General features: G+C 64.0%; 47 protein-coding genes (2 of these 47 only partly in view). 21 read left to right on the top strand and 26 right to left on the bottom strand.

Features of this window, described 5'->3' with window-relative positions:
* From POS17_RS07775 to POS17_RS07765, 3 genes are all read right to left on the bottom strand, one after another.
* Positions 1-7,219: the 5' portion of a hemagglutinin repeat-containing protein gene (locus tag POS17_RS07775; protein ID WP_159426418.1), read on the bottom strand. It extends 1,490 nt beyond the left edge of the window; only the first 7,219 of its 8,709 coding nucleotides appear in the window; its start codon is at positions 7,217-7,219; its stop codon lies beyond the left edge, outside the window.
* 27 nt (positions 7,220-7,246) lie between these two features.
* On the bottom strand, positions 7,247-8,989 hold the full coding sequence (locus POS17_RS07770) for a ShlB/FhaC/HecB family hemolysin secretion/activation protein (protein ID WP_060838068.1): 1,743 nt from the start codon (positions 8,987-8,989) through the stop codon (positions 7,247-7,249).
* A 305-nt stretch (positions 8,990-9,294) separates the two neighbouring features.
* Positions 9,295-10,635 carry a DEAD/DEAH box helicase gene (locus POS17_RS07765; RefSeq protein WP_060838067.1) on the bottom strand — a complete coding sequence of 447 codons (1,341 nt, stop codon included), beginning with the start codon at positions 10,633-10,635 and terminating at the stop codon, positions 9,295-9,297.
* A 193-nt stretch (positions 10,636-10,828) separates the two neighbouring features.
* Between POS17_RS07765 and POS17_RS07760 the strand changes: the two genes are divergently transcribed.
* Entirely contained in the window at positions 10,829-12,127 is a 1,299-nt protein-coding gene (locus tag POS17_RS07760) for a mechanosensitive ion channel family protein (RefSeq protein ID WP_060838066.1), read from the top strand.
* A gap of 576 nt (positions 12,128-12,703) precedes the next feature.
* On the opposite strand, the gene POS17_RS07755 is transcribed toward POS17_RS07760, so the two are convergent.
* From POS17_RS07755 to POS17_RS07745, 3 genes are all read right to left on the bottom strand, one after another.
* A complete protein-coding gene (locus POS17_RS07755; protein ID WP_060838065.1) occupies positions 12,704-13,567 on the bottom strand; it encodes a carboxylate/amino acid/amine transporter in 864 nt (287 codons plus the stop codon).
* A gap of 257 nt (positions 13,568-13,824) precedes the next feature.
* A complete protein-coding gene (locus POS17_RS07750) occupies positions 13,825-14,424 on the bottom strand; it encodes an FMN-dependent NADH-azoreductase (RefSeq protein WP_060838064.1) in 600 nt (199 codons plus the stop codon).
* Positions 14,425-14,581: 157 nt separating this feature from the next.
* On the bottom strand, positions 14,582-14,896 hold the full coding sequence (locus POS17_RS07745; protein ID WP_060838063.1) for a hypothetical protein: 315 nt from the start codon (positions 14,894-14,896) through the stop codon (positions 14,582-14,584).
* 49 nt (positions 14,897-14,945) lie between these two features.
* Between POS17_RS07745 and POS17_RS07740 the strand changes: the two genes are divergently transcribed.
* The 5 genes from POS17_RS07740 to aqpZ all read left to right on the top strand — a co-directional run bounded on the left by POS17_RS07740 (position 14,946) and on the right by aqpZ (position 20,230).
* Positions 14,946-15,869 (top strand): LysR family transcriptional regulator, encoded by a 924-nt coding sequence (locus POS17_RS07740; RefSeq protein ID WP_060838062.1) that lies wholly within the window; start codon positions 14,946-14,948, stop codon positions 15,867-15,869.
* Positions 15,870-15,898: 29 nt separating this feature from the next.
* Positions 15,899-16,702 carry an alpha/beta fold hydrolase gene (locus POS17_RS07735; protein ID WP_060838061.1) on the top strand — a complete coding sequence of 268 codons (804 nt, stop codon included), beginning with the start codon at positions 15,899-15,901 and terminating at the stop codon, positions 16,700-16,702.
* Positions 16,703-16,705: 3 nt separating this feature from the next.
* Positions 16,706-17,269 (top strand): peptidylprolyl isomerase, encoded by a 564-nt coding sequence (locus POS17_RS07730; protein ID WP_016967472.1) that lies wholly within the window; start codon positions 16,706-16,708, stop codon positions 17,267-17,269.
* Between the two features lie 91 nt (positions 17,270-17,360).
* A complete protein-coding gene (locus POS17_RS07725; RefSeq protein WP_060838060.1) occupies positions 17,361-19,193 on the top strand; it encodes an ABC transporter ATP-binding protein in 1,833 nt (610 codons plus the stop codon).
* 338 nt (positions 19,194-19,531) lie between these two features.
* Complete coding sequence (aqpZ, locus tag POS17_RS07720; protein WP_060838059.1) at positions 19,532-20,230, top strand: aquaporin Z; 699 nt, start codon at positions 19,532-19,534, stop codon at positions 20,228-20,230.
* A 16-nt stretch (positions 20,231-20,246) separates the two neighbouring features.
* On the opposite strand, the gene POS17_RS07715 is transcribed toward aqpZ, so the two are convergent.
* Positions 20,247-21,371, bottom strand: a complete 1,125-nt coding sequence (locus tag POS17_RS07715) for a GNAT family N-acetyltransferase (RefSeq protein WP_060838058.1) — start codon at positions 21,369-21,371, stop codon at positions 20,247-20,249.
* Between the two features lie 84 nt (positions 21,372-21,455).
* Positions 21,456-22,361 carry a LysR family transcriptional regulator gene (locus tag POS17_RS07710; protein ID WP_060838057.1) on the bottom strand — a complete coding sequence of 302 codons (906 nt, stop codon included), beginning with the start codon at positions 22,359-22,361 and terminating at the stop codon, positions 21,456-21,458.
* Between the two features lie 84 nt (positions 22,362-22,445).
* Between POS17_RS07710 and POS17_RS07705 the strand changes: the two genes are divergently transcribed.
* From POS17_RS07705 to POS17_RS07695, 3 genes are all read left to right on the top strand, one after another.
* A complete protein-coding gene (locus POS17_RS07705; RefSeq protein ID WP_060838056.1) occupies positions 22,446-23,813 on the top strand; it encodes an MFS transporter in 1,368 nt (455 codons plus the stop codon).
* Entirely contained in the window at positions 23,794-24,195 is a 402-nt protein-coding gene (locus tag POS17_RS07700) for a hypothetical protein (protein ID WP_060838055.1), read from the top strand. The genes POS17_RS07705 and POS17_RS07700 overlap by 20 nt, the downstream gene beginning before the upstream one ends.
* 331 nt (positions 24,196-24,526) lie before the next feature.
* A complete protein-coding gene (locus tag POS17_RS07695; protein ID WP_060838054.1) occupies positions 24,527-25,849 on the top strand; it encodes a putative porin in 1,323 nt (440 codons plus the stop codon).
* A 135-nt stretch (positions 25,850-25,984) separates the two neighbouring features.
* On the opposite strand, the gene POS17_RS07690 is transcribed toward POS17_RS07695, so the two are convergent.
* The 5 genes from POS17_RS07690 to aceK all read right to left on the bottom strand — a co-directional run bounded on the left by POS17_RS07690 (position 25,985) and on the right by aceK (position 34,035).
* Positions 25,985-26,218 carry an anti-sigma factor family protein gene (locus POS17_RS07690; RefSeq protein ID WP_060838053.1) on the bottom strand — a complete coding sequence of 78 codons (234 nt, stop codon included), beginning with the start codon at positions 26,216-26,218 and terminating at the stop codon, positions 25,985-25,987.
* Positions 26,212-26,826 carry an RNA polymerase sigma factor gene (locus POS17_RS07685; protein ID WP_060838052.1) on the bottom strand — a complete coding sequence of 205 codons (615 nt, stop codon included), beginning with the start codon at positions 26,824-26,826 and terminating at the stop codon, positions 26,212-26,214. Before POS17_RS07685 ends, POS17_RS07690 begins: the two co-directional genes overlap by 7 nt.
* 80 nt (positions 26,827-26,906) lie before the next feature.
* A complete protein-coding gene (locus tag POS17_RS07680; protein WP_060838051.1) occupies positions 26,907-28,028 on the bottom strand; it encodes a beta-ketoacyl-ACP synthase III in 1,122 nt (373 codons plus the stop codon).
* A 297-nt stretch (positions 28,029-28,325) separates the two neighbouring features.
* Positions 28,326-32,219, bottom strand: a complete 3,894-nt coding sequence (gene hrpA / locus POS17_RS07675; RefSeq protein ID WP_060838050.1) for an ATP-dependent RNA helicase HrpA — start codon at positions 32,217-32,219, stop codon at positions 28,326-28,328.
* 94 nt (positions 32,220-32,313) lie between these two features.
* Entirely contained in the window at positions 32,314-34,035 is a 1,722-nt protein-coding gene (gene aceK, locus POS17_RS07670) for a bifunctional isocitrate dehydrogenase kinase/phosphatase (protein WP_060838049.1), read from the bottom strand.
* 318 nt (positions 34,036-34,353) lie between these two features.
* On the opposite strand from aceK, the gene POS17_RS07665 reads away from it, so the two are divergent.
* Both POS17_RS07665 and POS17_RS07660 read left to right on the top strand, forming a co-directional pair.
* Positions 34,354-36,078 carry a methyl-accepting chemotaxis protein gene (locus POS17_RS07665; RefSeq protein ID WP_442963160.1) on the top strand — a complete coding sequence of 575 codons (1,725 nt, stop codon included), beginning with the start codon at positions 34,354-34,356 and terminating at the stop codon, positions 36,076-36,078.
* Between the two features lie 71 nt (positions 36,079-36,149).
* A complete protein-coding gene (locus tag POS17_RS07660) occupies positions 36,150-37,043 on the top strand; it encodes a DMT family transporter (RefSeq protein WP_060838047.1) in 894 nt (297 codons plus the stop codon).
* A 71-nt stretch (positions 37,044-37,114) separates the two neighbouring features.
* Here the strand turns inward: POS17_RS07660 and POS17_RS07655 are convergent, their stop codons facing one another.
* The 4 genes from POS17_RS07655 to cysK all read right to left on the bottom strand — a co-directional run bounded on the left by POS17_RS07655 (position 37,115) and on the right by cysK (position 41,179).
* Positions 37,115-37,486: a hypothetical protein gene (locus POS17_RS07655; RefSeq protein WP_060838046.1), complete on the bottom strand. Its 372-nt coding sequence runs from the start codon at positions 37,484-37,486 to the stop codon at positions 37,115-37,117.
* A gap of 341 nt (positions 37,487-37,827) precedes the next feature.
* The gene (locus tag POS17_RS07650; RefSeq protein WP_060838045.1) at positions 37,828-38,691 is read right to left on the bottom strand and encodes a DMT family transporter; all 864 of its coding nucleotides are present in this window, start codon (positions 38,689-38,691) and stop codon (positions 37,828-37,830) included.
* A 350-nt stretch (positions 38,692-39,041) separates the two neighbouring features.
* Positions 39,042-39,980, bottom strand: a complete 939-nt coding sequence (locus POS17_RS07645; RefSeq protein ID WP_060838044.1) for an aspartyl/asparaginyl beta-hydroxylase domain-containing protein — start codon at positions 39,978-39,980, stop codon at positions 39,042-39,044.
* A gap of 224 nt (positions 39,981-40,204) precedes the next feature.
* On the bottom strand, positions 40,205-41,179 hold the full coding sequence (cysK, locus tag POS17_RS07640; protein ID WP_060838043.1) for a cysteine synthase A: 975 nt from the start codon (positions 41,177-41,179) through the stop codon (positions 40,205-40,207).
* A 127-nt stretch (positions 41,180-41,306) separates the two neighbouring features.
* Between cysK and POS17_RS07635 the strand changes: the two genes are divergently transcribed.
* The 3 genes from POS17_RS07635 (at position 41,307) to POS17_RS07625 (ending at position 44,713) form a co-directional block, all read left to right on the top strand.
* Complete coding sequence (locus POS17_RS07635; protein ID WP_060838042.1) at positions 41,307-42,383, top strand: DUF748 domain-containing protein; 1,077 nt, start codon at positions 41,307-41,309, stop codon at positions 42,381-42,383.
* Between the two features lie 141 nt (positions 42,384-42,524).
* Positions 42,525-43,370 carry an AAA family ATPase gene (locus POS17_RS07630; RefSeq protein ID WP_047284378.1) on the top strand — a complete coding sequence of 282 codons (846 nt, stop codon included), beginning with the start codon at positions 42,525-42,527 and terminating at the stop codon, positions 43,368-43,370.
* A gap of 164 nt (positions 43,371-43,534) precedes the next feature.
* On the top strand, positions 43,535-44,713 hold the full coding sequence (locus tag POS17_RS07625) for a vWA domain-containing protein (RefSeq protein WP_060838041.1): 1,179 nt from the start codon (positions 43,535-43,537) through the stop codon (positions 44,711-44,713).
* Between the two features lie 113 nt (positions 44,714-44,826).
* Here the strand turns inward: POS17_RS07625 and POS17_RS07620 are convergent, their stop codons facing one another.
* The 4 genes from POS17_RS07620 to POS17_RS07605 form a co-directional block, all read right to left on the bottom strand.
* Positions 44,827-45,744: a biotin-dependent carboxyltransferase family protein gene (locus POS17_RS07620; protein WP_060838040.1), complete on the bottom strand. Its 918-nt coding sequence runs from the start codon at positions 45,742-45,744 to the stop codon at positions 44,827-44,829.
* On the bottom strand, positions 45,741-46,445 hold the full coding sequence (gene pxpB / locus POS17_RS07615; protein WP_060838039.1) for a 5-oxoprolinase subunit PxpB: 705 nt from the start codon (positions 46,443-46,445) through the stop codon (positions 45,741-45,743). Before pxpB ends, POS17_RS07620 begins: the two co-directional genes overlap by 4 nt.
* A complete protein-coding gene (locus tag POS17_RS07610) occupies positions 46,442-47,194 on the bottom strand; it encodes a 5-oxoprolinase subunit PxpA (RefSeq protein ID WP_060838038.1) in 753 nt (250 codons plus the stop codon). The genes pxpB and POS17_RS07610 overlap by 4 nt, the downstream gene beginning before the upstream one ends.
* A gap of 72 nt (positions 47,195-47,266) precedes the next feature.
* A complete protein-coding gene (locus POS17_RS07605; protein ID WP_060838037.1) occupies positions 47,267-48,550 on the bottom strand; it encodes an MFS transporter in 1,284 nt (427 codons plus the stop codon).
* A 137-nt stretch (positions 48,551-48,687) separates the two neighbouring features.
* Here POS17_RS07605 and POS17_RS07600 point away from each other — a divergent pair, with 137 nt between their 5' ends.
* A complete protein-coding gene (locus POS17_RS07600) occupies positions 48,688-49,608 on the top strand; it encodes a LysR family transcriptional regulator (protein ID WP_060838036.1) in 921 nt (306 codons plus the stop codon).
* A gap of 108 nt (positions 49,609-49,716) precedes the next feature.
* On the opposite strand, the gene POS17_RS07595 is transcribed toward POS17_RS07600, so the two are convergent.
* From POS17_RS07595 to POS17_RS07585, 3 genes are read right to left on the bottom strand one after another with little or no spacing between them, the layout of a single operon-like run.
* Complete coding sequence (locus POS17_RS07595) at positions 49,717-50,259, bottom strand: DUF2937 family protein (RefSeq protein ID WP_060838035.1); 543 nt, start codon at positions 50,257-50,259, stop codon at positions 49,717-49,719.
* A 10-nt stretch (positions 50,260-50,269) separates the two neighbouring features.
* On the bottom strand, positions 50,270-51,046 hold the full coding sequence (locus POS17_RS07590) for a class II glutamine amidotransferase (RefSeq protein ID WP_060838034.1): 777 nt from the start codon (positions 51,044-51,046) through the stop codon (positions 50,270-50,272).
* 32 nt (positions 51,047-51,078) lie between these two features.
* Positions 51,079-51,573: a hypothetical protein gene (locus POS17_RS07585; protein WP_060838033.1), complete on the bottom strand. Its 495-nt coding sequence runs from the start codon at positions 51,571-51,573 to the stop codon at positions 51,079-51,081.
* A 100-nt stretch (positions 51,574-51,673) separates the two neighbouring features.
* On the opposite strand from POS17_RS07585, the gene POS17_RS07580 reads away from it, so the two are divergent.
* Both POS17_RS07580 and POS17_RS07575 read left to right on the top strand, forming a co-directional pair.
* The gene (locus POS17_RS07580) at positions 51,674-53,728 is read left to right on the top strand and encodes a S9 family peptidase (protein WP_060838032.1); all 2,055 of its coding nucleotides are present in this window, start codon (positions 51,674-51,676) and stop codon (positions 53,726-53,728) included.
* A 103-nt stretch (positions 53,729-53,831) separates the two neighbouring features.
* The gene (locus POS17_RS07575; protein WP_060838031.1) at positions 53,832-54,305 is read left to right on the top strand and encodes a cyclic nucleotide-binding domain-containing protein; all 474 of its coding nucleotides are present in this window, start codon (positions 53,832-53,834) and stop codon (positions 54,303-54,305) included.
* Between the two features lie 167 nt (positions 54,306-54,472).
* On the opposite strand, the gene POS17_RS07570 is transcribed toward POS17_RS07575, so the two are convergent.
* Positions 54,473-54,784: a hypothetical protein gene (locus tag POS17_RS07570; protein WP_060838030.1), complete on the bottom strand. Its 312-nt coding sequence runs from the start codon at positions 54,782-54,784 to the stop codon at positions 54,473-54,475.
* A gap of 75 nt (positions 54,785-54,859) precedes the next feature.
* Between POS17_RS07570 and POS17_RS07565 the strand changes: the two genes are divergently transcribed.
* The 4 genes from POS17_RS07565 (at position 54,860) to POS17_RS07550 (ending at position 57,139) form a co-directional block, all read left to right on the top strand.
* Positions 54,860-55,546 (top strand): spermidine synthase, encoded by a 687-nt coding sequence (locus POS17_RS07565; protein ID WP_060838029.1) that lies wholly within the window; start codon positions 54,860-54,862, stop codon positions 55,544-55,546.
* Positions 55,547-55,595: 49 nt separating this feature from the next.
* Positions 55,596-55,973: a YajD family HNH nuclease gene (locus tag POS17_RS07560; RefSeq protein WP_011059841.1), complete on the top strand. Its 378-nt coding sequence runs from the start codon at positions 55,596-55,598 to the stop codon at positions 55,971-55,973.
* A 245-nt stretch (positions 55,974-56,218) separates the two neighbouring features.
* Positions 56,219-56,686: an RNA methyltransferase gene (locus tag POS17_RS07555; protein ID WP_011059840.1), complete on the top strand. Its 468-nt coding sequence runs from the start codon at positions 56,219-56,221 to the stop codon at positions 56,684-56,686.
* 81 nt (positions 56,687-56,767) lie between these two features.
* Positions 56,768-57,139, top strand: a complete 372-nt coding sequence (locus POS17_RS07550) for a YgaP family membrane protein (protein WP_060838028.1) — start codon at positions 56,768-56,770, stop codon at positions 57,137-57,139.
* A 60-nt stretch (positions 57,140-57,199) separates the two neighbouring features.
* Here the strand turns inward: POS17_RS07550 and POS17_RS07545 are convergent, their stop codons facing one another.
* Positions 57,200-57,671, bottom strand: the 3' portion of a protein-coding gene (locus tag POS17_RS07545; RefSeq protein WP_060838027.1) for a hypothetical protein. It continues 764 nt past the right edge of the window; 472 of the gene's 1,236 nt are visible here — the last part of the coding sequence; its start codon lies beyond the right edge, outside the window; it ends in the stop codon at positions 57,200-57,202.

Below are 57,671 nucleotides of genomic sequence, written 5' to 3'. Positions count from 1 at the left end.
AGCCACTGACGCTCCAGCCGGTTTCACCTTCCTTGCCTTTGCCCACCTGGCTGCTGTCTTGTGTGGTGCCACTACCGGAGCTGTAGGTGCCGCCCACGTTCAGGTAATAGCCGTGCTCCTTGTCCTTACCGGCGATATCGCTGAAGCCCAGGGTGCCGGTGTCCAGCTTGAGGTTGCCGTTGTCGGCGGCGATCAGCGCACCGTCGATCTGGGTGTGGTTTTCGGTGCGGATATCGACCTTGTTCTTGCCAGTGATGCGGGTTTGCTCTTCAACCCAGTCGGTCTTGCCGGTGGTCTGGCCGTAACCGACTGAGCCACTGAGGCCCGGGGCAGGACCAAAGGTGGCGGTGACGCTGATGTCGAATTCCTTGCCCTTGACCTTGCCGGTGTCGGCGACCGAAGCGATGTTCAGGTCACCGCCGACACGTCCGATCACTTCATCACCACGCAGGTTGGCACCCGCAATGTTGGTGTCCTTGCCACTGGTGAAGCCCAGACGGTCCCCGGCATAGAGATAGGCCTCTTGCTGGCGCTCGCCTTCACGTTCCAGATTGCCTTTGCCCATGCTGACGCTGACGTAGAAACCGACGCCTTCTGAACCAAAGGTGAAGCCCATCTCCCCACCACCACTGTTGCGGTTGTTTTCGCTGCTGTGGTCGTTCTGCGCGGCGCGGATGTTCAGGTCGTTGCCGGCATCCAGGTCGATGTTGCGTCCGGCCTGGGCCTGGGTCCCGATCAGGTTCAGGTCGTTGCTGGCCTTGAGGTTGATGTCGCGCCCGGCATCCAGTTGGGTGACGGTGGAGGAGCCTTGGCTGCTCTCGGTGTTGGCGGTGCCGAAGCTGCCTCCGACGCCGATCTTGATGCCGCCACTGGTGCCGCCGTGGATGCCGCCCCACATCTCGGTATTGCGGGTTTCCTCGCTGATGCTGCCTTTGGCCACATCCAGGGTGACGTCGCGCCCTTTGACGTTGATGTCGCGCCCGGCACCCAACTGGCTGCCCTTGACGGTCACGTCGTTGTTGGCCGTGAGGTTCAGGTCGTTGCCGGCCTGCAGGGTTGAAGAGCGGTTGCTCTGCTCGATGATCTCCTGACTGCTGCTTTGCTTGCTGTTGCCAAGCTTGACGTCAGCGGTCGGTCCGGCGAGGAACTGGCTGACCGAGTCGACGGCCTTGAGGGTGCTGGAGGCTTTGCTGGTGTTGTTTTCACCGTCGCCGGCGCCGTTGACGGCGTCCTTGGTCTTGCCGTAGTTGTGGTTGAGGGTGACGCCCAGGCCATTGCGCTCGCTTTCACGCTGCTGCTCGGTCACCCGCACTTCCCGGGCGGCGTCGATCTTGATGTCGCGGCCGGCCACCAGGTTGATGTCGTGATCGGCCCGAAGATCGGAACCCACCTGATTGATGTCGCGCTTGGCGTTGACCGACAGGTCTGCACCGGCACTGATCTGGCTGGCGGCGGCGGTCTGGGTTTCGACGCGATTCTTTTCCTTGTTGCGCTCGGCCCCGGCGAAGAGGCTGACACCGTTGTCGTCGCTGCTGACGCCTACGCCGACTTGCTTGCTCTTTTTCCAGTCCTGCTCCGCTGAGCTGTTCTGTGCCGCCACCACATTGACGTCACGTCCGGCGTCGAGGCTGACATTGCGCCCGGCGCTGATGCCGCTGCCCACCACGTTGATGTCGCGCTCGGCCTTCAGGCTCGCATCGCGCTCGGCCAGCACCTGGCTGCCCACGCTGGTGCTGCTTTGCGCCTGGCGCCCGGACTCCTTGGCCGAGGCAAAGGAGACGCTGGCCCCGGAGGAGGACAGCCCGACCTTTTTCTTGTACTGCTCGCTGCGGCTGTAGGCGGTGTCGTTGGCCGAAACCAAGTTGATGTCACCCGTGTCCTTGACCAGCCCGGCACGCAGTTCCACATCGTTGCCGGCCGTGGCTTCACTGGCCCGCAAGCGAATATCGTTGCCCGCAGCAACCACCACATCGTTGCCGGCATTCAGCTCGCTGCCGACCTGGGTCGCGGTGGTTTGCAACTGGCTCTTGCCGCTTTTGGACAGGCCGAGGAAACCGGACTTGGTCTTCTTGCTGTAGGAACCGTGCTCCTCGACACCGGAGAGGACCGCCACATCGCCAGTGGCGCCGACCATCAGGTCTGCGCCGGCCTTGAGCTGACTGCCAATCACCGTGACATCGCGGCCGCCGTTGATGCTCATGCCGCCATCGGCTTTCTTGCTGGTGTTGAGGGTCAGGTCTTTCCCGGCCTCGACCACAGAGGCGACGTTGGTGCTGTGGTAGCTCTCCTGCTGTTTGCTGCTGCTACGCCCGAAGGAGCCTTTGCTCTTCTTCGAGTAGAAAGAGGCGCTCTCGTCCTTGGCGGACAGCAAATTGAGATCGCGAGTGGCGTCCAGCGCGACGTTTTGCTCGCCCTTCACCTGGCTGGCCACCAAGGTCAGGTCCTGACCCGCCTTGATCGACAGATCGCCGCCAGCGGTCACCGAGGATGCCTGCTGACGTACCTGATCGTTACTGCTGGTGACCTTCTTGCTCTTCGACGCGCGGTGGCTCTCATTGGCCGCAGCCTCGATGGAGACATCACGCGCCGCTGCCAGTGCCAGGCTGCCCTGGGCAGCGACCTTGCTGGCCACTATCTGCAGATCCTGGCCGGCCGCGGCGGAAAGATTGCCACCGACCTGCACTTCACTGCCGTGCTGGGTGGTCTGGCTCTGGCTCCAGCTGGTCTTCTTGTGGCGCCCGCTGCTGCTGTTCACTTGCTCAGTGGCCACCAACGCCAGATCACGTCCCGCCTTGAGACTTGCATCCCCCCCGGCCTGGAGCACGCTGCCGCTGTTACGGATATCCCGTCCGGCGTCGATATTCAGGCTGTTGCCCGCCTCGACCCGAGCCGCGCTGTTGAGGTAGTCGTTGTGCTGGATACCGCCGCCATAACGGGTGTCCTGGCTGACTTTCGAGCGCTCGTTGACGACGTCGCCCTGGGTCGCGACCAGGCTGACGTCCCGGCCTTTGAGAATCCCGCCCTGGGCGTTGCGGATGCTTTGGGTGGCCAGCAGCGACAGGCGTTCGTTGGCTTCCATCAGGCCGCTGTTGTCGATGTTCTGGGCGCTGGCTTGCAGTTGTGCACTGGCGCGCAGGGTGCCCTGATTGGCCAGGGTGCCGCCGGAGATCAGGTTCACATCGCGCCCCTGGATCAGCGCGCCATTGGGCGCCAGGCGGTTGTTGGCCTGGGCCATGTACAGCACCGGTACCAGGACCTTCTCGCCGTTGACCTCCTGTTCCTGCATCCAGACGATGTCGTGGGTCAGGGCCGCAACCTGGGCGGAGGTCAGGGCGACACCCGGTGACAGGTCAAGGGCGGTCTTGCTGGCGATCGCGTTGTCCATCAGGTGGCGGAACATCGCTTCGTCGCTGTCCAGCCCGGCAATGAAGCGCTGGCCGGTACGGGCGATCACCGCTTCGCGGATCAGTCGTTGTTCGTAGAGACCGTCGCCCAGGCGGCGCTGGGTCTGGTCGCTGTTGAAACCGATGCGGCTGAGCAGGTAGTCGGAACTGATGAACTGCTTGAGGTTGGCGAACGCCGGGTTGGTTTCGATCAGGTATTTGTGTTGCGGGTTGCGGCTGACCTTGAACAGGCCGCTGTCACCTTGCGGCAAGCTGAAACCGGGCAAGGCCAGAGGGTTGACCGCTTGTTGCTGCAGGTCCGGAGCGGCTTGCAGGTTCAGCTGTGGCAGGGCCTGAGTGCTGCTGTCCACGGTTGTCAGGCCGACCCGGCTGGCACTGGCGGCCACGGTTTCACCCGGACGAATCACGCTGTTTTCCAGCAGTTGGGTGCCGGTGATGTCCACCTTGCCGGCGCCCTGGATGATTGCCGCGGCGACTTCGCCACTGCCGGAGGTCTCGACCTTGCTGAAGCCGTTCAGGCTACCAAGGGCGATCGCTCCCAATGGCATCGCCGCAGGGTTGTAGCTGGCAGAGTTGGGGTCGTTGTAGGCGTTGTAGCGCCCCATGTTGTTGATGAAGGTGTAGTAGGCGCCGTCGTCCTTGGTGTAGATCGAGTAAGCGTAATTGCGGATCTCGCCGCCACCGGCACCGATGTTCTTCAGGCTGTTGCTCTGCAAGCTGATGTCGCCGGCGGCAGAAACGGTACTGAACTGGTTTTCGAAGCTGTCGCCCTTGAAGGTCAGCTCGGCGCCGGAAATCAGGTTACCGCGCTGGGAGTCCTCGGTGATTTTCGTGCCGTAGACCTCGGTCACCGAGTAGGAGGCTGCACAGTGCTTGCCCTTGCAGTTGTCGGTGAAGTGCAAGGTGATACGCCCGGAGGTCAGGGCCGGAATAAAGGCGAACTTCTCCTTGCGGTTCACCAGGCGATTGGCCAGCAACTGCATGCCATGGGCGCTTTCGATGGTGCCGGAAATGTTTTCGATCAGGCTGGCCGGTTGTTGTCCCGGGGCATTCACGTCCAGGCGCCCAAGGCTGTAGATGTCACCCTTGTCGTTGGTCAGGCTGCTGGTTTCCAGCTGCATGTCGGCGCCGCTGAAGATCAGCCCGCCCTGGTTGACCAGGGTCGGGGTTTCGATGTGCAGGGCATTGCCCGCCCCCAGGGTGCCCTGGTTGGTCAGGCTGTCGACCTTGAGTTGCAGGTCGCCGGCGGCCGTGAGCGTGCCGAGGTTCTGCAGGTGACTGCCGAGGGTGAAATCGGCGGCAGCACCGCTGCGCACCTCGGCCTCTTGGCCAAGGTCGGCGCGGGCGGCTGCAAGGGTCATGCGCCCCTGGCTCTTGAGAATACCGCTGCCTTGGTAGGAGCCACTGAGGATCAGCTTCAGGTCGCCGTCGGTTTCCAGGCCGCCATCGTTGATCCAATGATCACCACTAGCCTCGACCCCCTCGACCGAGACCAGCTTGCCAGTGCGGGTCTGGGTGAAGGTCCCGACCTTCAAGCCGATCTTTTGTGCCTGGATCCGGCTGGTGTTGCTCCAATCCGCCAGGTCCAGATCCAGCCGACTGTTGGTGATGAAACTACCGCCAGCATTGCCAGCGTCCGCCAGGGACAACACGAAACCTTGTTGCCCCAGGTGGCGCACCAGCCCTTGCTGATTGCTCAAGCCCCCACTGCTCAGAATCAAGCGCTGATTGCCGATCTCCACCAGGCCCTGGTCGTTATCGAAACGACCACCGATGCTGAAGCGGCTCTCGCCCTGCTCGCCCAAGGCCCGCAAACTGCCCTTGGCGTTGCTCACTGAACCGGCGTCCACCGCGAGGCTTTCCCCGGCCTCGATCAGCCCCGCGTCGTTGTCCAGCTTGCCGGAAAGCGCCAGCCCGATGGTTTCGGCGCTGAGGCTGCCCTTCTGATTCTGCAGGCTGTCGACGGAGAGTTGCAGGTGCTTCTGGCTGGCGATCTCGCCCTCGTTGTTGCGGAGCTCGCCGCCCTTGAGCTGCAAGTCGCCTGCGGTGGACAGCACATGCCCCTGATCATTGAGCAGACGGGAGCGGCTGCTGATCTCGACTGCCGCCCCGCGGGCCTGCCCCTGAGTGTTGTCGAAGGTCGCGCTTTTGACCTCAAGCTTGCCGGTCTGGGCGTTCAGTCGTCCTTGCTGGTTGCGCAGTTCATCGGCTTCCAGGCTCAGTTTTCCGGCACCCGTGAGGATCTTGCCGCCGCCGTTGTCGAGGACCTGTTTGACCCTGGCCTTGAGCTCGCCCTGGTTGGCTTGCAGGGTGCCCTGGCGGTTATCCAGGCTGTCGGTGTTCAGGGTCAAGTCTGCGCTTTTGCTGAGCAGCAGGCCCTGATCGCGGTTGTCCAGAGTGTCGAGTACCACCTTGACAGACTGCTCGGCGGCCAGGGTCCCGCCACGATTATCCAGACTGCTGCCCTCAACCTTGAGGGCTTGCTGGCCAATCAACTGACCACCACGGTTATCAACACGACCGGCCTTGAGGTGCAGATCACCCGCAGCCACCAGTTCCGCGTCCCGGTTATCCAGGCGCTCCAGATCAGTCGTGAGGCTGCCCCGGGCGTTGATAGTGCCGGTATTGGTCAGACTGCCGCCCTGAAGCTGCAGATGGCTGCTGGGATTGATGGTCTCGATAGCCTCTTGCCGCTGGAGCCCCGCATTAAGCTGACCACGACTGACCACCTGCCGGCCTTCGAGGTGCACGTTGCCGCCCGCTGTCAGGTTTTTGTCCACCGCCAGTTTTTCAGCAGCAACCACTTTGGCGTTCCGGTCCGCGTACACCGACTCGGTCAGTTGCACCTCTTGCGCCTTGAGTTGCACATCGCCCATGGCCTGAGCACGAGCCAGGGTCAATTTGCCATTGGCATCGATTTGCAGGTCGCCGCCGCTGGTGGCCATGTCCCCCGCCAACTTCACCCCCACCCCGGCTTCAGTGCCCACCAGCTTGATCGCCCCGGCGTACATGCCGCCCAGCGCCGAGGAGTCGATCGCCAGTTGCGGCGCATCCGCCGGGTTGGCGGTGCGTGCCGTGGCGTTCAAGGTCTGGGCGTCGACATCGTTGGCCCCGGCGATCACCGCCAGGTGCTTGGCCTGGATCTCGGCGTTGATCTTGGCGCTGCGGGTGATGATTTCGAACTGGTCGATATTGCTGGCGTTGAGCCCCGCGCCTTCGATGGCGACGCTGCCCTGGTCCACCTGGTAACGCTGGACCTGACCATTCTCGATCACCGGTTTGCCGGTGGTCAGGGTGGCCTTGGGGGTGTTGATGAAGCCGCAGCCGTTGCAGGTCACGCCATAAGGGTTGGCGACGATGACATGGGCTGATTGCCCGGCCACTTCGGTGTAACCCTTTAGCTGGCTGGGGCTGCCGCCATTGACCTCGTTGAGGATCACATTGGCCGCGCGGCCACCCAGGTTGCTGTTGCCGATGATGTAGCCACCCAACTGGGTGTTCTGTAGGTTTTGCGTGGCGTTGTTGAGAATTACGCCCTGCTGGCCGACGTTGTAATCACTGAACTTGTTGTGGGACAGCCCGCCGCCATTGGGCGCAGCAATGTTGACGATAGGCACGCCATTGGCCGCTTGCCCGAGGCTGGTGCCGCTGCCGTTGACCACGATGCCGTCGGCCATCGCCACCACCGGCTGCCAGAACATCATGTTGGCCAGGATGAACGCCAGACCACGCTTGGGCAGGCCCCAAAAGGACTCACGGGATTGCAGGGCAGCCGAAGGCTGGCGGGCCAGGAAGGCAAACTGACGAACGTCCATGTCGAAAATCTCAGGCAAAAAGCGGAATTAGAGGAACAGGTCCAAACGGAAGTAGATCGGTGCTTCCCGCTCACTCAGGGCATCTGGCCGCTCGAGGGAGTGGGCGAAGGTCAGGCTGGCGGCGAGGTGCTTGCCGCGGGCGAAGAACTCGATGGAGTCGCTGGAGACCCGGCCATGCTGCTCGGCGTTGTAGCGGTCGTTGCGGATCGCGCCAACGTCATAGCCCAGCCCGGTGCCGTACTCGGCGAACGCCGGGCGCAGCCAGTTCCAGGTCACCGGGCGACTCCAGCGCAGGTCGTTGCGCCAGTAGTAGCCGCTGTCGCCATTGAGGCTCTGGTCCTTGTAGCCACGGATCGAGGACTGGCTGCCCAGGCTCATGCGTTGCGAGCTGAACAGCACATCCTCGCTGCGCTGGCCGGTGACCAGGCTGCTGAACACCAGGGACTCGTCCCACAGCTTGAACGGCTGCAGGTAGCTGGCGGTGGCGGTGTATTTGCGATAGCGGGCGTTGGCCTGGCGATTGCCGTATCGGTCACGCTGGTTTTCGCGCTGGGCATCGAAGGCACCGATGCCGTCCTGCAGCCCCAGGTCGAAGTTGACGAAAGCGCCGCCGATGCGCCGGCCATGGTTGATGCCGAACTGGGCTTCACTGAGGCGGTTGCTGCTGTTGGCGAGCTTGCTGTCTTCGATGTAGTTGTTGGTGCGCAGGTAGCTCAGGCCGCTGTTCAGCGAGGTCTTGCTCACGGCGTCGCGGTGGATCACTCGCTCCAGGCGCAGTTGGTGGTTCTGGCTGTCGCCGGTCTGTTTGAAGTTGAAGCCCTGCCCCTGGGCCAGGGAGCGGTACTCGCTCTGGCTGTAGCTGTAGCTGAGGTTCCACCAGCCAAACGGCAGGTTGTAGTAGAGCATGGCGTTGCGCGAGGTTTTCTGGTGGTCGCTGATGGCGTCGTGGCCACCGCGCAGCACCAGTTGGTCGGCCAGGCCCAGGGGGCTGTCCCATTCGAAAGAGCTGCCCCACTGCTGCTCGCCAGTGCTCTTCTGGCCCTCATTGCTGCGCGACAGGCCGACGCGCCAGGGCTTTTGCGGGTTGTTCTTGACCAGGACTTCACTGCCGCCCACGGCCTGCCCCGGGGCCAGTTCCATCTGCGCCTGGTTCGACGGCAGGCGGTTGAGTTGGTCGACCATCTGCTCGATCTGCCGCAGGTTGAGCAACTCACCGCTGCTGCCGGGAAAGGCCATGTTCAGTTCGCGGGCGCTGAGCTTGCTGCCTTCGGCGGCCTTGAGGCCTTCGAGCTTGCCTTCCACCACCAGCACCTGCAGGTGGCCGCTGGACAGGTCCTGTTGCGGCAGGTAGGCGCGGCTGGTGACCAGGCCCTTTTCGATGTAGCGGTTGGTGATGACCTTGAGCAGCTCGTTGAGCTGAGGCACTCCCAGGCACTGGCCGATGTAGGGCTTAAGCAGGCTCTCGCGCTCGCTGGCGGACAGCGAGTCGGCGCCCTTGAGCTGGATGTCCTTGATCGGGAAGCAGCGGCTGTCGGCGGGCGCGCTGGGTGCCACCGGCGTGGCGCTCTTGCCGGGCAGGTCCTTGAGTTCTTCGAGACGCCGCTGCTGTTCTTCCAGCAGGCGGTTCTGCCGGTCGCGGATCAGGTCCTGGTCGCCGGGGCTGAAGGTCGGTGCAGGTAAGGGGGCGGCAAGGGCCGTGTGCAAGGGGCCAGTCAGCAGCAGGCAAGACAGCGCGCAGCACAACCTCATCCCGAGGGTGGAGAGAGACATATTCGATCCTTCGAAAGGGCAGCAAGGCCAAGACAGGGCGCGGATGCTAATGTGCCATCATCTTGACGTCAAATGAGCGCTGAGCAGGCTGAAAGACTGTGTCTTTCCCAAATAATCCGGGCCCTTCAGCGGATGCCGATACTAGATTTGCTCCAGTCACCGACACATCAGACATTTCTTAATCTTTAGGCCACAGTTCTTGGTGGCGGCCTGCAGGCCCAGCCCGGCCTGGGAGAAAACCCGCAAGCCAGGCAAAAAAAAGCCCGGACCAGGTCCGGGCTTTTCATCGACAGCAGGCGGCGGGCTTACTCAGCCGCCGGCGCCTGTGGCTTGCGGCGCTTGAGCGGCGCCAGGCCGTCCTGGCTGACCAGGCTGTCGCTTTTCGGGCGGTTGGCGGTCCTGCGCTTGGTCGGCGACTTGGCCACGGACTTTTTCTTGTCGCCCTTGGCGTCGGTCTTTTTCTTCTTCACGCCAACGGCCTTGCCGGACGCCTTGACCTTTTTCGGGCCGCTGTAGGTGCCTTTGACTTCCTTGATGGTGCGGCGCTCGAAGCTCTGCTTGAGGTAGCGCTCGATGCTCGACATCAGGTTCCAGTCGCCGTGGCAGATCAGCGAGATGGCCAGGCCATCGTTGCCGGCGCGGCCAGTACGACCGATGCGGTGCACGTATTCGTCGCCGCTGCGGGGCATGTCGAAGTTGATCACCAGGTCCAGGCCGTCGACGTCCAGGCCGCGGGCGGCGACGTCGGTGGCCACCAGGATCTTGACCCCGCCCTGCTTCAGGCGATCGATGGCCAGCTTGCGATCCTTCTGGTCCTTCTCGCCGTGCAGGACGAACGCCTTGTAATCCTGGGCCACCAGGCGACCGTAGATGCGGTCGGCCATGGCCCGGGTGTTGGTGAAGACGATGGCCTTCTGGTAGGTCTCGTTGGCCAGCAGCCAGTTGACGATCTGTTCTTTGTGCTGGTTGTGGTCGGCGGTGATGATCTGCTGACGGGTGGTTTCGTTGAGCTGGCTGACGCTGTTGAGTTGCAGGTGCTCAGGGTTGTTGAGGACCTTGGCAACCATTTCCCGCAGGCCGGAACCGCCGGTGGTGGCGGAGAACAACATGGTCTGCTGGCGGTTCGGGCATTCGTCCACCAGGCGCTGCACGTCTTCGGCAAAGCCCATGTCGAGCATGCGGTCGGCTTCGTCGAGCACCAGCACTTCGACTTCTTTGAGGTCCAGGTTGCCGGCGTTGAGCTGCTCCAGCATGCGCCCCGGGGTGCCGATGAGGATGTCCGGCACCTTGCGCAGCATGGCGGCCTGGACCTTGAAGTCTTCACCGCCGGTGATCAGGCCGGACTTGATGAAGGTGAACTGGGAGAAACGCTCGACTTCCTTGAGGGTCTGCTGGGCCAGTTCCCGGGTCGGCAGCAGGATCAGGGTCTTGATGCTGACGCGGATCTTCGCCGGGCCGATCAGGCGATTGAGGATCGGCAGGACAAAGGCCGCGGTCTTGCCGCTGCCGGTCTGTGCCGTCACCCGCAGGTCACGCCCTTGCAGCGCGAGCGGAATAGCCGCTGCTTGCACCGGCGTCGGCTCGACAAATTTAAGCTCGGCCACGGCTTTGAGCAGGCGTTCGTGCAGGGCGAATTGGGAAAACACGGGTGCTACCTCGAAGATATGCAAAAAAACAGCTGCATAGGGTAACGGTTTCGAGCGCGAAGGCCGAGTTTCTTTGTGCAAACGGTGGCAAAGAGTTGGTTTTTTGTTAGCCGATTTGTCCTTAACCGTAACTTTGTCAGGGTTAAATGCTCTAATCCTCCCCTCGTGTCCCATAGAAGAATCGTTTTAGCCCATGGATTTCAAACAGCTCTGGCTCAATACCCAGGATCTCTGGGGAGCCCTCGATCAACACCCGCTCCTGCACGCCGGCATCGGCCTGGCCCTGTTACTGGTGGTCGCCCTGGTGCTCGGACGAGTGGCCCGCTACCTGGTGCTGCACGCCATCAGGTTGCTGGGGCGCCAGCCGGCCCTGCACTGGCTCAATGACCTGCGCCACAACAAGGTGTTCCACCGCCTGGCGCAGATGACCCCGTCCCTGGTGATCCAGTTCGGCCTGCACCTGGTGCCGGAGCTGAGCAAGACCAGCCTGCTGTTCCTCGGCAACCTGGCCATGGCCTTCACCATCCTGTTCCAGTTGCTGGCCCTGAGCGCCCTGCTCAATGCCCTGCTGGACATCTACGCCCGCACCGAACACGCCCGCACCCGCTCGATCAAGGGCTATGTGCAACTGGCGAAGATGGTGCTGTATGTGTTTGGCGCGATCATCATCGTCGCCACCCTGATCGACCGCTCGCCGCTGTTGCTGCTGTCCGGTCTGGGCGCCATGTCGGCGGTGATCCTGTTGGTCTACAAGGACACCCTGCTGTCCTTCGTCGCCAGCGTGCAGTTGACCAGCAACGACATGCTGCGGGTCGGCGACTGGATCGAGATGCCCCAGGTCGGCGCCGACGGCGATGTGGTGGACATCACCCTGCACACGGTCAAGGTGCAGAACTTCGACAAGACCATCGTCTCCATCCCCACCTGGCGCCTGATGAGCGAGTCGTTCAAGAACTGGCGCGGCATGCAGCAGTCCGGCGGCCGGCGGATCAAGCGCAGCCTGTACATCGATGCCAGCGGCGTGCGTTTTCTGCATGACGACGAAGAGCAGCGGCTGAGCAAGGTGCGCCTGCTCACCGACTACATCGGGCGCAAGCAGGCCGAGCTCAAGAGTTGGAACGAAGCCCAGGGCAATGTCGCCGCGCTGTCGGCCAACCGCCGGCGCATGACCAACATCGGCACCTTCCGCGCCTACGCCCTGGCGTACCTCAAGAGCCACCCGGAGATCCAGCCGAACATGACCTGCATGGTGCGTCAGATGCAGACCACGGCCCAGGGCATTCCGCTGGAGATCTACTGCTTTACCCGCACCACCGCCTGGGTCGATTACGAGCGCATCCAGGGGGATATCTTCGATTACCTGCTGGCGGTGATGCCGGAGTTCGGCCTGAACCTCTACCAGCAGCCCAGCGGCACCGATCTGCGGGCCGGTTTGCTGCCGGCGGTCCTGGGGGCCAGCCATGTGCCCCAGCTCGAAAAACAGGCGCTGTAACTTCGTAGGAGCTGGCTTGCCAGCGAAAGCGTCGGCCCGTCAGACGCCAGGCTGCGGCCCCTTACCCCGACAAGCCGACTCTGCCCCACCGTAGGAGCTGGCTTGCCAGCGAAAGCGTCGGCCCGTCAGGCGCAAGGCTTGCGGACCCTTACCCCAGCAAGCCGACTCTGCCCTACCGTAGGAGCTGGCTTGCCAGCGAAAGCGTCGGCCAGTCAGACGCCAGGCTTGCGGCCCCTTACCCCAGCAAGCCGACTCTGCCCCACCGTAGGAGCTGGCTTGCCAGCGAAAGCGTCGGCCCGACAGGTGCAAGGCTTGCGGGCCCTTTCGCCGGCAAGCCGGCTCCTACAGATCAGCGAAGGCGTCGGCCGTTCAGGCGCAGGGCTTGCGGGCCTCTTCGCCGGCAAGCCGGCTCCTACAGATCAGCGAAAGCGTCGGCCCGTCAGGCGCAAGGCTTGCGGCCCCTTTCGCCGGCAAGCCGGCTCCTACCGATCAGCGAAGGCGTTGACCGGTCAGACGCAGGGCTTGCGGGGCTCTTAGCCGGCAAGCCGGCTCCGGCAGATCAGCGGCTCCTGCGGGTTACGGGATCAGGCGGGGCCGGGCACCGCGGCGGCTGATCCATACCGCGCCAAGGATCACCAAGCCGCCCAGCATCAGCCGCCCCAGGTCTTCGTGCTGGTTCCAGATCAGCAGGTTGATCAACAGCCCCACCGGCACATGCAGGTTGTTCATCACCGCCAGGGTGGCGCCGGTCACCAGGCACGCGCCCTTGTTCCACCAGTACATGCCCAGGGCCGTGGACACCAGGCCGAGAAACAGCAGCACCGCCCATTGCAGCGGCGCATCAGGCAGGTAATGGGCCTTGCCGAACAGCAGGAACGCCGGCAGCACCACCAGCAAGGCGCCCAGGTAGAAGTAGCCGAAGCGCCGGTAGTGCGGCAGGTCGCTGGGATGGCGCGCCACCAGGTGCTTGTACAGCACTTGCCCGGCGGCGTAGGTGAAGTTGGCCAGTTGCAGCAGCAAGAAGCCGATGAAGAAATCCGGGTTGACGCTGTCGTAGCGAATCACCACCGCGCCCGCCACCGCCACCAGCGCCGCCAACAGGCCCCAGGGGTTGAAACGCCGGTTCAGGGCGTCTTCGATCAGGGTCACGTGCAACGGCGTGAGGATGGTGAACAGCAGCACCTCCGGCACCGTCAACACGCGAAAGCTCAGGTACAGGCACACGTAGGTGATGCCGAACTGCAGCGCTCCGATCAGCAGCATGCCGCGCATGAACGCCGGCTCCACCCGGCGCCAGCGGGTCAGCGGAAGAAACACCAGCCCCGCCAGCAGCACCCGCACCAGCACCGCGAAGTAACTGTCGACATGCCCGGCCAGGTATTCGCCGATCAGGCTGAAGGAAAACGCCTGGATCAGGGTGACAAAAAGTAGATAGCCCATGTTCGCCTCATCTTGAATGGCGGCGACGATAGCGGTTTTGCCCGCGCAGATGAAATCCCGGGCAAAAAAAAGCCCGATCTCGCTAAGCGTGCAATCGGGCGTCGGCACTGAAGGAGCAACCAGTGCAAAGGGAGGTTCGATGCGCGAACCGGCTTGAAGGGGATCCGCAGGCGCTACTTCAACACCGGGGGATTATCTGCGGATTAACGGCGGCGCCGAGCCCCTGGCTGAGGGGCGCCTGGGCCCCAGCTCCTGGCTCAGGCCACCTGGGCCAGCTTGGCATTGGCCTGGTTCAGGCCCTTTTCATGGAAGTCACCCCCCAGGTTCAGGCCTTCGGCGTGGATGAACTCGACGTCGTGGATACCGATAAAGCCCATCACCTGACGCAGGTAGGGTTCCTGGTGATCGGCGCTGCTGCCGGCGTAGATGCCGCCACGGGCAGTGAGCACGTAGGCGCGCTTGCCGGTGAGCAGGCCCTGGGGCCCGGTGTCGGTGTACTTGAAGGTCACCCCGGCGCGCAGCACATGGTCGAGCCAGGCCTTCAGGGTGCTGGGAATGGCGAAGTTGTACATCGGCGCGGCCAGCACCAGCACGTCAGCGGCCAGCAACTCTTCGGTCAATTCGTTGGAACGCTGCAGGGAGTCCTGCTCGGCGGCGCTGCGCTGCTCGGCGGGCTTCATCCAGCCCCCCAGCAGGTTGGCGTCCAGGTGCGGCACCGGGTGGCGGGCCAGGTCGCGGACCGTGATCGAGTCGCCGGGGTGAGCGGCCTGCCATTGCTGGATAAAGGTCTGGGTCAGTTGCCGGGATACGGAATCCTGCTGGCGGGCGCTGCTTTCAATGATCAGGACGCGGGACATGGCTGAAGCCTCCATCGGGGTATGCGTAAGTCGATGGAGCGCAGATTAAACAGAGTGATATCGATGAAAAAGCGCAAATAACTGCTATAACCAATCAATAAATTCGTTTATAAGCACAGCCGGCCCCTGTGCAATCCCCTGGACCGGCCTGCTTCGATCACTTGGCCTGGCAGTTCAGTTCCAGGCGCAGCTTGATGATCTTGCGGTTGAACTTGGCGGTCACGTTCTTGCTCTGCCCCGCGGCGACTTCCACCTTGCGGGTACGCGGCGACTCGGGGCCATTGCGAAATACCACCGAGCACAGGGCATCGCGCTTGCCGAAGTTGTTCAACTGGATGGAGCCGATGTCTTCATCGGTGTCGTAGGCGGTGTAATCGATGCTCAGGCCATTGAGCTGCTTCTCGACATCGATGGGATAGGCCCAGGCGCAGAGAGGCAACAACGCCAGCAACACACAACAGAATTTTCTCATTCGGCAGTCTCCAATAAGGAGCGCCAGCTTAGGACAAGAGGAGTCCCTCATGAAAGCGCCCCGCGTGACCCTGGATCAATGGCGCACCCTGCAGGCGGTGGTCGACCACGGCGGCTTCGCCCAGGCCGCCGAAGCCCTGCACCGCTCGCAATCCTCGGTCAGCTACACCGTGGCGCGCATGCAGGACCAGCTCGGTGTGCCGCTGCTGCGCATCGACGGGCGCAAGGCCGTGCTCACCGAAGCCGGCGGCGTGCTGCTGCGCCGCTCGCGGCAACTGGTCAAGCAGGCCAGCCAGCTGGAAGACCTGGCCCACCATATGGAGCAGGGCTGGGAAGCCGAAGTGCGGCTGGTGGTGGACGCCGCCTACCCCAACGCGCGGCTGGTGCGCGCCCTGACCGCCTTCATGCCGCAAAGCCGCGGCTGCCGCGTGCGCCTGCGCGAGGAAGTGCTGTCCGGGGTCGAGGAAGTGCTGCTCGAAGGCGTGGCCGACCTGGCCATCAGCAGTTTCAACATTCCCGGTTACCTGGGCACCGAGATGAGTTCGGTGGAGTTCGTCGCCGTGGCCCACCCGGAACACGCCCTGCACCGCCTGCAACGGGAGCTGCATTTCCAGGACCTGGAAAGCCAGCTGCAAGTGGTGATCCGCGACTCCGGCCGCCAGCAGCCGCGGGATGTGGGTTGGCTCGGCGCCGAACAACGCTGGACCGTGGGCAGCCTGGCCACCGCCGCGACCTTCGTCGGCAGCGGCCTGGGTTTTGCCTGGCTGCCCCGGCACCTGATCGAACGGGAACTGCGCGAAGGCCTGCTCAAGGTCCTGCCCCTGGACCAGGGCGGCAGTCGCCACCCGACCTTCTTCCTCTATTCCAACAAGGACAAACCCCTGGGCCCGGCCACGCAGATCCTCGTGGAACTGCTGCGCACGTTCGACACCGCGCCCCTGGACGCGCCCTTTGCCGCCCCCGAACAAGCCTGACGTCCACTCACCAGAACAGGAGTTCTTCCATGGCCTATTTCGAGCATGAAGGTTGCACCCTGCACTACGAGGAATACGGCCGGGGGGATCCCCTGCTGCTGGTTCACGGCCTGGGCTCCAGCGCCCAGGACTGGGAAAAGCAGATCCCCGAGCTCTCGAACCGCTACCGCCTGATCGTCCCCGACCTGCGTGGCCACGGACGCTCGGACAAACCCCGGGAGCGCTACAGCATCCCGGGCTTCACCGCCGATATCGTGGCGCTGATCGAACACCTGAACCTGGGCCCCGCGCACTATGTCGGGCTGTCCATGGGCGGCATGATCGGCTTCCAGCTGGGCGTGGATCAGCCGCAGTTGCTCAAAAGCCTGTGCATCGTCAACAGCGCCCCCGAGGTCAAGGTGCGCAGCGCCAACGACTACTGGCAGTGGTTCAAGCGCTGGAGCCTGGCCCGGGTGCTGAGCCTGGCCACCATCGGCCAGGCCCTGGGCCAGCGGCTGTTTCCCAAGCCCGAGCAAGGCGAGTTGCGGCGGAAAATGGCCGAGCGCTGGGCAAAAAACGACAAACGTGCTTATCTCGCCAGCTTCGACGCCATCGTCGGCTGGGGGGTGCAGGAACGTCTGGGCCGTATCACCTGTCCAACCCTGGTCGTCAGCGCCGACCACGACTACACCCCGGTGGCGGTCAAGGAGGCTTATGTCAAACTGCTGCCGGATGCACGGCTGGTGGTGATCGAGGATTCCCGTCACGCCACCCCGCTGGACCAGCCGCAGCGCTTCAACCAAACCCTGCTGGACTTCACAACCACAGTCGACACCACCACCCAGGATCACTGAACCATGCTGAAAAAAATCGCCCTCGTCGCCGGCTCCGTGCTGTTCGCTGCCAACCTGATGGCCGCCCAACCGGCCAAGGCGCCCCACGTCCTGCTGGACACCAGCTTCGGCAAGATCGAAGTCGAACTGGACCCGGTCAAGGCCCCGATCTCCAGCAAGAACTTCCTCGACTACGTCGACAGCGGCTTCTACACCAACACCATCTTCCACCGGGTGATCCCGGGCTTCATGGTTCAGGGCGGCGGTTTCACCGCGCAGATGGTGCAGAAAGACACCCGCGACCCGATCAAGAACGAAGCCTCCAACGGCCTGCATAACGTACGCGGCACCCTGTCCATGGCCCGCACCTCCAACCCCAACTCGGCCACCAGCCAGTTCTTCATCAACGTCGCCGACAACGCCTTCCTCGACCCGGGCCGCGATGCCGGCTACGCCGTATTCGCCAAGGTGGTGAGCGGCATGGACGTGGTGGACCAGATCGTCAATTCCCAGACCACCACCAAGCAAGGCATGCAAAACGTGCCTGTGGACCCGGTGCTGATCAAGTCGGCCAAGCGCATCGACTGAATCCGCCAGCCTGTCCCGACGGCGGCGCCCCACCCGGCGCCCCGTCCGCTTTCAGAACAGGAGAGCCCGTACCCCGGGCTTCAAGACCCCCATGCTCTTTCGTCGTTTTGAACAACTGATCGATATCTTCCGCGACGCCCCCAGCGCCACCCCGCCCAATCGGGTCCTGCCCTTCTACTTCCACTACATCAAGCAAGTCTGGCCGAGCTTCGTCGCCCTGCTGGTGGTGGGCCTGTTCGTGGCCCTGATCGAGGTGTCGCTGTTCAGCTACCTGAGCACCATCATCGACCTGGCCCAGGGCACGCCCAGCGCCCGGGTATTCACCGACCACGGCCTGGAACTGGCCTGGATGGCGGTGGTGGCCCTGCTGTTCCGCCCCTTGATGGTCGGCCTGCACGACTTGCTGATGCACCAGACCATCAACCCCGGCATGACCAGCCTGATCCGCTGGCAGAACCACAGCTACGTGCTGCGCCAGAGCCTGAACTTTTTCCAGAACGATTTCGCCGGGCGCATTGCCCAGCGCATCATGCAGACCGGCTATTCGCTGCAGGACTCCTCGGTGCAGGTGATCGACGCCCTGTGGCACGTGACCATCTACGCCATCGGCTCCCTGGTGCTGTTCGCCGACGCCGACTGGCGCCTGATGATCCCGCTGCTGCTGTGGATCGCCGGCTTCATCGGCGCCATGCGCTACTTCGTGCCGCGCATCCAGCAGCGCTCGGTGGACGCCTCCGACGCCCGCTCCAAACTCATGGGGCGGATCGTCGACGGCTACACCAACATCACCACCCTCAAGCTCTTCGCCCACACCCATTTCGAGCAGAGCTACGCCCGCGAGGCCATCGCCGAGCAGACCGAGAAAAGCCAGCTGGCCGGGCGCGTGGTCACCGCCATGGACGTGACCATCACCAGCCTCAACGGCCTGCTGATCGTCAGTACCACGGGCCTGGCCCTGTGGCTGTGGAGCCAGTCGCTGATCAGCGCCGGGGCCATCGCCCTGGCCACCGGCCTGGTGATCCGCATCGTCAACATGTCCGGCTGGATCATGTGGGTGATCAACGGCATCTTCGAAAACATCGGCATGGTCGAGGACGGTCTGCAGACCATCGCCCAGCCGCTGCAGCTCACCGACCGCGAGCAGGCGCCCAAGCTGGCCGTGGCCAACGGCGGCGTGCGCTTCGAGCATGTGGAGTTCCATTACGGCAAGGCCAACAAGGTGATCAGCGACCTCAACCTGGACATCCGTCCCGGGGAGAAGATCGGCCTGATCGGTCCGTCCGGGGCCGGCAAGTCGACCCTGGTCAACCTGCTGCTGCGCCTGTACGACCTGCAGGGCGGGCAAATCCTCATCGACGGCCAGAACATCGCCGAAGTGACCCAGGAAAGCCTGCGCGAACGCATCGGCATGATCACCCAGGACACCTCGCTGCTGCACCGCTCGATCCGCGACAACCTGCTCTACGGCCGCCCCGACGCCACGGACAAGGAACTCTGGGAAGCGGTGCGCAAGGCCCGCGCCGATGAGTTCATCCCGCTGCTGTCCGACGCCCAGGGCCGGACCGGTTTCGATGCGCATGTCGGTGAGCGCGGGGTCAAGCTGTCCGGCGGCCAGCGCCAGCGCATCGCCATCGCCCGGGTACTGCTCAAGGACGCGCCGATCCTGATCATGGACGAGGCCACCTCGGCCCTGGACTCGGAAGTCGAAGCGGCGATCCAGGAAAGCCTGGAAACCCTGATGCAGGGCAAGACCGTGATCGCCATCGCCCACCGCCTCTCCACCATCGCCCGCATGGACCGCCTAGTGGTCCTGGAACAGGGGCGCATCGCCGAGACCGGCACCCACGCCGAACTGCTGGCCCGTGGCGGTCTGTATGCACGCCTGTGGCAGCACCAGACCGGAGGATTCGTCGGCATCGACTGACCGGCGGCGACTGATCTGTAGCCGCTGCCGCAGGCTGCGATCGGCACCGCAGGGGCCGCAGAACCTGCATCCGCGGTTTGCCTGGTCAATCGCCCTGCGAGTCCTGCGGACTCGGTCGCAGCCTGCGGCAGCGGCTACAGGTTGCAATCAGTTACAGAAGGTTGTGCCTCGCGACGCCAGGGCCCTGTTTCCAGGGGCCCTGGCGTTTTTTTGCGGACTGGAATTGCGCCGAAAGCCTGCTGTACTGACCCTAGGTTCCGGAGCGGAACCTGTAGTTAACCTGCGGGATGCATAACAGTTGTATCGCGTTGATAGGTTGACCTATCAAGGACTCACTCATGTCTTTGTTCAAACGTTCCGTTACCGAAATGCTCGGTACTTTCTGGCTGGTCCTGGGCGGGTGCGGCAGCGCCGTGCTCGCCGCGGCCTTTCCCAATGTCGGCATCGGCCTGCTGGGCGTCGCCCTGGCCTTCGGCCTGACGGTGCTGACCATGGCCTTCGCCATCGGCCATATCTCCGGTTGTCACTTGAATCCCGCCGTGTCCGTAGGGCTGGTGGTGGGCGGGCGCTTTCCGGCCAGGGAACTGCCGGCCTATATCGTCGCCCAGGTGCTCGGTGGGGTGATCGCCGCGGCGTTGCTGTACTTCATCGCCAGCGGCAAGCCCGGTTTCGAACTGGCCTCGGGGCTGGCTTCCAACGGCTATGGCGCCCACTCCCCCGGCGGCTATTCCATGGCCGCGGGGTTCGTCTGCGAGCTGGTGATGACCTTGATGTTCGTGGTGATCATCCTTGGCGCCACCGACAAGCGCGCCCCGGCGGGGCTGGCGCCGATCGCCATCGGCCTGGCCCTGACCCTGATCCACCTGATCTCGATCCCGGTCACCAACACCTCGGTCAACCCGGCCCGCAGCACCGGCCCGGCGCTGATCGTCGGCGGCTGGGCGTTGCAGCAGCTGTGGCTGTTCTGGCTGGCGCCGATCCTCGGCGCGGTGATCGGTGGCGTGGTCTACCGCTGGCTGGGCAAGGAAGACAGCTGACGCAGAGGGGCGAGGGTCACGCCTGCCGATAGGGCAAGGCGTCCCTCGCCTCCTCGGCGTAGGCACTAATGCCGCTGCGCTCCTGCTGCAGGAAATCCTTCACCGCGGCATTCAGGCCGGGGTGGCGCAGGTAGTGCCAGGAACGGGTCAGCACCGGTTCAAAGCCACGGATCAGCTTGTGCTCGCCCTGGGCTCCCGCGTCGAAGCGTTGCAGCCCCTGGGCAATCGCGTACTCCATGCCCTGGTAGAAACAGGTCTCGAAATGCAGGCGGTCGAACTCCGCTAGGCAGCCCCAATAGCGGCCGTAGAAGCTGTCGCCGCCCACCAGACTGAAAGCCATGGCCACCGGGCGCCCGCCCTGTTTGGCCAGGACCACGCGGATCGCCTCGGGCATGCGCTCGGCCAGCAGGCTGAAGAAGGTCCGGGTCAGGTAGGGCGACTGGCGCCGCACCGCATAGGTGTTGGCGTAGCAGGCGTAGACGAAGTCCCAGTGCGCCTCGTCCAGTTCATGGCCTTCGAACCACTGGAAATCAAAGCCCTGCCCCGCCACCTGCTCACGCTCCTTGCGCATCTGCTTGCGCTTGCGCGAGCTCAGGGCGTCGAGAAAATCCTGAAAGTCCCGATAGCCGCGATTCTGCCAATGGAACTGACAGCCCAGGCGCTGCAACCAGCCCGGTTGCTGTTCCAGGGCAGCGTCGCTGAAGTCGTCGGTGAAGTTGATATGGGCGCTGGAAAGCCCTTCGATCTCCAGGTAGCCGGGCAGGCTTTTCAGCAGCTCGAAGGCATCCGCCTGGGTCGCCGCCAGCACCCGCGCGCCACTGACCGGGCTGAAAGGCACCGCCGTCAGCAGCTTGGGGTAATAGTCGATCCCGGCCCGCGCGCAGGCATCGGCCCAGCCGTGATCGAACACGTACTCGCCGTAAGAGTGCCATTTGCGATAGCTGGGCAGGGCCGCCAGCAGGCGGCCGTCCTCCACATGCAACAGGTGCTCGGCCTGCCAGCCCGAGCGCGGGCCGAGGCTGCCGCTGTCTTCCAGGGCACTGAGAAAGGCATGGCGCACAAAGGGTTGCCCATCCTTGAGCAGGCCATCCCATTGCACAGGATCGACGGCAGACAGACTGTTCAAGGATTGCAGCGGCATGGGGGTCCCCGGAATTCAGATCGAACGACCCGGCGAGTATCCTCCATCCCCGGACTCACCGAAACCGCCAGTACCCTGCCCCCCTCAATGCCCCAGGTGTTCGGCAAGAAAATCGATGAACACCCGGGATTTGCGCGGCAGGTGCGCGCTGTTGGGAAACAGCACATGCACTGGCTGCGGGGCCAGGCCGTACTGCGGCAATACCCGCACCAGGCGGCCGCTGCCCAGGTCGTCGAGGACCATCCACTCCGGCAGCACCGCCAGCCCCAGGCCCGCCAAGGCCAAGGCACGAATCGCCGTCGCCGAGTTGGATTCGTGCCCCGGACTGACCTTTACCTCCACCTCGCCGCGGCGCGGATGGCTGAAGGTCCAACCCGGCGGCCCGGCCAGGTTGCTGTTGCCGATCCACGGCAGCGCGCTCAGGTCCTCGATCCGCTGCAACTCCCGGCCCTGAAGCAGCGCCGGGCTGGCCACCAGGGCAATGGCGTAGTCCGCCAGCTTGCGTCCCTTGAACCCCGAATCCGCCAGGTGGCCGAGGCGAATCACCAGGTCGAGCTTTTCCGCCACCAGATCATTCAGCGATGAGTTGAAGTGATAGCTCAGGCGCACCTCGGGATAGCGCGCGGTGAACAGCGGCAGGATCGGCAACACGAACGTCTCGGCGTACTCCGCCGTGGAACTGATGCGCAGCTTGCCGCTGACCCGGTTGCGCCCATGCAGCACGTTGTCGAAGGCAGTGTCGATATTGGCGACAATCCCCTTGAACTCGTGGTAAAGGTCCTCGCCGGTTTCGGTCAGGGTCACCTGCCGCGTGGTGCGCACCAGCAAGGTACTCGCCAGTGCCTGCTCAAGGGTCTTCACATGCAGGCTGGCCATGGCCTTGCTGATGCCCAGGTATTGCGCGGCGCGGGTGTAGGAGCCGAAGTCGACCACCGCGAGGAAGGTCTGCACCCGGTGCAGCTGGCCGTGAAAATGATCGCTCACTGTCAAATCCTGTTAAACAATGCGTCAAGTATAGGCGCCTCGACACGCCGCCCCCAAGCTCCCTAAGCTGCGCGCAAATAGGGAGACGGCATGACTTACAGATACAAAGTGGCGGTGGTATTTCTCCTCGGGTTCTTTATCGACTGCGTCAACATCTTCATGTCGGCGGTGGCCCTGCCCAGCATTGCCGGCCACTTGCAGGTGTCCAGCGCCGCCGTGGCCTGGGTCGCCAATGCCTACATCCTTGGCCTGACCCTGGTGATCGCCATCAGCACCTGGCTGGCCGGGCGCTTCGGCAACCGCCAGGTGCTCTGCGCCTCGATGCTGCTGTTCAGCGGCGCGGGGCTGATGTGCGGGCTGGCCGACAGCTTCATGTCGCTGGTGTTCTGGCGGCTGGTCCAGGGCATGGCCGGCGGCCTGCTGATTCCCCTGGGGCAGGCGCTGACCTTCAACCTGTTCCAGGGCGCGCAACGCTCGCGGATCTCCACCCTGGTGATGGCCGTGGCCCTGCTGGCGCCGGCACTGTCGCCGACGCTGGGCGGCGCGATTGTCGATCACAGCTCCTGGCGCTGGGTGTTCTTCGCCAGCCTGCCGCTGTCGCTGCTGGCGGCGCTGCTGTCCTGGTGCTGGATCGCCCCTGGACCCTCGGCGCCCGCGGATCGCCCGGACCTGCGCGGCCTGCTGCTGGTGAGCGCGAGCCTCGGCGGCCTGCTGCTGGGCATGTCGCTGTACGGCAGCGGCTACCCGGCGTATCAGGCGGCACCGAGCCTGATCGCCGGGCTGCTGTTGGCCGAGTGCTATCGGCGCCACTGCCGGGCCTGCGCCCGTCCGATCGTCGAACTGCGGCTGCTGAAAAACCCGCGCCTGGGCCTGTCGGTGGCGATCTATCACGCCATTCCGGGGATCTTCACCGGAGTCAATCTGCTGAGCCTGTTCTTCCTCCAGGAGCACCTGCACCTGAGTGCCCGGCACAGCGGCATGTTCATGCTGCTGTACGCCGCCGGCGCGCTGCTGGCGATGCTGGTGGGCGGACGCTGCTACAACCGCCTGGGCGCCGCGCGGCTGTTCGCCATGGCCCTGGTGCTGCACAGCGCCGGCATCGCCAGCCTGTGCTGGGTCGACTCGGCCGCCGACCTGCCGCTGCTGATGATGGCCTACCTGCTGATGGGCCTGGGCGGCGGTGCCGGCGCCAACACCGCGCAGACCACTGCCCTGCTCGACTTCAACGGCGCCGATACACACCGGGCCAGCGTGATCTGGAACATCAACCGGCAGGTGGCGTTCAGCCTCGGCGCCGCCTGGTTGCTGATGCTCTACAACCTGCTGCTGGGGTACGCCGATGCCACCGGCGCCTACCACCTGAGCCTGTTGCTGGCCGCTGCGGCCGGTCTGCTGCCGCTGCTGACCCTGAACCAACTCCCCACCATGAAGGCCACCCATGCCCAACTCGATCATTGAACAAGCGCAACACAGCGTGCAGCGTATTCACCAACTGATTCACAGCGTCTTCAGCAACCGGCAGGGGGACGGCGCGGCCTGCCTCGAACCCTTGATGGCGTTGCTGGCCGAGGACTTCCAGATGGTCACCACCGGCGGCGCCCTGGTCGGCCGCGAGCAGGTGCAACAGCTGTTTCACGCGGGCCTGGGCAAGCGCCCGGGGCTGGAAATCCGCCTCAGCGACCTGCATTGCGTGTGGCAGGAAGGCCCGTGTGCGGCGATCCGCTACAAGGAAGTCCACCGCCTGGACTCGCTGGAAACCGCGCGCCTGTCCCTGGCGATCATCCGTGTCCGGGACAACTCGGCGCAGTGGCTGTACCTGCACGAAACCACCTGCCCCTGACCCCGCCAGGCCCGAGCCCCAAGCTCGGGCCAAGCCGCCCGCCCCGCTTCTCTGACCTCTTGCGGCGCGACACCCGCCCACTGAACGGCGGCCGGTCGCCCCCGGCATCCCCCCTGCCCCGGCACCAACAACGCTCCTCGCCCAGGGGGGCATTGCCGTCAGCAATCGTCATCTACACGCCATTACTTTGCCACCCCGCTGTCATAAACCATCGTGATACTGGCGCCTGTTTTTAGAGCGCCGGGTTCTACCCGACCACTGTTTTCCGATCTGCACAGGTCGGTTGTGTCCTGGATGGTTGAGCCATCCACTCTTACCTTCGGAGATTGCTATGCGTCTTGCTTCCACGAAAACCGCGGCGGCCCTGTGTGGCGGCCTGTTACTGGCCATGAGCGTTCCCGCCAGTGCTGCGGTCGACGCCAAACTGCTCGACATGCTCAAGGCCAACGGCTCGATTTCCCAGGCGCAGTACGTTGAACTGCAAGCCGAGCTGGCCAAGGATCAGAAGGCCCAGCAAATCGCTCAGCAAGCGCAGCAAGAAACCAACGAACAAGTGGCGGCGGCCGCCAAGAAAGCCAACGAGCTGAGCGCCTTCGACCAGAAGCTGGCCTGGGCGGCCAAGACTCAGTTCAAGGGCGACGTTCGGGTCCGCCAGGAAACCGTCAAGATCGACGGCGAATCCAACAACGGCGGCCGCGACAAGGATCGTCAGCGCATCCGTGCCCGCCTGGGCGCCTACAGCGAGATCAACCCGCAGGTGGACACCGGCATCCGCATCGCCACCGGCGGCGGCGACGATGCCCGCTCCACCAACCAGGACATGGACAACTACTTCGACAAGAAACAGATCTGGCTGGACCTGGGCTACATCGACTATCACCCGGACGCCGTCAAGAACCTGCACGTGATCGGCGGCAAGATGCTGCAACCCTGGGTCAGCATGGGCGATGTGATCTGGGACAGTGACATCAACCCTGAAGGCCTGGCCGTCACCTACAAGTACCCGCTGGGCGGCAGCGCCGAACTGTTCGGCAGCCTGGGCAACTACAGCCTCAAGGACAACGTCGACGGCGAAGGCGTGCAGTTCCGTCACGACCTGCGCCTGACCGCCGGCCAACTGGGTAGCCGCTTCGCCATCACCGACAATCTGAAGCTGACCGTCGGCGGCAGCGTCTATGCCTACCAGAACGACAAGGACAGCCGTTGCACCGGCACATCCACGCCTTGTGCCCTGGCGGTCAACGGCAACTCGGCCGACAACCAGTTCCGCCTGTACGAAGGTTTCAGCCAGATCGACATCGGCGGCCTGCCGATGCCGCTGTCGTTCTACGGCCAGTACGTGAAGAACAACGATGCGGTGAACGATCAGGACACCGCCTGGCTGCTGGGCGCCAAGTCGAAAGTGTTCGGCTTCAACCTCGACTACAACTACCGCGACGTGCAGCGCAATGCCGTGGTCGGCGCCTTTACCGACTCCGACTTCGCCAACGGCACCACCGGTTCCCGTGGCCACAAGTTCAAGGTCGGTTACGACATCGACAAGAACTTCGCCCTGGGCGCGACCTACTTCCTGACCAAGGCCGACTACTCCAGCCGCACCCAGCGCGACGCCAATACCAACACCCTGCAACTGGACGCCGAAGCCAAGTTCTAAGCGACCAGCTCGTACACCGCAGAGGCTGCCCGCGCCAACCGCGAGCAGCCTCTGCCGGGTTTCAACAGTCCGGCGCGGGGCGACGCTCCCCCATCATCCGTTCGTCGTCGCCGCGCCGGCCTGTGTTTTTCCCTCTCAAACGTCCTTGCTGCGTTGCGTCGCCAGACGCTCGGCCAAGGCATCCAAGCCCTCCAGGGGCGGCTCCGGCAACACCCGCAAGGTGGCCTGGAGCAGGCGCATCTGCCGAATGAATCGCCGGCAATTGGGGCAGAACAGCAGGTGATGGCGCACCATCAGGCGCTCGCGAAAGCTCAACTGACCATCGAGATAATCGCTGGAGCGTGCCACTTGTTCCTTACAGGTCAGCATTGGCCGGTTTCCTCAAAATGCTCCACGGTGGCGAAGACCTTAAGACGTGCCCGATGCAACAGCACCCGGACATTGGAGAGCGTGAGCCCCAAAAGATTACAGATTTCTTCCAGCTCCAGGCCCTGGCGCTCACGCAGCAGCAGGACGCTGCTTTGCAGCTCCGAGAGGCTGAGCAGGGTGTGTTCCAGGCAGTCGCGCAGCTCGGATTCGGTGAGCAAGGCTTCGGGGGTGTCTTCGTGCCAGGCGAAAGGCGCCACCAGCCAGTGGCCATCCGTGGAGGAAAAACGCTCATCGCCGACCGTGCCATGGGGCGCGGGCAGGTCATCGAGCAACACTTCCCGGCGATTTTGCTTGTAGCGGCCCTTGGCCGCGTTGGCGGTGATGGTCAGCAGCCAGGTCTTGAGGCTGGAGCGCCCCTGAAAGCCCGCCAGATTGCGCACCACCGACAGCCAGGCATCCTGCACCACTTCGTCGGCATGGCGATTGCCGACAATGGCGTAAGCCACCGCGCGCATGGCGCTCTGGTAGGTACTGACCAGTTCCTTGTAAGCCTTTTGCTCACCCGCCAAAAGGCGCTCTAGCAGTTGCGCGTCATCTGCAGCAGCCATTCGTGCCTCGTTCAATCATGCAGGTTTGAGAGGGTGTGACGCGCCAATGCCGCCCGGCGCCACACCCGCATCAGCCTAGATCAACGCTTGCGCAGCAGCACGCTGCCGATCGAATAACCGGCGCCGAAGGAGCTGAGTACCGCCAGGGAACCGCTGGCCAGGTCGTCCTGGTACTTGTGGAAGGCAATCACCGAGCCGGCCGAGCTGGTGTTGGCGTAGGTATCGAGAATCACCGGCGCCTCTTCCACCGACGCTTCGCGGCCCAGGAGTTTCTTGACGATCAGGTGGTTCATGCTGAGGTTGGCCTGGTGCAACCAGAAGCGCTTCACGTCGCCGACATTGAGCTGGTTCTCTTCCAGGTGCGCGGCAATCAGCTCGGCCACCATCGGGCACACGTCGCGGAACACCTTGCGGCCTTCCTGGACGAACAGCTTGTCGCGGCCACCGATGCCTTCTTGCGCAGCGCGGTTGAGGAAGCCGAAGTTGTTGCGGATGTTGTTGGAGAACTGGGTCAGCAGCTTGGTGCTGACGATCTCGAACTGGTGCTTGGAGGTGGCCAGGTCGGCGCGTTCGATGATCACCGCGGTGGCGGCGTCGCCGAAGATGAAGTGGCTGTCGCGGTCACGGAAGTTCAGGTGCCCGGTGCAGACTTCCGGGTTGACCATCAGGATCGCCCGGGCCTGGCCCAGCTGCACGCTGTTGCAGGCGGCCTGGATGCCGAAGGTCGCCGAGGAGCAGGCCACGTTCATGTCGAAACCGAAGCCCTGGATACCCAGGGCCGCCTGGACTTCGATGGCGATGGCCGGGTAGGCGCGCTGCAGGTTGGAGCAGGCGACGATCACCCCGTCGATATCAGCGGCGGTCTTGCCGGCCCGTTGCAGGGCTTGCTCGGCGGCGGCCACGGCCATCTGGCAGAGCACCGACCACTCGTCGTTGGAGCGCTCCGGCAGGTTCGGAACCATGCGTTGCGGGTCGAGGATGCCTGCCTTGTCCATGACAAAGCGGCTCTTGATCCCGGAGGCTTTCTCGATGAAGGCGGCGTTGGATTCGGTCAGGGCCTGCACTTCGCCCCGTTCGATGGCCGCCGCGTTGTCGCGGTTGAACTGCTGGACGTAGGTGTTGAAAGACTCCACCAGCTCTTCGTTGGAAATGCTATTGGCCGGGGTAAACAGGCCGGTGCCGCTGATGACGACGTTATGCACGGTCGTTCCTCTAGTGTGATGAGGCAGAAGGTATTGGCACCGCCGTGCCAAACCACAAACGGACTGCCCCGCTGGTGGGAGCCTTCCTGGCATCGCTTTATTCCGATCCGCCCGCTTGCCTGGGGGGCCAGACCAGCGTGCCGGTATTTATGACGGCGGAGTTTGCCATAACCACCGGCATTTCGCCGCAATTGCCGCGCGCCCGGCAGGCACCGGCTTGCCAACGAGCCGGGTTGAGCCTTGCCGCGCCCTTGATCACGCCTTCGCTGGCACGCCAGCGCCTGAGGGGGCGTCGGCTCAGGCGTCGACCTGGCTCCATTGCTTGTTCAGGCGCTTGTCGGAAATCGGCACCTTGGTCCCCAACTGCTGGGCAAACAGCGACACCCGGTACTCCTCCAGCCACCAGCGGTACAGCTCCAGTTGCGGATCACGCTTGCCTTCCTGGGCATGCTTCTGCGCCCGGGTCTGGTACTGGTTCCACAGGCCCGCAAGCTCGGTGCTCCAGACCCGATCCTTCTGCACCTGACTGCCGAGTTTCTCGAAACGCAGCTCCACCGCCTTGAGGTAGCGCGGCAGCTCCTTGAGCCACAGGGCCGGGGTTTCCCGGACAAACCCCGGGTACACCAGGTTTGCCAGCTGGGCCTTGATGTCGTTGAGGGCCACCGCCTGGGCCAGGTCGATCTTGCCCTTGAAGCGTTTTTGCAGGCCGTGCCAGAGCTTGAGGATCTCCAGGGTCAGGCGCGCCAGACGCTCGGCGTGCTCGGTCCAGGCGCCGCGCTTGCGCTCGGCCAGGGACGCCAGCCCCGCGCCATCCCGGGGCAAGCTGGCTTCGCCTTCAAGGATGCAGCTGTCGAGGCTGGCCAGCAGAATGTCTTCCACCAGCGCATCGACCCGGCCCAATTCGCGGTACAGCAGGCCCAGCTCGGTCAGCCCCGGCAACTTGCCGCGCAGGAACTTGGCCGGTTCGGCCAATTGCTGCAACAGCAGGCGCTGCAAGGCCCGGCGATGCTGGAATTCGGCTTCGGCGGCAGTGGAGAAACGCCCTTCCTTGACCGTCCCGGCCTCTTCCACCAGGGCCGGATACACAGTCATCGACAGCCCGGCGATCTTCTGCTGGGTCTTTTCCGCGACCGCGGCAAACACACGGGCCTCCACCGGCTGCTGGCTCTTGGCGGTTTGCGGCACCGCCAGGGCAGCCTGGCTGGCTTCGGCGAAACGCGCGGTCAGTTCAGCCAGGTCACGGCCCTCGCCGAGGAACTTGCCCTGGGCGTCGACGATTTCCAGGTTCATCCGCAGGTGGCTTTCCACCTGTTGTTCGGCTTCGCTCCAGGCCTCGTCGCTGACCCGCGCGCCGGTCATGCGCAACAGCTCGCGGCCCAGGGCCTGGGGCAAGGAACCTTCGGCGAAGACCATGCGCTGCAAGGCCGCCTTGACGAAGTCCGGCACCGGCACGAAGTTCTTGCGCAGGGCCTTGGGCAGGTTGCGCACCAGGGCGATGCACTTGGCCTCGATCAGCCCCGGCACCAGCCATTCCAGGCGCTCGGCGGGCAGCGCCGGCAACAGGGGCGCCGGCACCCGCAAGGTCACGCCGTCGCGGGGATGGTTGGGCTCGAAGTGATAACTCAGGGCCAGTTCCAGGTCGCCGATATGCAGGGTGTCCGGGTACTGCTTGGCGGTGACTTCACTGGCCTCGCGGGCCAGCACGTCTTCCTCGCGCATGATCAGCAACTGCGGGTTCTTCTGGCTGTGCACCCGGTACCAGCTGTCGAAGGTCGCGGTCTGATGGATCTCGGCCGGCAAGCGAGCATCGTAGAAGGCGAACAGGGTTTCCTCGTCCGCCAGGATGTCGCGGCGCCGGGCCTTGGCTTCCAGGGCGTCGAGCTGTTCCAGCAACTGGGTGTTGGCGCTCAGGCACTTGGCCTTGGACTGGATCTCGCCGCGCACCAGGGCCTCGCGGATAAACAGCTCGCGGGACACCACCGGGTCCACCGGGCCGTAATGCACCGGCCGGCGGCCGACCACTATCAGCCCGAACAGGGTGATCTGCTCGTAGGCCACCACCTGGCCGCGCTTCTTCTCCCAATGGGGCTCGAAGTGGTTCTTCTTCACCAGATGGCCGGCCAGGGGCTCGATCCAGTCCGGCTCGATCTTGGCCACCATGCGCGCGTAGAGCTTGGTGGTTTCCACCAGTTCGGCGGTCATCAGCCATTGCGGGCGCTTCTTGCCCAGGCCCGAGGACGGGTGAACCCAGAAGCGCCGCTGACGGGCACCGAGGTAGTCGCCGTCCTCGGTCTTCTGGCCGATCTGGCTCAGCAGCCCCACCAGCACCGCCTTGTGCAGTTTCGGGTAGTCCGCCGGTTCCTTGTTCAGGCTCAGCTGCAGGTCGCGACAGATCAGGCTCAGTTGCCGGTGCGAGTCGCGCCATTCCCGCAGGCGCAGGTAATTCAGGAAGTTCTTGCGGCACCAGTTGCGCAACGGGCTGGCGGTCAGGGCCTGGCGCTGTTCTTCGAAGCCGCGCCACAGGTTGACCAGCCCGGCGAAATCCGAGTCCACGTCTTTCCACTGTGCGTGGGCCTGATCAGCCGCCTGCTGGCGCTCCGGCGGACGCTCGCGAGGGTCCTGGATCGACATCGCGCTGGCGACGATCAGCACTTCCTGCAGGCTGCCGAGTTTCGCCGCTTCCAGCAGCATGCGGCCCATGCGCGGGTCCACCGGCAGGCGCGCCAGTTGCCGGCCCAGAGGCGTCAGCTGGCTGTTGCGGTCCACTGCCGAGAGTTCCTGCAGCAGGTTGAAACCGTCGCTGATGGCCTTGCCATCCGGCGGCTCGATAAACGGGAATGCGGTGATTTCACCCAGGCGCAGATGGAGCATCTGCAGGATCACCGCCGCCAGGTTGGTACGCAGGATCTCCGGGTCGGTGAATTCCGGCCGGCCGAGGAAATCCTCCTCGCTGTACAGGCGCACGCAGATCCCCGGCTCGACCCGGCCGCAACGGCCCTTGCGCTGGTTGGCGCTGGCCTGGGAAATCGCCTCGATGGGCAGGCGCTGGACCTTGGCCCGGTAGCTGTAGCGGCTGATGCGCGCGGTGCCGCTGTCGATCACATAGCGGATGCCCGGCACGGTCAGCGAGGTTTCCGCGACGTTGGTCGCCAGCACCACGCGCCGGCCCGGATGGGACTGGAAGATCCGCTGCTGTTCCGCCGGCGACAGGCGCGCGTACAGCGGCAGGATCTCGGTGTGCTTGAGCTGGGCCTTGCGCAGCATTTCCGCGGCGTCGCGGATCTCCCGCTCGCCGGGCAGGAACACCAATACGTCTCCGGGGCTGCGCCGTTCGCTGCGCTCGTAGGCGGCAATTTCATCCAGGGTGGCAAGGATCGCCTGGTCCACCGTGAGGTCGTCCTCGACCCGGTTGCCCTCCTCGTCCTGCTCCAGGGTCAGGGGGCGATACCAGGTTTCCACCGGAAAGGTACGCCCGGAGACTTCGACGATCGGCGCGTTATCGAAGTGCTTGGAGAAGCGCTCCAGGTCGATGGTCGCCGAGGTGATGATGACCTTCAGGTCCGGGCGCCGTGGCAGCAGGGTCTTGAGGTAGCCGAGGAGGAAGTCGATGTTCAGGCTGCGCTCGTGGGCCTCGTCGACGATGATCGTGTCGTAGCGTTCCAGGTAACGGTCGTTCTGGGTTTCCGCCAACAGGATGCCGTCGGTCATCAGCTTGATCAGGGTGCTGGCATCGCTCTGATCCTCGAAGCGCACCTGATAGCCCACCAGCGAACCCAGGGGCGTGGCCAGTTCTTCGGCGACCCGGCTGGCAACGCTGCGGGCGGCGATCCGCCGGGGCTGGGTATGGCCGATCAGGCCGTGCTGGCCGCGACCGATTTCCAGGCAGATCTTCGGCAGCTGGGTGGTTTTCCCCGAGCCGGTCTCACCGGCGATGATCAGCACCTGATGCTTGAGCAGCGCCTCTTTGATCTCGTCGCGCTTGGCGGCGATCGGCAGGCTGTCGTCATAGCGAATCGGCGGCACACTCGCGCGCCGCGCCGTCACCAGGTTGCACGATGCCTGCATCCGCTCCAGCCACTGGGCGAGCTTGGCCTCATCGGGCTTCTTGCGCAGCTCAAGCAACTGCCGACGCAAGCGGTGGCGGTCGGCGAGCATGGCGTGATCGAGGTTTTTCAGCAGTTGGTCAGTCATAAAAGCAGCGGCAAGCTTCAAGCGAAAAGCCGCAAGATTAACGCAGCTTCCGCTTTTTAGCTTGCAGCTTGTGAGGGGGCGCTAGCCGCTGCGGCTATTCGTCTTCCAGGCCTTTGCGCCGGTAAGGGAAGACATCGATGATCTTGCCGGCGCGGATGGCGTCCTGCAGGCCCTTCCAGTAGTCGGCGTTGTACAGCTCGCCGTGCAACTGGTCGAACAGCTTGCGCTGGCCGGCATCGGCGAACAGGAACGGCGGGAACTCCTCGGGGAACACGTCGTGGGGGCCGATGGAGTACCAGGGTTCGGACGCCATCTCGTCTTCCGGGGTACGGGGTGCCGGGATGTGGCGGAAGTTGGCTTCGGTGAGAAAGCAGATTTCGTCGTAGTCGTAGAACACCACCCGGCCATGGCGGGTCACGCCGAAGTTCTTCAGCAGCATGTCGCCGGGGAAGATGTTGGCCGCCGCCAGTTGCTTGATCGCCAGGCCGTAATCCTCCAGCGCTTCGCGCACCTGGTCCGGGTTGGCGTGCTCCAGGTAGAGGTTGAGCGGGGTCATGCGGCGCTCGGTCCAGCAGTGGCGGATCAGCACCGTCTGGTCTTCCACGGCCACGGTGGACGGCGCCACTTCCAGCAGCTCCTCAAGGCAGGCCGGATCGAACTTGCTCAGGGGGAAGCGGAAATCGGCGAACTCCTGGGTGTCGGCCATGCGCCCGACCCGATCGACGCTCTTCACCAGCCGGTACTTCTCGATCACCGTGGCCCGGTCGACGTTCTTCGACGGCGAGAAGCGGTCCTTGATGATCTTGAACACGGTGTTGAAGCCCGGCAGGGTGAACACGCTCATGACCATGCCGCGCACACCGGGAGCCATGATGAAACGGTCGTCGGTGCTGGCCAGGTGGTTGATCAGGGCGCGGTAGAACTCCGACTTGCCGTGCTTGTAGAAGCCGATGGAGGTGTACAGCTCGGCGATGTGCTTGCCCGGCAGGATGCGCTTGAGAAAGCCGATGAATTCCGCCGGCACCGGCACATCCACCATGAAGTACGAACGGGTGAAGGAGAAGATGATCGAGACATCGGCCTCGTCGGTGATCAACGCATCGATCTGGATGCCCCGGCCTTCGCGGTGCAGCAGCGGGATCACCAGCGGCCACTGCTCTTCATGGGTGAAGATGCGCCCCACCAGGTAGGCGCCCTTGTTGCGATAGAGCACCGAGGAGAACAGCTCCAGGGTCAGCTCCGGGTCCTTGCACACCCAGTCCGGCAGGTTCTCCCGCAATTGCGCCTCCAGGCGCCGCAGGTCGCCCGCCAGATCGGCATAGTCCTCGCTGAAACGGTAGTCGGCAAACACCTGTTCGAGCATCGCCGACAGGTTGCCCTGGGGCTGGTAGCTGCGGGTCTGCGCGGCTCGGGCCCGGCGCAGGCTGGGCCGGGTGGTGTGGATGAACATGCAGCCGTCGCTGATCAGGTCGTGGCTGAACAGGCCGCAGAAGATCGAGTTGTACCAGGTCTCGGACAGCTCATCGTCAAAGCGCAGGTCGATCAGGCTGATGTAGGCGCTTTTCACCAGCGGCCACTGCGCCACATCCATCAACGCGTCGTCACTGAAGGCCTGATGCAGGCCGGTCACGGTTTGCCCGACCTTCTCCTCATAGAGATTGATGCGCGCCGCCGAGGCCTTCTGCGCTTCCTGCCACTGCGCCTGCTCGAAGCGTTGCCGGGCACCGTCGGTGATCTGGCGGAAGTGCTCGCGGTAGTCGTCGAAGCCATCGAGGATCATTCGAGCGATATCGGCGGCGGGCCATGACTGCGGCATAAGTAGACCTCTGCGGGAATTTGCGATGCCAGAGCTTAGCCAGTGAAACGACCCGAGGAGAAGCGCATTTTTTCGCCCGATCCGCCGAGCCGGGAAATCTTTGCTGACGATTGCCGGCAATTTTTTTAAATCGACCGTTCGGTCAATAAAAAACCCTCTAGTCGGCAAAGCCCGGGCTTTATCGATTCACCCGCAGGCCTTCCAGTACGCGGCGTGAAGGCCTCATGAGCTGGGCAAGCTGGTCGCGAAAAAAGGGCTCCCGTTGCCGAAAAAACCCCATGACTATCGGGGAAAAGCCTCTATTCAGGGCCTTTCAACATGATGGCACTTTGCCATATAAAGCGCCCACCCTCCCCTAACAACAGCGCTAAATCAGCGAGGGCCGAATGTTTTTTTAATGTATTCAAGGAGCACATGATGTCGATCAGGAATATTCGAATCGGCTTGCGAGCCAGCCTCAGTTTTGCGGTTCTGGCCGCCTTGCTGGTGACAGTCGGGCTGTTCTGCCTGGGGCAGATGGCAACCCTGCGCGAAAGTGCAAAAGTCATCGAGGCCTCGTGGATGCCCAGCATCGAGAACATCCATGACAGCGCCGCCAATATCGCCACCATCCGCCTGGAAGCGCTGCGACTGCTGGTCAATGACCAGCCTCTGAGCCGGGAAAAAAGCAAGCGCATGATCGCCGACGAACGCCTGGAGCTGGCCCAACGCCTGGAACAGCACAAGGCCCTGCTGACCAGCGAGCAGGAAGCGGCGCTGCTGGAACGGCTGAAAAACACCATTGCCCAGTACACGACCCTTCTGCAGGAAATCATCCAGCAGATCGATGGCGGCCTTAAGGAGCAGGCCTACACCCGACTCAACGTCGAGCTGGCGCCCCTGGGCAGCCAGTTGGACAGCACCCTGGAAGAGCTGATCCAGTTCAACCAGAACGGCGCCGATACCGCCGCCGAGGAGGTCGCCAGGCTCTATGAGCGCTCACAGTGGATCGTCGGCATCATCATTGCCATCGCCCTGGCCAGCACCCTGTTCCTGGCCTGGCTACTGACCCGCAGCATCACCGCGCCCCTGGCCCAGGCCCTGGCGATCGCCCGGACCATCGCTGCCGGCGACCTGACCCAGGACGTCAATGGCCAGGGCCGGGACGAGCCGGCGCAACTGCTGACGGCCCTGGCCGGCATGCAAGACAACCTGCGCTCGACCATCCGTGGCATCGCCGAGTCGTCCCAGCAACTGGCCTCGGCCGCCGAGGAAATGAGCGCGGTGATGGAACAGAGCACCCGCGGCCTGCAGTTGCAGAACGATGAAATCGAGCAGGCCGCCACCGCGGTCACGCAAATGAGCGCGGCGGTGGATGAAGTGGCCGGCAACGCCGTCTCCAGCGCCGAGGCCTCCCAAGCCTCGGACCAGGACAGCCGCCACGGCCATCATCAGGTCAGCCAGACCATCGAGTCGATCCAGCAACTGGTCAGCGAAGTGCTGGGGGCGTCGGAACAGGCCCAGGGGCTGGCGTCCCAGGCCCAGGACATCAGCAAAGTGCTGGAGGTGATTCGGGCCATTGCCGGACAGACCAACCTGCTGGCGCTGAATGCCGCGATCGAGGCGGCCCGGGCTGGCGAGGCCGGCCGTGGCTTTGCCGTGGTGGCCGACGAAGTGCGTTCACTGGCGCAACGCACCCAGGATTCCACCGAAGAAATCGAACAGATGATCAACCGTATCCAGCACGGCACCGACGCCACCGTCAGCGCCCTGCAGACCAGCGCCGAACAGGCCGGGCAAACCCTGCAGCAGGCCAACGGCGCCGGCAGCGCGCTGGAGAAGATCACCGGGGCGATCTCACAGATCAGCCAGCGCAACCTGGTGATCGCCAGTGCCGCCGAGCAGCAGGCGCTGGTGGCCCGGGATGTGGACCGCAGCCTGGTGAACATCCGCGACCTGTCGACCCAGACGGCTGCGGGCGCCACCCAGACCTCCGCCGCCAGCCAGGAATTGTCGCGCCTGGCGGTGGACCTCAACGGGCTGGTCACACGATTTATCCTGTAGCAAGTGCGATAGGGTTTGCCATGGACCCAGGCTCTGGGCAACATCGCCGCCCTTCAATCAAGGAAATTGCCGTGAGACTTGTCGATCTCTTGCGCCTGTTGTCGCTGGCCGCCATCTGGGGCGCGAGCTTCTTGTTCATGCGCATCATCGCCCCGGTGCTGGGCAGCGTGCCCACTGCATTCTTCCGGGTGTCGATCGCCGCCCTCGGGCTGTTGGTGATGCTGGCGCTGATGCGGATCGACTGGAACTTTCGCGGCAAGCTCAAGACCGTGCTGCTGCTCGGCGTGATCAACTCCGGCATACCGGCCACCCTGTATTCGGTGGCAGCCCAGGTGCTGCCCGCCGGCTACTCGGCGATCTTCAATGCCACCACGCCCTTGATGGGGGTGCTGATCGGCGGACTGTTCTTTCATGAGCGGCTGAGCCTGAGCAAGATCGCCGGGGTCTGCCTGGGCCTGTTCGGCGTCGGCATCCTGACCCGCGCCGGCCCCGTGGCCTTCGACCATGACCTGCTGCTGGGCGCCCTGTCCTGCCTGATGGCCACCACCTGCTACGGCTTTGCCGGGTTCCTCGCCCGGCGCTGGCTGGATCAGGCCGGCGGCCTGGACAGTCGCCTGTCGGCCCTGGGCAGCATGCTCGGAGCCTGCCTGCTGCTGTTGCCGCTGTTCGCCTACAACGCCATCAGCCAGCCGCCGGCCAGTTGGGGTGGCTGGAGCGTGTGGCTGTCGTTGCTGGGGTTGGGGCTAGGCTGCACGGCCTTCGCCTACGTGCTGTATTTCCGCCTGCTCAGCGCCATAGGTCCGGTGCGCTCGATGACCGTGACCTTCATGATTCCGCCGTTCGGCGTGTTGTGGGGGGCCTTGCTGCTGGATGAGCCGCTGTCCATGGCGCACCTGTATGGCGGTGCGCTGATTGGCGTGGCGCTGTGGCTGGTGCTGCGGCCCGGGGCAAAATCGGCGGCCTGAAGCACTGCCGGGTTCTGATCAGCCTGCGACTCGGGAGGCCGCAGCTCCGAGTCGCAACGCTGGCGGTGGCCCTATGGAACGCTGAGGGTAATCAGGTAGGTGCCGGAGGTCACCGCCTTGCCGGACTGATCGACGAAGGCGTACTGCTGGTCGTAGTAGCGGCCCTGGGAACCACTGTCGGCCAGGAGCTTGAGCTTGACCGCAGAACGCTCCACCGCGCTGACACGGGTCCCGACTCGGGTCACGTCAATCGCCCCACCCCGTGAACCCTGAGGGCACTGGCGCAGGCTCAAGCCGGTGCTGGCAGCGCTGGACGCGCAATTGGACTCGACAATACTGCCGGTAAAACGGATGACGCCTTGCGCCACGGGAGCAGCGGCGAAGCAGCTGCTGGACAGTCCCAAAAGCAAACCGAAAGCGGTTGAAGCGAACGTTGCGTTCATACTGACTCTCCTTTGTTTAAGGACTATGTCGTCAGTCTAGGTACCGGCTTTAGTTTTTCAGGTTTGTCTGATGGACGAATTTGGAATACCAACAAAAAAGTCCAAGCATCTGGTTATCAAAAGAACCTTGAGGGTTCGCTTCAGTCGCTCATTAGGTGCACATGCAAGGTTTGAAATCAGACCTTTATTGACCGGCAAAGAACTACACGACGATAGTGGCATCTAGCCACTATTCTTGCTTATAGTCGATCATTAATTGAATCAATGATGGGCAAAAGCGACCGAGCATTGCGCTCGGCCGCACGCCTGGCGACCACCCTGAAGATCGTCGCCCGCAACGGTCAGGCGCTCTTACGGAACACGAAGACCAGGCCGACAATGATCAACCCCATGCCCATCAGGCTCAGCCAGGCCAGACGATTGCCGAAAAACACGAAGTCCATCAATGCGGTCACCGCCGGCACCAGATAGAACAGGCTGGTGACGTTCACCAGGTTGCCCTGAGCGATCAAGCGGTACAGCAACAGGGTGGCCAGCACCGACACCACCAGAGCCATCCACAGCAGCGGAATCACGAAGCCGGCGCTGTACTCGACGTGAAATGGCTGGAACGGCACGAACAGCGCGCACAGCAACAGGCCCGCCAGGTACTGCACCGGCAGGGTGCCCAAGGGGTTGTCGGTGATGCGCTTCTGCATGATCGAACCGGCCGTCATGCTGACCAGGGCCAGCAGGCCGCAGAGCATGCCGGAGACGGATATCCCCGCCATCCCGATCCCCTGGTACACCACCATGATCAGCCCGGCGAGCCCCAGGCCGAGGCCGAACAGGCGGCTCCAGGAGCGCTGGCGCTCCATCAGCACCACAGTGAGGATCGGTTGCACCCCCATGATGGTGGCCATCACGCCGGGGGTGACCTTCAGGTCCAGGGCCAGGATGTAGAAGATCTGGTAGGCCCCCAGCAGCACCAGGCCGGTGGCCATGGCAACGCCCATGGCCCGGCGCCCCCGAGGCAGCCGCAGCTTGAGCAGGGGCATGAGCAGCACCAGGCCGATCAAGGCGAGGGCAAAACGCAACAGCAGGAAGGCAAAGGGCGAAGCATGGGCCAGCCCCCATTTGGAGAAGATCGCGCCACTGCTCCAGAGCAGGACGAACAGGCTCGTGGAAGCCGCCGCCAACGCGGATTTTTTGCAAATGAGCAACATGAATACCACCTGTAATCAGGCAAGAAGCCAATTCAGCCGAGGCTGAAGTTCAGTAGTGTTTGGTTCAGGCGGGCACCGGGAACAGCAGCGATGCTGATCAGCCCGAAAAGCCAACGCCCGGCGGTGATACGACTGCGTACACCGGCGTGCTACTGACAGGTGGGGGGTACTGACCGATCTGCACAGGCTGCTGATTCCCGCACGGCACGACGCCAGCGTTGACCGCTGAAAGCACTACCGCGTTGAGAGGGGAAAAAGCCATGTGCCGATGGTTCTCGAAGAGGAGGAACGTGAGTTGCAGGACTCACAGGGCGCCGACTATAACCAGCGCCCGAGATGCGTTGCAAGATTTATCCGAACAACCACTTCCACAACAGGACCAGCACCAGCACCGCCAGCACCGGACGCAGAATGCGGTAGAGCTTGGGGTTACGGCGCTTCCACTGCTTGACCACGCCACTGAAGCTGTCGCTGAAGCGCTTGCTCCAGGCGTAGGCCTGGTTGATTCCGCCGACGCGCTCGTCGTCGAGGTTCTGCGGCGCGGTGGCACGCCCCAACTGGGCGCTGACCCAGCGGTTGATGCGGGTCATCAGCGGGCTGCTCAACGGCCGTTCGATGTCGCAGAACAGGATCACCCGGGTGGTTTCGGTTTCGTTCTTCACCCAGTGCACATAGGTTTCGTCGAACATCACGTCTTCACCGTCGCGCCAGGCGTATTCCTCGCCATCGACGAAAATCCGGCAGGCATCGGAGTTGGGGGTCGACAGGCCCAGGTGATAACGCAGGGAACCGGCAAAGGGATCGCGGTGCGGGTTCAGGTGGCTGCCACCGGGCAGCAGCGCGAACATCGCACCCTTGACGTTGGGAATGGCGCTCACCAGCTCGACGGTCTTGGGGCACAGGGCAGCGGCCGAAGGCAGCGGCTTGTCGTACCACTTGAGGTAGAAGCGCTTCCAGCCCTTCTTGAAGAACGAACCGAAGCCGGCATCGTTGTTCTTCTCGGCCGCACGAATGTAGCCCTCATCGAACAGATGCATGGCCTCTTCGCGGATCACCTGCCAGTTGTCCCGCAGGATATCCAGCTCGGGGAACTTGCTGCGATCCAGGTAAGGCTTGGAAGGCACCCCGGAGAACAGGTACATCAATGCGTTGTAGGGGGCGAACAGCGCCGAATGGTTGACGAACTGGCGCAGTACCGGCAGACGCGCCTTGCCGCGCAGATGCACGTAAAGGATGCTGCCGACGAACAGCGACAACACCGCGAACTTGGCGGCAAAGGAAAAGCTCATGCAACGACTCCTTGGAAATAGGCACCTGTGGGGAGTGTTCACCCGACCTGGCAGCCGGCAATGATAAACACTCCTGGACCCTGGAAAAACCCGCACGACTCAACATTCAGTGTTAACGGTCGTGCAACAAAGGCGCTTAAGTAGCACAAGCGACCAGGCCCTTGCCTGATGTGGATCAGCATTCGCCGGCACGTCGGTGCCTGCCGACGAATGCCCGGGGTGCGTTACTGCTGGTTTTCCTGCTCGGTGAACAGGTCGCTGAACAGCATGCTCGACAGATAGCGCTCGCCGGAGTCCGGCAGGATCACCACGATGGTCTTGCCCTGCATTTCCGGGGTTTCCGCCAGACGCACCGCCACCGCCATTGCCGCACCGCAGGAAATCCCGCAGAGAATCCCCTCTTCCTGCATCAGGCGCAGGGCCATGGCCTTGGACTCTTCATCGGTCACCAGCTCCACCCGGTCGACCATGGCCAGGTCGAGGTTCTTCGGCACGAAGCCGGCACCGATGCCCTGGATCTTGTGGGGGCTGGGCTTGATCTCTTCACCGGCAAGCTTCTGGCTGATCACCGGCGAAGTCGCCGGCTCCACCGCCACCGACAGGATAGGTTTGCCCTGGGTCTTCTTGATGTAGCGCGACACGCCGCTGATGGTGCCGCCGGTGCCGACCCCGGCCACCAGCACGTCCACGGCGCCGTCGGTGTCGTTCCAGATTTCCGGACCGGTGGTTTTCTCGTGGATCGCCGGGTTGGCCGGATTGTCGAACTGCTGCGGCATGAAGTACTTGGACGGATCGCTGGCCAGGATCTCGGCGGCCTTTTCAATCGCTCCCTTCATGCCCTTGGCCGGCTCGGTCAGCACCAGCTCCGCACCCAGGGCCTTGAGCACCTTGCGCCGCTCGATGCTCATGGACGCCGGCATGGTCAGCATCAGTTTGTAGCCACGAGCCGCTGCAACGAAGGCCAGGCCGATCCCGGTGTTGCCCGAAGTGGGCTCGACGATGGTCATCCCCGGCTTGAGCTTGCCGCTGCTTTCGGCGTCCCAGATCATGTTGGCGCCGATCCGGCACTTCACCGAGTAGCCCGGGTTGCGCCCTTCGATCTTGGCCAGGATGGTCACCCCGCGCGGGGCGATGCGGTTGATCTGCACCAAGGGCGTATTACCGATGGAATGGGCGTTGTCAGCAAAAATTCGGCTCATGGCTGGGTCCTTATGCAGCAGTGAAGAAGTTCCCAAGGGTATGCCTGGTGCCCTTGAGCGTCCAGTCGCGCCGAACGACTGCGATCGCGGGCAGTCAATGCCTTTATACGGCCGGAGACTGCTGATCATGAAAGCTCGTTATCGTTGGCCCCTGTGGACCCTGGCAAGCCTGGCGGTGGTGCTGGTGAGCCTGCACATTGCCCTGCCCTACCTGGTGCGCGACTACCTGAACGACAAGCTGGCGGACATGGGCGACTACCGCGGACGCATCAGCGACATCGACCTGGCCCTGTGGCGCGGTGCCTACCGCATCAACGGACTGGAGATCATCAAGGTCAGCGGCAAGGTGCCGGTGCCCTTCGTCAAGGCACCGCTGATCGACCTCTCGGTGAGCTGGCATTCGCTGTGGTACGACCACGCCGTGGTGGCCAAGGCGCTGTTCGTCCAGCCGGAGCTGAACTTCGTCGATGGCGGCGCCGACCAGCAGGCCTCGCAGACCGGTGCCGGCACCGACTGGCGGGCGCAGTTGGGCAAGCTGCTGCCCATCACCCTCGACGAACTGCGGATCGAGGACGGCAAGATCCACTTTCGCAACTTCAGCTCCACGCCGCCGGTGAACATCGGTGCCACCCAGGTCAACGCCAGCTTCTACAACCTGACCAACGTGGTCGACAGCCAGGGCAAGCGCGACGCGCGCTTCGACGGCAAGGCCTTGCTGCAAGGCCAGGCCCCCATGGAAAGCACCGCCACCTTCGACCCCCTGAGCAATTTCGAGGACTTCGAATTCCGTCTGCGGGCCCGGGATATCGAACTCAAACGTTTCAACGACTTCGCCTCGGCCTACGGCAAGTTCGACTTCAATGCCGGACACGGCGACGTGGTGATCGAAGCCCAGGCCGACAAGGGCCAACTGCATGGCTATATCAAGCCGCTGCTGCGGGACGTGGAAGTCTTCAACTGGCAGCAGGACGTGGAGAACCGCAACAAGAGCATTTTCCGCTCGGTATGGGAGGCCCTGGTGGGGGCCAGCGAAACCCTGCTGAAGAACCAGCGCAAGAACCAGTTCGCCACCCGGGTCGAGCTCAGCGGCAACGTGCACCCGCAAGATATCAGCGCGTTCTCTGCGTTTTTGCAGATTTTGCGCAACGGTTTCATCCAGGCCTTCAACGCCCGCTATGAACAGCCCAAGCCCTCGACTGACTGAGTCACCCCGTGACGCTCCATTCAGAGACTGAATGGGGCGTCTACGTTCACAGTCGACCGGGCGCCGCGTTATAGTCGCGCATCGCATCAATTCAACCGACCTGCCCCGGGCAGCTCGCCGTCACCGTTCGAGGAATTGCAGATGAAGTTCGAAGGCACCAGCGCATACGTCGCCACCGATGACCTGAAGCTGGCAGTCAACGCCGCCATCACTCTGGAGCGTCCGCTGCTGGTCAAGGGCGAACCCGGCACCGGCAAGACCATGCTCGCCGAGCAACTGGCCGAATCCTTCGGCGCCAAGCTGATCACCTGGCACATCAAGTCCACCACCAAGGCCCACCAGGGTCTGTACGAGTACGACGCGGTCAGCCGCCTGCGCGACTCGCAGCTGGGGGTGGACAAGGTCCACGACATCCGCAACTACCTGAAGAAGGGCAAGCTCTGGGAAGCCTTCGAATCCGAGGAGCGGGTAATCCTCTTGATCGACGAGATCGACAAGGCCGACATCGAGTTCCCCAACGACCTGCTGCAAGAGCTCGACAAGATGGAGTTCTACGTCTACGAGATCGACGAGACCATCAAGGCCAAGCAGCGGCCGATCATCATCATTACCTCCAACAACGAGAAGGAACTGCCGGACGCCTTCCTGCGTCGCTGCTTCTTCCACTACATCGCCTTCCCCGATCGCGCCACCCTGCAGAAGATCGTCGACGTGCACTACCCGGACATCAAGAAGGACCTGGTCAGCGAAGCCCTGGACGTGTTCTTCGACGTGCGCAAGGTGCCGGGCCTGAAGAAGAAGCCCTCGACCTCGGAACTGGTGGACTGGCTCAAGCTCTTGATGGCCGACAACATCGGCGAGGCGGTGCTGCGCGAACGCGATCCGACCAAGGCCATCCCGCCCCTGGCCGGCGCGCTGGTGAAGAACGAGCAGGACGTGCAGTTGCTGGAACGCCTGGCCTTCATGAGCCGTCGCGGTAGTCGTTAGGCTCTGCCCAGAAGCTGCCTGCGCGTCGATCATGCTGTGTTAGAAACCGGTTCGGAATGCTCATTTAGCTCGCTAAACACCGCCTCCTTAGCTGTTTCTGCCTTGCCTGATCGCCGCTCGGCGGGCTTTTGAACAGACCCCTGGATCATTAGAGAGCGATAGTCATGCTGCTCAACCTGTTCAATGAAATGCGCGCGGCCAAGGTGCCGGTGTCGGTGCGCGAACTGCTGGACCTGATCAACGCGCTCAAGCAGCGCGTGACCTTCGCCGACATGGACGAGTTCTACTACCTGGCCCGGGCGATCCTGGTGAAGGACGAACGGCATTTCGACAAGTTCGACCGGGCCTTCGGCGCCTACTTCAACGGCCTGGAAAAACTCGACGACCACCTGCAGGCGCTGATCCCCGAGGATTGGCTGCGCAAGGAATTCGAGCGTTCGCTGACGGATGAGGAACGGGCGCAGATCCAGTCCCTGGGCGGCCTGGACAAGCTCATCGAAGAGTTCAAGAAACGCCTGGAAGAACAGAAGGAACGCCACGCCGGCGGCAACAAGTGGATCGGCACCGGCGGCACCAGCCCCTTCGGCTCCGGCGGCTTCAACCCGGAAGGCATTCGCGTCGGCGACGCCGGCAAGCGCCAGGGCAAGGCGGTGAAAGTCTGGGACCAGCGCGAGTACAAGAACCTCGACGACTCGGTGGAACTGGGCACCCGCAACATCAAGGTGGCCCTGCGCCGCCTGCGCAAGTTCGCGCGCCAGGGCGCCGCGGACGAGCTGGACATCGACGGCACCATCGACCACACCGCTCGCGACGCCGGGCTGCTGAACATCCAGATGCGCCCGGAACGGCGCAACAACATCAAGCTGCTGTTGCTGTTCGACATCGGCGGCTCCATGGATGCCCACGTGAAGATCTGCGAGGAGCTGTTCTCGGCCTGCAAGACCGAGTTCAAGCACCTGGAGTACTACTACTTCCACAACTTCATCTATGAATCGGTGTGGAAGAACAACCTGCGTCGCGGCTCGGAACGCACCTCCACCCAGGACCTGCTGCACAAGTACGGTGCCGACTACAAGGTGATCTTCGTCGGCGATGCCGCCATGGCCCCCTATGAAATCACCCAGGCCGGCGGCAGCGTCGAACACTGGAACGAAGAGGCCGGTTATGTGTGGATGCAGCGCTTCATGGAGAAGTACAAGAAGCTCATCTGGATCAACCCCTACCCGAAGGACACCTGGGGCTACACCGCCTCGACCAACATCGTGCGCGAGTTGATCGAAGACCAGATGTACCCGCTGACCTTGCGTGGCCTGGAAGAAGGCATGCGTTTCCTGTCCAAGTAAGCGCGGCCTTGCGGGCCTTTTCGCAGCCTCGCCATGGCTCGACAGCAGCTACAGAGCCCCCTGTAGCCGCTTCCGCAGGCTGCGAACGGTCGCGAAGCGGCCGCCTTCAGCCACTACCCAAACCTGCGCAAGAACGCCACCTGCTGCCGATGCGCCGTTTCCTGCACCACCGGCGTCAATCGCACTTCGCCGCCCGGCAAGCACTGCGCCAGCCGCGCCAGGGATAACGGGGTCAAGGCCCCCAAGCGCGGATAGCCGCCAATGGTCTGCCGGTCGTTGAGCAGGACGATCGGCTGGCCGTCCGGCGGCACCTGGATCGCCCCCAGGGGAATGCCCTCGGAAATCATCGGCCGGCCCTGATACTGCAAGGTCGGCCCGAGCAAGCGCGCGCCCATGCGATCGGCGCGGCTGTCCAGGGTCCAGGTGCTATTGAAGGCATCGAACAGGCTCAGGCCGCTGAACTGGCCGATCTGCGCGCCGAGGATCACCTCCAGCGGTGCAGCGGATTGCCAATCCGGCAACTGCGCAGCCGTCAGGCTCTTGAGCGCCCCACCAGTGCCCGAATAGCTCAGTACCCCACCCTCGCTCAGCGCCCGGCCGTAACCGTCGAGCCCGCCAAGGGCCTCGCGCTGCACGCTGGCGCAACTGCCCAGGACCTTGGGCGCATCGAAACCACCCGGCGCCGCCAGGTAGGCCCGAGCGCCCAGGAAGGGTTGGGTAAAGCGCAGACGCTGGCCCTTTTGCAGGATGAAACTGCGCCCCGGGCTCAACGGTCGTTCATCGACATAAGCCCCAAGGTCGGCCCCGGCCAGGGCCAGCAGGCAATAGTCCTCGGCCAACAGGGTGAAGCCGCCCAGGGTGATTTCCACCACCGGCGCATCCAGGGCATTGCCCAGCAGCCAGTTGGCCCAGGACATCGACACCCAATCCAGCGCCCCGCCCTGGGTCACGCCCAAATGGCGCACGCCAAAACGCCCGGCATCCTGCAGCAGGCACAGCGGGGTGCTGGCCTCGATCATCAAGCGGCTCATGCCGACACCTCCAGTGGCGTGTCATCGCCCCCCAGGCGCAGGAACTCGCTTCGGTCCACCGCGGCAAAGCGCACCCGGTCCCCCGGCTGCATCAGGCTGTAGCCGTCGCGCTCGCGATCGAACAGGCGGCTCGGGGTACGGCCGATCAGGTTCCAGCCCCCCGGCGATACCACCGGGTAAGCGGCGGTCTGTCGCTCGGCAATCCCCACGCTGCCCGCCGCCACCCGCTTGCGCGGGGTGTTCAGCCGCGGCGTCGCCAGCGCTTCTTCCACCAGCCCCATGAAGGCGAATCCGGGCGCGAAGCCCAGGGCAAACACTTGATATTCACGCTGGCTGTGACGCTGGATCACCTCGGCCACCGACAGCCCGCTGCGGCGGGACAACAGCGCCAGCTCCGGCCCGACACTGGGGTCGTACCACACCGGCAGCACATGCTCGCGCCCGGCCCCGGTGGTGCCGGGCGCCAGATCGGTCAAGGCGACCTCGATCCGCTGCCGGGCCTCGGCTGGACTCAGGGCCAGCAGGTCGTAATGCACCATCAGCGTGGTATAGGACGGCACCAGATCGACCAGAGACTCGCCAAAGGCCCGCCGCAGCCCTTCGGCGGCGGCCAGCATCCAGGGCATGTTGTCCTCGGCGATCACCTCGAACAGGCGCACCATCAGGCAGTCGATGGCGACGACTTCAACCTGTGGCTTCATAGGCCGGACTGCTGGTTCAGGGCCTGGCGAATGCGCTGCACCGCGGCCACCGAACTGGCGTTGTCGCCGTGCACGCACAGGGTGTCGGCCTGCAGCAGCAAGGCGCTGCCGTCGCTGGCGGTCAAGGGCTCGCCCCGGGCAATGGTCAGGGCCTGCTCGATGATGGTGGCCGAGTCGTGGTGCACCGCCCCCGGCAGTTGCCGCGACACCAGGTGCCCGGCGTTGTCGTAGGCGCGATCGGCAAAGGCCTCAAACCACAGGGTCACACCGTATTCGTCGCCCAGGGCCCGGGCCGCGCTGTTGTCGCGGGTGGCCATGAGCATCAGCGGCAGCTGCGGATCATAGGCCGCCACCGCCTGGATCACCGCCCGCAACTGGGCTGGCTTGGCCATCATGTCGTTGTACATCGCGCCATGGGGTTTGACGTAGCTGACCCGTGCGCCCTGGGCCCGGCAGATGCCGTCCAGCGCGCCGATCTGGTAGTGCAGCAGATCCTGGATTTCCTCGGGCGAATAGCTCATGGAGCGGCGGCCGAAACCGGCCAGGTCCTGATAGGCCGGGTGCGCGCCGATGCGCACGCCATTGGCCAGGGCCAGGGCCACGGTCTTGCGCATGATGCCCGGGTCGCCGGCATGAAAGCCGCAGGCAATGTTGGCGCAGTCGATAAAGGGCATGACTTCGGCATCCAGGCCCAGGGTCCAGTTGCCAAAGCTCTCGCCGATGTCGCAATTCAATAACAGGCGGCTCATGGTCGGTGCTCCTGTGGTTCTTGTTGTGGGTCAGCTGCAGGGCTGTCGCGCAATGCCCGCGCAGATTATCAGTTAGTGCGCCTCAAGTTCCTTGCCGCGGGTTTCCGGCAGGCTCAGGGCCGCCAGCACCACCACGCCGTAGGACACCGCGGCGAACGTGCCGATGGCCACGCTCAGGGGCACGTGCTGGCTGAGCAGGCCGATCAGCAGCGGAAACAGCGCCGCCAGCGCCCGGCCGCTGTTGTAGCAGAAACCCTGGCCGGAACCGCGGATGCGGGTGGGGAACAGCTCGGTGAGAAAAGCCCCCATGCCGCTGAAGATCCCCGAAGCGAAGAAGCCCAGGGGAAAGCCCAGCCAGAGCATTACCGCGTTGCTCACCGGCATCTGCGTGTACAGCAGGACGATGGTGAAAGACCCCGCGGCGAACAGCACGAAGTTCTTCTTGCGCCCGAGAATGTCGGTCAGGTAGGCGCTGACCACGTAACCCACATAGGAGCCGGCGATCACCATGGCCAGGTAGCCGCCGGTGCTCAGCACGCTGAGGCCGCGCTCGGTCTTGAGAAAGGTCGGCAGCCAGAAGGTGATGGCGTAGTAGCCGCCCTGGGCGCCGGCTGCCAGCAACGACGCACGCAGGGTGGTGCTGAGGATCCCCGGGGCGAAGATCTCGTAGAACCGCGCCGGGTTGCTGGGTTTCTCACGGGCGCGGGTTTCCCGGTAGACCTCGGGATCCTTGACCAGGCGGCGGACGAAGATCACGAAGATCGCCGGCAGGATGCCCAGCAGAAACAGCCCGCGCCAGGCGTCTTCCGGCGGTAGCCAGGAGAACAGCAGCGCATAGAGGATCGCCGTCAGGCCCCAGCCCAGCGCCCAGCCGGACTGCACCATGCCCACCGCCTTGCCACGGTTCTTGGCGCGAATCACCTCGCCGATCAGCACCGCGCCGGCGGTCCATTCGCCACCGAAGCCGAAGCCCATCAGGGTCCGGGCGATCAGCAACTGCTGGTAGTTCTGGGCCAGGCCGCAGAGAAAGGTGAAAAACGCGAACCACAGCACCGTGAGTTGCAAGGTACGCACCCGACCGATGCGGTCGGAGAGAATCCCGGCGATCCAGCCTCCCAGGGCGGAGGCCAGCAAGGTGCTGGTATGGATCAGGCCAGCTTCGGCGGAGGTGATGCCCCACAGCGCGATCAGGGTCGGGATCACGAAGCTGAGCATCTGGGTGTCCATGCCATCCAGGCCATAACCGATCTTGCAGCTCCAGAAGGTGCGGCGTTCCTGCTGGTTTACATCCCGGTACCAGTCAAACGGACCGGGGCGGCGCGGGGCCTTGGCGGCCAGGGTTTCGGGCGCACTCATGGCGATCTCCAGGGTGATTTATTGGTGTTGTTCTGGGCCCAGACGACGCATATCTTGGGTTGGCGCATTCTTCGACTCGGACGCCCGACGCGTCCAACTAATAAAAACCGCCCCAAGGCATAAGAAAAGTTGATCCCATGAATCTCAAGTTTCTCGAAACCTTCGTCTGGGTGGCGCGGCTCAAGAGCTTCAGCCTCACCGCGGAAAAACTCTTCACCACCCAGGCAGCGATCTCCAGCCGCATCGCGGTGCTGGAAGGCGAACTGGGGGTCAAGCTGTTCCTGCGCGATTCCCGGGGCGTCAGCCTGACCCCGCAAGGGCTCAAGGTGCTGGAGCACGCCGAACAGATGCTCGACACCCTGCACCTGCTGAAACAGTCCATCGAGGCGCCGTCGAGCAAGGTCGGACGGATGCGCATCGGGGTCATGGACACGGTGATCCATACCTGGCTCAGCCCCCTGGTGACGGAACTGATGGACCACTACCCGCAAGTGGAAATCGAGCTGGTGGCCGACACTTCGCTGAATCTGTGCGACCAGTTGCAAAAAGGCTTCCTCGACCTGGTGCTGCAGACCGACCTGCTGCGCCAGGAAAGCATCCGCAGCCTGGAAGTGGCCAGCCACCCGGTGGGCTGGATCGCCGCCAGCAATTCGATCTACAACCGCGACTACGCCAGCCTGGCCGAACTGGCCCAGGAGCGGATCATCACCTACTCGAAGAACTCCCTGCCCCACCAGCAGGTGCTGAGCCTGATGCAGGCCAACGGGGTACTGGCGCCACGGCTCAATTGCGTGAACTCGGTATCGGCCATCACTCGCCTGCTGCGCGACGGCTTCGGCATTGGCGCCCTGCCGCCGGTGCTGGTGCGCGAAGAGCTGGCCCGCGGCGAACTGACCCTGCTGGCCATCGACCAGCGCCCGCCCAACCTGCAGGTGGTGGTGTCGTGGCGGGTCGGCGTGGAATTGGTGGAGGACATCGTGCAGCTGTGCCAGCGCGTGGTGCAGCGCTATGGGCAGCAGGTCGGCGAGGATTACCTGGTACTGATCGCCCCGCAGTAAACATCGCCCTCCCCCCCCCTCGCAGGAGCTGGCTTGCCAGCGAAAGCGATCTGCAGCCAGGCGCAGGACTTGCAGGCCCCTTCGCCGGCAAGCCGGCTCCTACAGAGATCAGAGGCCCTTGAGGTCGCGTTCCTCGATGGGACGGCTCTGGCGCAGGCGCCGGCCACCCAGGACCACCCAATCGATCAGGCGGTACAGGCACTCAAGGCCGAAGGACAGCAGCATGGCGCCGCTCATGCCCCAGATCATCGCTTCCGGGGTCAGCAGGATCTGGTAGCTGTAGCCGTCCCAGGTTTCCTTGCGGATATCCGGGTCGGGCGCCAGGGCCACTTGCAGCAGGCGGATGTACCAGGGGCCCTGCATGGCCTGGTATTGCTTGTCCAGGGCCAGCTGGCGATGCAGCAAGCCGCTCAGGCTCTCGGCATCGCTGCGAAACACCGGGTCTTCGCTGGCGCGGTAATGGGCCACCAGGGCATTCAGATCACCCTTGAAGAACTGCTGCGCGGTGCTCTGGAAGCCCCGCAGGCTGTTCTGCGACTCAATCAAGTGGGCTTCCACACGCTTGGCGTAATCGCTGATGAAACCCGGCACTTGCACACCGACCAACAGGCCGGCGGCGAACAACACCAGCCGCAGATAACTGAGCAACATAGAGATGTCCTTATTCGGTCTGGCCGTGGCTGACGCATTCACCGCGCCGCCACAGGCTCCATTGGCCCGGCTGATAGCGGGTCCAGGTTTCGTTTTCGGTCAAAGGTTCGGTGGCGATCACGGTCACTACGTCGTTGGGCGTGGTTTCCGCCTGGAAGTCGACGATCACATCGACATCCTTGAGCCGGGCCGGGCCGAACGGCGCGCGCCGGGTGATCTGCGCCAGCTTGGTGGAGCAGAAGCAGAACAGCCAGTCACCGTCACTGAGCAGCCCGTTGAACACGCCTTTGCTGCGGTATTCGCTGCAGGCCCGGATCAGGATCGGCAGCAGTTGCTCGACTTCCACCGGTTCGGGAAAGGCTTCGCGCACCCGGTTGAGCAAGTCGCAGAACGCCGCCTCGCTGTCGGTGTCCCCCACCGGGCGATAGAAGCTGGCCCGGGGCTGGAAGTCCGCCAGCTGGCCGTTATGGGCAAAGCACCAGTTGCGGCCCCAGAGCTCGCGGACAAAGGGATGGGTGTTGGCCAGGCAGACCTTGCCGACGTTGGCCTGGCGAATGTGGCCGATCACCACTTCGCTCTTGATCGGGTAGCGCTGCACCAGATTGGCCACTTCCGACTCGCAGCTGGCCGCCGGGTCCTGGAACAGACGCAGGCCACGGCCTTCGTAGAAGGCGATGCCCCAACCGTCGCGGTGGGGACCGGTACGGCCACCGCGCTGCATCAGCCCGGTAAAGCTGAAGACGATATCGGTCGGTACATTGGCGCTCATGCCCAATAACTCACACATGCTCGGACTCTCGCTTGAATGCCGGGGCCAGGTTACAGACGCGGCTCGACCCGCGTATTCAGGGGAGTGCCCGCGGCAGGCCGACCATAACGGTCGTTGCCGGCACCGCCAAAGGGCTGGTCATCCTCGACTTCGGCGGCCTTGGCCGCGGCTTTCGCCGCTTCATTACGCTCGCGGCGCTCCCTGGCGGCGCGCTCGATGGGCCAGCGGATCAGCACGAACAGCAGGTACACGCCGAAGGCGATCATGCCGTACATGAACAGGTCGGATACCGCGCGCCAGGCGTTGTTGCCCACCTTGAAGGCGATGTCCAGGGCCGTGATGGCGATGGCCGGGGCAAATTTATCCTTGACCGAGTCGATGATGGTGGGGCTGAACAGCAGCACCGCCATCAGCACACGCAGCGGCTCGCGCAGCCAGCGCCACATCCAGCGGGTCAGGCGCATCCACACCAGCAGGCAGCCCAAGGCGGCGAAGGCATAGAGCCCCCAGGCGATCAGATAGTCGTTCTCGGTCATGGTGTCCATGGCAAGGCAGGCAAAGAGGCGCTTATGATAACGACTTTTGCCGTGTCAGGCTGCAACGCCGTCTGCCCAGCCCTCATTTGTCATCGCCCGAGAGCCACCCATGCCCTTACCCGCCAACGACAGCAGTGCCCCGATTGCCCACAAGGCCGATGGCGCTGACCCGTATGCCTGGCTGCAGGAACGCGACACCGACGCGGTGCTCGATTACCTGAAGGCTGAAAACAGCTACCTCGACGCCCAGCTGGCGCACCAGGCGCCGCTGCGCGAGACGCTGTTCCAGGAGATCAAGGGCCGGATCCTCGAAACCGACCTGTCCCTGCCATCGCCCTGGGGCCCGTACCTGTACTACACCCGCACCACCGCCGGTGACGAATACGCTCGCCACTACCGCTGCCCGCGCCCGGCGGACGACAGCCTGACGGTCGACGAAAGCCGCGAGCAACTGCTGCTGGACCCCAACGCCCTGGCCAATGGCGGCTTTTTCTCCCTGGGCGCCTTCAGCATCAGCCCCGACCACCAGCGCCTGGCCTACAGCCTCGACACCACCGGCGAGGAAATCTACACCCTGTTCGTCAAGGAGCTGTCCACCGGCAAGGTCAGCGAACTGTCCTTCGACAACTGCGATGGCAGCATGACCTGGGCCAACGACAGCCTGACCCTGTTCTTTGGCGAGCTGGACGACACTCACCGCCCGCACAAACTGTTGCGCTACCGCCTGGACGGCACGGCCGCCGAAGAAGTGTTCCACGAGCCGGACGGGCGCTTCTTCCTGCACTGCTACCGCTCAAGCTCCGAGCGCCAGCTGCTGCTGTCCCTGGGCAGCAAGACCACCGGCGAGACCTGGGTCCTGGACGCCGCGCGGCCGGAGCAGCCCTTTACCTGCATGGCGCCTCGGGTCGAAGGCCATGAATACGATGTCGACCATGGCCAGCTCGACGGCCAGTGGACCTGGTTCATCCGCAGCAATCGCGAAGGCATCAACTTCGCCCTCTACCAGGCCGCGGACAACGGCGCGATCCCCGAGCAAGACCACTGGCAACTGCTGGTGCCGCACAACCCCGAGGTGATGCTCGATGGCGTGACCCTCAACGCCGGCGCCATGACCCTGAGCCTGCGCGAAGGCGGCCTGCCGATCATCGAAGTGCACCCACAAGGCCTGCCGGCGTATCGTGTGCAACTGCCGGATGCCGCCTACAGCCTGCATGTGCAGAACAGCCTGGAGTTTTACAGCTCGCGCATCCGCCTGCGCTACGAGGCGCTCAATCGCCCGGCCCAGGTGCGCCAGTTGCAACTGGCCGACGGCCAGCAGCAGGTGCTCAAGGAAACCCCGGTGCTGGGCCCCTTCGATGCCGACGCCTACGTCAGCCAGCGCCTCTGGGCCACCGCGGCCGACGGCACCCAGGTGCCCATCAGCCTGGTGGTCAAGCGCGAGTGCCTGGGCCGGCCGACGCCCCTGTACCTCTACGGCTACGGCGCCTATGGCGAGAGCCTCGACCCCTGGTTCTCCCACGCGCGCCTGAGCCTGCTCGATCGCGGTGTGGCCTTTGCCATCGCCCACGTGCGCGGCGGCGGCGAACTGGGCGAAGCCTGGTACCGCGCCGGCAAGCAGGAACACAAGCAGAACACCTTCAGCGACTTCATCGCCTGTGCCGAACACCTGATCACCCAGGGCCGAACCAGCGCCCAACAGCTGGCCATCAGCGGCGGCAGCGCCGGCGGCCTGCTGATCGGCGCGGTGCTCAACCAGCGCCCCGAGCTGTTCCGGGTGGCCATCGCCGAAGTGCCCTTCGTCGATGTGCTCAACACCATGCTCGATCCGGAGCTGCCGCTGACCGTCACCGAATACGACGAATGGGGCAACCCCGAGGAGCCGGAAGTCCATGAGCGGATCAAGGCCTATGCGCCCTACGAGAACGTCCGCGCCCAGGCCTATCCGGCCACCCTGGTGATCGCCGGCTACAACGACAGTCGCGTGCAGTACTGGGAAGCGGCGAAATGGGTGGCCCGGCTGCGGGCCACCAAGACCGACGACAACCCGCTGCTGCTCAAGACCGAACTGGGTGCCGGGCATGGCGGCATGAGCGGTCGTTACCAGGGATTACGTGACGTAGCCCTCGAATATGCCTTTGTCCTGAACATTCTGGGCCTGGGCTGAGGAACTCTCGGCGGCGCTTCTGTCTTAACCCAGGACCGCCGCCGGCAAATGCCCGACCGGGCTCGCGCCCGCGCAACAGACACAAGAAAAAGACCCTGATCCCATGTCCGAACCCACCTTACTGAACAACGAGATCCGCGACTGGCTGATGGACTGCGGCCTGTTCGATCAACTGCTGCCCGCCGACTTCAACGCGGCGGCCGGCTACTTCAGCATCAGCAGCATCGCCCAGGGCCAGGCGATTTTCCGCGAGGGCGATGCCGGCAGCTTCATGTGCATCATCCACAGCGGCCAGGTGTTCGTGCAAAAAAGCACCCTGGACGGCCAGCCCCTGACCATCGCCACTCTGCGCAGCGGCCGGGCCTTTGGCGAGATGGCGGTACTCGATGGCGAACGGCGCTCGGCCACTTGCGTGGCGGCCAGTGATTGCCAGTTGCTCAACCTGGGCAAGGACTCCCTGGAGAAGATGCTCAACGAAGCGCCGAAGATCGCCGCCAAGATCATCCGCGCCCTGGCCGTGTCGCTGTCCAAGCGTCTGCGCATGGCCGACGGACAATTGCTCGCGCAACAGATCTGAGCCACGGGATACCCAACCTGTGGCGAGGGAGCTTGCTCCCGCTGGGTGGCGTAGCCGCCCCAAAGGCCACCACCCGGTTTCAACCGTCACAACGCGGACTCAGCTAATGCGGCCGCTACGCAGCCGAGCGGGAGCAAGCTCCCTCGCCACATAGGCCGGTTCAGGCATTAACCCTGGACCTTGGCCTTGTTGTCGTTCTGCTCCAGCCCCGGCAGGGTCTGGTCCTTGGGTGGCTTGGGCATGTCGATCGGCGGCAGCAGGGGCGCGCTGCCACTGCTGCCGGCTTTGGGCGTGCTGGGCGGGGTCACTTGCGGATAAGGCGTGGGCGTTGCGGTGCCCGGGGTGCCGAGGTTGGGCGTCGGGGTCACCACCGGGGCGCTTTGCGGCTCGTCGGCCAGGGCCGGGCCGGCATTCAGCGCCAGGGCGGCGGTCAGGGCGAGCGCCGCTTGGGCAATCACCGTTAGAATAGTGCGCTTCATCAATGGCTCCATTGCTATTGTCTGGCGTCAGGCTACTCCCAACCGGGAGGTTTTGCCTTCCTCAATGAGATCCCCATGAAACGTTTCGTACTGCTGGACACTACTCCGATTCCTGAAAGCGGCGGTGCCTTGTGCCTGTTCGAATACGGTGAGGATTTCGTCATCAAGATCCAGGGCGGCGACGGCGGCCAGTTGATGAACACCCGCATGCACGGCTCCGAGGACGCCCTGGCACAGATCCCTTGCAGCAAGGTCGCCGGGCGCCCGAACTCGCGGGTGCTGATCGGCGGCCTGGGCATGGGCTTCACCCTGGCCGCAGCCCTCAAGCACCTGGGCCAGAACGCCGAGGTGGTGGTCGCCGAACTGGTGCCCGGGGTGGTGGAATGGAACCGCGGCCCGCTCGGGGAAAAGTCCGGCCGACCGCTGCTGGACCCGCGCACGGTGATCCGCCTGGAAGACGTGGCCAAGGTCCTGCAAGCCGAGCCCCAGGGTTTTGACGCAATCATGCTCGACGTCGACAACGGCCCCGAAGGCCTGACCCAGAAAGCCAACAGCTGGCTCTATTCCAGCACCGGCCTCGCCGCCTGCTCCCGGGCCCTGCGGCCCAAGGGCATCCTCGCGGTATGGTCCGCCAGCGCCGACCAGAAATTCTCCGAGCGCCTGCGCAAGGCCGGCTTCAAGGCCGAGCAAGTGCAGGTGTTCGCCCACGGCAATCGCGGCACCCGGCACACCATCTGGATTGCCGAGAAGCTCAAGGCCTGAGCTAAACTTCGTCCATTACCGTCATTAGTCCTTCTACAAAGGTGAACCCATGAGTTCGTCCACTCCCCCGTCCAACACCGCCAAGCTGGACCGTATCCTTGCCGACGCCCAGCGCGACCGGGAAATGGGCTACCGCGACAAGGCACTGAAGATGTACCCCCACGTCTGCGGCCGCTGCGCCCGGGAATTCTCCGGCAAGCGCCTGAGCGAGCTGACCGTGCACCACCGCGATCACAACCACGACAACAACCCCCAGGACGGCTCCAACTGGGAGCTGTTGTGCCTGTACTGCCACGACAACGAGCACTCGCGCTACACCGACCAGCAGTATTTCGGCGAAGGCTCGCTGAGCACGCCGAAAGTCGCCAAGGCGACCCACAACCCGTTCGCCGCCCTGGCCGGGTTGATGAAGAAAGACCCGGAGTGAGTGCCGGCAGCCGGGCCCTGCGCTAACGATCCCTGTATGGAAAACCCTGTGGCGAGGGAGCTTGCTCCCGCGGGGTCGCAAAGCGGCCCCAAAAACCGCCACCAGGGCTTTTCAGCCACTGCGCCAGTGCCGTCCAGGGGAGTGCCGCGCACTCCAGCGGGAGCAAGCGCCCTCGCCACAACAAGCCCCCGAGCGGTGGGCAATCTCCGTATAATCGCGCTCTTTTCCCCCAAGGCTTCCTGCTCGTGGCAAACAAAAGGTACAGCTGCATCGGTTTGTATAACCCCAAGTCGCCGGAGAACGTCGGTTCGGTGATGCGTGCCGCCGGCTGCTATGGCGTCGCCTCGGTGTTCTACACCGGCAAGCGCTATGAGCGTGCCCGCGACTTCGTCACCGACACCAAGAAGGTCCACCAGGACATTCCCCTGATCGGCATCGACGACCTGAAGAAAATCCTCCCCCTGGGCTGCATCCCGGTGGCCGTGGAACTGGTGGAAGGCGCCCGCCCGCTGCCGGAATACACCCACCCGGATCGCGCGCTGTACATCTTCGGCCCGGAAGACGGCTCCCTCGACAAGGAGATCCGCGACTGGTGCGAGGACGTGGTCTATATCCCCACCACCGGCTGCATGAACCTGGCCGCCACGGTCAACGTGGTGCTCTACGACCGCCTGGCCAAAGGCAACAACACCCGCTCCGGGCCCAAGTTCTGAAGGCACGCCGGACAATTGGCGGGAACCCCCGTGCCCCAGGTGCAGTCAGCTGCATACCCTTATGTCCTTTGGAGACAGATCATGAGCGAGCGCAAACAGCTGCAAACCATCGAGCCGGCCCCGTTGTCCAGTCAGCCGACGCAGAACGTCCAGGGTTGGGAACGCATCGGCTCCCTGGCGGGGGGTGTGGTGATGCTGGGCAAGGGCCTGCGCCGCGGCGGCCTGTTCGGCCTGATTCAGGTGGCCATTGGCGGCGTGGCCCTGGCCCGCGGGATCAGTGGCCACAGCTCGGCCAAGAGCCTGCTGGAAAAAGGCCGCCAGGACCTGCATCAGGTGCGGACCAAGATCGAGCGCGCCGGTGATGAACTGCGCAACCTGAAGGCCAATGCCGAGGCCGCCGGGCGCAATGCCAAGGCCGCCAGCAACGATGCCGTGAAAACGCCCAAGGCCTGAGCTTGCGCCGTCCGCTGCGGACACCCGGGACCGGCTCCCGGGTCCTGGCGGCTCTTCGGCTCAGTGCAGCAAGGGGCTGTCGAGCACCTTGGACGATTCCCCCAGCACGCTTTCGCTCAGCTTGATGAATTCGGCGGTGCTGACGCTCTGCAGGCGCATCGCCCCTTGCAGCACATCGTCCAGTGAGCGTTTGTTGCGGGTCTTGAGGCGGATTTCCCGGTCCAGTTCCTGCAACAGCAACACCGCCTTGGCCACCGTGGCGCTGTCCACCTGTTCGCCCCGCAGGCTGCTGACCTTGTGGCTGTCCTTGATCAGGTGCTGGTGCAGAACCTGATAACGCTCGTCACTGATGCCACCCGCGCGGCGCAGCAGTTCAATGGCGTAGTACTCGGCCAGGCCTTCGCTGATCCAGTCGCTGCGCTGGCTGTCGTTGATGCGCGCCAACGACTGCACCAGCTCGCGCAGCAAAGGACTGCTGCCGCTCTCGCTGACCAGCGGCAGGCGACTGTGGAGGAACAGCGAATCGCGCCCG

The organism is Pseudomonas sp. Os17, assembly GCF_001547895.1.
GTDB lineage: Bacteria > Pseudomonadota > Gammaproteobacteria > Pseudomonadales > Pseudomonadaceae > Aquipseudomonas.
This window is presented reverse-complemented; position numbering and strand designations above follow the sequence as displayed.

Bases quoted from the DNA above. Each gene is read 5' to 3' on its own strand.
- POS17_RS07770 (WP_060838068.1), bottom strand. From the start codon at position 8,989: ATGTCTCTCTCCACCCTCGGGATGAGGTTGTGCTGCGCGCTGTCTTGC.
- POS17_RS07760 (WP_060838066.1), top strand. From the start codon at position 10,829: ATGGATTTCAAACAGCTCTGGCTCAATACCCAGGATCTCTGGGGAGCC.
- POS17_RS07755 (WP_060838065.1), bottom strand. From the start codon at position 13,567: ATGGGCTATCTACTTTTTGTCACCCTGATCCAGGCGTTTTCCTTCAGC.
- POS17_RS07750 (WP_060838064.1), bottom strand. From the start codon at position 14,424: ATGTCCCGCGTCCTGATCATTGAAAGCAGCGCCCGCCAGCAGGATTCC.
- POS17_RS07745 (WP_060838063.1), bottom strand. From the start codon at position 14,896: ATGAGAAAATTCTGTTGTGTGTTGCTGGCGTTGTTGCCTCTCTGCGCC.
- POS17_RS07740 (WP_060838062.1), top strand. From the start codon at position 14,946: ATGAAAGCGCCCCGCGTGACCCTGGATCAATGGCGCACCCTGCAGGCG.
- POS17_RS07735 (WP_060838061.1), top strand. From the start codon at position 15,899: ATGGCCTATTTCGAGCATGAAGGTTGCACCCTGCACTACGAGGAATAC.
- POS17_RS07730 (WP_016967472.1), top strand. From the start codon at position 16,706: ATGCTGAAAAAAATCGCCCTCGTCGCCGGCTCCGTGCTGTTCGCTGCC.
- POS17_RS07725 (WP_060838060.1), top strand. From the start codon at position 17,361: ATGCTCTTTCGTCGTTTTGAACAACTGATCGATATCTTCCGCGACGCC.
- aqpZ (WP_060838059.1), top strand. From the start codon at position 19,532: ATGTCTTTGTTCAAACGTTCCGTTACCGAAATGCTCGGTACTTTCTGG.
- POS17_RS07715 (WP_060838058.1), bottom strand. From the start codon at position 21,371: ATGCCGCTGCAATCCTTGAACAGTCTGTCTGCCGTCGATCCTGTGCAA.
- POS17_RS07705 (WP_060838056.1), top strand. From the start codon at position 22,446: ATGACTTACAGATACAAAGTGGCGGTGGTATTTCTCCTCGGGTTCTTT.
- POS17_RS07700 (WP_060838055.1), top strand. From the start codon at position 23,794: ATGCCCAACTCGATCATTGAACAAGCGCAACACAGCGTGCAGCGTATT.
- POS17_RS07695 (WP_060838054.1), top strand. From the start codon at position 24,527: ATGCGTCTTGCTTCCACGAAAACCGCGGCGGCCCTGTGTGGCGGCCTG.
- POS17_RS07690 (WP_060838053.1), bottom strand. From the start codon at position 26,218: ATGCTGACCTGTAAGGAACAAGTGGCACGCTCCAGCGATTATCTCGAT.
- POS17_RS07685 (WP_060838052.1), bottom strand. From the start codon at position 26,826: ATGGCTGCTGCAGATGACGCGCAACTGCTAGAGCGCCTTTTGGCGGGT.
- hrpA (WP_060838050.1), bottom strand. From the start codon at position 32,219: ATGACTGACCAACTGCTGAAAAACCTCGATCACGCCATGCTCGCCGAC.
- aceK (WP_060838049.1), bottom strand. From the start codon at position 34,035: ATGCCGCAGTCATGGCCCGCCGCCGATATCGCTCGAATGATCCTCGAT.
- POS17_RS07665 (WP_442963160.1), top strand. From the start codon at position 34,354: ATGATGGCACTTTGCCATATAAAGCGCCCACCCTCCCCTAACAACAGC.
- POS17_RS07655 (WP_060838046.1), bottom strand. From the start codon at position 37,486: ATGAACGCAACGTTCGCTTCAACCGCTTTCGGTTTGCTTTTGGGACTG.
- POS17_RS07650 (WP_060838045.1), bottom strand. From the start codon at position 38,691: ATGTTGCTCATTTGCAAAAAATCCGCGTTGGCGGCGGCTTCCACGAGC.
- POS17_RS07645 (WP_060838044.1), bottom strand. From the start codon at position 39,980: ATGAGCTTTTCCTTTGCCGCCAAGTTCGCGGTGTTGTCGCTGTTCGTC.
- cysK (WP_060838043.1), bottom strand. From the start codon at position 41,179: ATGAGCCGAATTTTTGCTGACAACGCCCATTCCATCGGTAATACGCCC.
- POS17_RS07635 (WP_060838042.1), top strand. From the start codon at position 41,307: ATGAAAGCTCGTTATCGTTGGCCCCTGTGGACCCTGGCAAGCCTGGCG.
- POS17_RS07630 (WP_047284378.1), top strand. From the start codon at position 42,525: ATGAAGTTCGAAGGCACCAGCGCATACGTCGCCACCGATGACCTGAAG.
- POS17_RS07625 (WP_060838041.1), top strand. From the start codon at position 43,535: ATGCTGCTCAACCTGTTCAATGAAATGCGCGCGGCCAAGGTGCCGGTG.
- POS17_RS07620 (WP_060838040.1), bottom strand. From the start codon at position 45,744: ATGAGCCGCTTGATGATCGAGGCCAGCACCCCGCTGTGCCTGCTGCAG.
- pxpB (WP_060838039.1), bottom strand. From the start codon at position 46,445: ATGAAGCCACAGGTTGAAGTCGTCGCCATCGACTGCCTGATGGTGCGC.
- POS17_RS07610 (WP_060838038.1), bottom strand. From the start codon at position 47,194: ATGAGCCGCCTGTTATTGAATTGCGACATCGGCGAGAGCTTTGGCAAC.
- POS17_RS07605 (WP_060838037.1), bottom strand. From the start codon at position 48,550: ATGAGTGCGCCCGAAACCCTGGCCGCCAAGGCCCCGCGCCGCCCCGGT.
- POS17_RS07600 (WP_060838036.1), top strand. From the start codon at position 48,688: ATGAATCTCAAGTTTCTCGAAACCTTCGTCTGGGTGGCGCGGCTCAAG.
- POS17_RS07595 (WP_060838035.1), bottom strand. From the start codon at position 50,259: ATGTTGCTCAGTTATCTGCGGCTGGTGTTGTTCGCCGCCGGCCTGTTG.
- POS17_RS07590 (WP_060838034.1), bottom strand. From the start codon at position 51,046: ATGTGTGAGTTATTGGGCATGAGCGCCAATGTACCGACCGATATCGTC.
- POS17_RS07585 (WP_060838033.1), bottom strand. From the start codon at position 51,573: ATGGACACCATGACCGAGAACGACTATCTGATCGCCTGGGGGCTCTAT.
- POS17_RS07580 (WP_060838032.1), top strand. From the start codon at position 51,674: ATGCCCTTACCCGCCAACGACAGCAGTGCCCCGATTGCCCACAAGGCC.
- POS17_RS07575 (WP_060838031.1), top strand. From the start codon at position 53,832: ATGTCCGAACCCACCTTACTGAACAACGAGATCCGCGACTGGCTGATG.
- POS17_RS07570 (WP_060838030.1), bottom strand. From the start codon at position 54,784: ATGAAGCGCACTATTCTAACGGTGATTGCCCAAGCGGCGCTCGCCCTG.
- POS17_RS07565 (WP_060838029.1), top strand. From the start codon at position 54,860: ATGAAACGTTTCGTACTGCTGGACACTACTCCGATTCCTGAAAGCGGC.
- POS17_RS07560 (WP_011059841.1), top strand. From the start codon at position 55,596: ATGAGTTCGTCCACTCCCCCGTCCAACACCGCCAAGCTGGACCGTATC.
- POS17_RS07550 (WP_060838028.1), top strand. From the start codon at position 56,768: ATGAGCGAGCGCAAACAGCTGCAAACCATCGAGCCGGCCCCGTTGTCC.